Origin of the sequence: Tritonibacter aquimaris (genome assembly GCF_009617595.1) — a bacterium.
Taxonomy (GTDB): Bacteria; Pseudomonadota; Alphaproteobacteria; order Rhodobacterales; family Rhodobacteraceae; genus Epibacterium; species Epibacterium aquimaris.
Genome location: NZ_WIXK01000003.1, coordinates 227133 through 282905 on the forward strand (window position 1 = coordinate 227133; position 55773 = coordinate 282905).

The window sequence follows — 55773 nt, forward strand, 5'->3', positions numbered from 1 at the left end:
TCAGTGCTGCATCGTGGGGCGGTCAATATCACCCCACAAACGATTGAGCTGCGCGGTGCAAGCTATCAAAAAGATGCCTCCGCTGAAGTGGCAAAGCTGTTTTCCACCCGGCTTGGGGAAACCGCGACCTACGATCTGACTATCACCTATGATGAACCACCGATCCCGGAAAACCAGCCGCTGAGCCCGGAACAATGTCAGGACCTGCTGACCAAGGTTCAGGAAAACGGCAAGATCACCTTTGAACCCGGATCTGCAACCGTCGCTGAGGGCAGCAACGCCACGCTTGACCTTGTGGCAGGCGTCCTGGAGGACTGCGGCCCCGTGCGGCTGGAGATTCAGGGCCATACCGACAGTCAGGGGCGCGAAACGATGAATGAACGCCTCAGCCAGGCGCGGGCACAGTCGGTCCTCAATGAGCTACGCGCGCGCCGCATCCCAACGCTGACCTTTGTGGCGCGGGGCTATGGCGAAGCGCAGCCAATTGCCGACAACGAGACCGAAGAAGGCCGCGAAGCCAATCGCCGTATCGTTTTCCAGATGCTGGACAACACCGCGGCAGAGGCGGAAGACAGCGCCACAGATGAAACCAGTCAAGAGACCGAAGAAGGATCCAACCAATGAACCGCACAGAGTTCATCATTGCCACTGCGATCATCCTGTTTGTGGCCTTTTCCTTGGGATGGTTTGCCAATTGGCTGGTGCATCGCTTCACCCGCGTAAATCAGGGTGATGTAGCCGATCTCGACAAGATGAGCCAAGAGCTGCATGAAGCCGAAGAAACCCGTGATCAGGCCATCACCTACCTGCAACAGCGCGAAGCTGAGCTGCTCAATCAGCTGGCCCAGTCCGAGGCGGAACTCAGCGCAACAATGGATGGTCTGCGCGATGCGCGCCGCGAGGCCGAAGAGCTGCGCGGTCAGTTGACGCGATAAGGGCTTACCAGCGCTTCAGCGCGTCTTCGTCAGCGTCTTTGGCCGCAACCCAATCGGCGCTGCCGTCCTGCAGGATTTCTTTCTTCCAGAACGGTGCGCGCGATTTAAGATAATCCATCAAAAATTCAGCCGCTTCAAAAGCATCTTTGCGATGCCGTGATGCGGTGGCCACCATCATGATTTGATCCCCCGGTGCCAACCGACCGTGCCGGTGGATCACCAAAGCATCTGCCAGTGACCAGCGTTCGATGGCCTCGGAGGCGATCTTTTCCAGCGCTTTTTGCGTCATGCCCGGATAGTGCTCGATCTCCATGATCGTCATCTCTCCCGCGTCGGCTTCGCGCACAACACCGGTAAAGGTCACAATCGCCCCTGCCCCTTTGGCGGAGGCGGTGAATTCATTTGCCACGGCACCTGCATCAAAGGCGGCTTCCTGAACCAGCACTTTCATCCGATCAGCCCCCGGTCATTGGCGGGAAAAACGCAACCTCGCGCACGCCTTCAAGAGGGGCGTCAAACTCGCTCAGCTCCTGATCCAGAGCGACGCGAAGCGCTGACAGATCTGCAAATGCAGCCTCATAGCGATCTTCGCGCTGCTTCAGCTCTTCCACCAGCTCCATCACGGTCGTGGCAGTTGTTTCTACCTCTTCGCGCGGGAGGCCAATACGTTCACGCACCCAGGCAAAATACATCACGTTCATGTTGCGGGCTCCTTCAGATGCGGCAAGGCCTTGCGCAGATAGTCTACGCCGGTGATCAATGTCAAAATGGCGGCGATCCACAAAAGCCACAGGCCAATACGCCCGCTCCAGATCATCCCTTCAAACAAAGGGCGGATGTGCTGCAGGTCTTCAACACTTCCTGCCATGATCTGATCCACCATAGCCTGATCCATGCCCCAGACCGCCATGCCAAGGTAATGTTCAAATATACCGCGGCTGAACAGCACCGCAATTGCAATCATCTGTGCAGTGGTTTTCCATTTGGCAAGTTTGGTCACTTTCAACGTGCCAGCGGTATCGCCCAGATATTCGCGCAGACCTGAAACAAAGACCTCCCGAAACAAGATCACCGTCACCGGAAGCACCAACCAGGGGATCCAATTGGCATCGGAATAGCCAACAATCACCATCAAGGCGACAACCACCATTGCCTTATCGGCAATTGGGTCCAGCATGGCTCCGATTTTGGTTTCTTGTTTCCAGGCGCGTGCGAGATAGCCATCAAACCAGTCGGTGATTGCAGCCCCCGTGAACAGCATCAGCGCCAGCCAATCGGCAAGAGGGCGCGCGAAATAGAGAAACATAATAGCCACCCCCGGCGCTGCCAGCAGCCGCAGAAGGGTCAAGATATTGGGAAGGTTCCATGTCATACCCTCTTCCTACAGGCTGCATCTGCTGGCGGGAAGACCCATCCTCTTACAACAGATCAATTTCCCATTGAGGCAACAACAGCAACTTAGACAGATGCAGCAGCGCGGAAGAAAATACCGCCATTCTGCGGTTGAGGCATGGTAAGCGGCAAAACCAGCAGCCCGGCAATCAATGCGGCTAAAATAGCAACAATCACTTCACGTGTCATTTCGACCCCCTAAGATCGTTAAACGTCACCTGAATGCCAAATAGGTGCACTATTTCAATGGTGCGGCCCAGCTGCGCGACTCAAGGTGTACTGATCGGTAAACTTGCATAATATTTGACCGATCAGTTAACCATAATCAAGACAAATTTGGATGAATTCTGAATTTCATTCACATTCCTGCGATGCTCATGCAGCCCCTGCGCATCTAACAGTTTGAAATAGGCATAGAAAAACCGCCCGAAATCCGAGCGGTTTAAACCATAGGTGCTGGCGTCAGCCCTGATTGTGGAAATGATCGTATATCCGCTCAGCCAAAGCTGCGGAAATACCCTCCGCCGCCTTGAGATCCGTCAGGCTGGCGCGGCTGACGGCCTTGGCACTACCAAAGTGTTGCAACAGGGCGCGCTTGCGCGTGGCACCAACACCGGGAACCTCATCCAGCGGGTTTGATACCATGGATTTGGCCCGCTTCGCCCGGTGCGCACCGATGGCAAAGCGGTGCGCTTCATCGCGCAGGCGCTGAATGAAATAAAGCACCGGATCATTGCGCTGTAACGCAAATGGGCGCTGCCCCACACGGTGGAACTCTTCCTTGCCATGATCACGGTCCACCCCTTTGGCCACCCCGACCATCGGAATGTCTTGCACCTGGTGCTGCTCCATGATTTCAGCAACCGCGCTCACCTGACCGGCACCGCCATCAATCAGCAAAAGATCCGGCCACAGACCTTTTTCCCGTTTCGGATCTTCTTTCTGCAAGCGAGAGAAGCGGCGGTTCAGCACCTCTTTCATCATGCCAAAATCATCACCGGGCACCAGATCATCGCCTTTGATGTCAAACTTGCGATAGGCGTTTTTCATAAAGCCCTCGGGCCCCGCAACAATCATCCCCCCCACCGCATTGGTGCCCTGGATGTGTGAGTTGTCATAGACTTCAATGCGTGCAGGCGGCCCTTGGAGCTGGAACGCCTCAGCAATGCCACGCAGCAATCGGGCCTGGGTTGCGCTTTCGGCCATACGGCGGGCAAGGCTTTCACGGGCATTGCGCAACGCGTTTGATACCAGCTCGGCTTTTTCACCGCGCTGAGGCACCGCAACATCCACCTTGCGCCCTGCCTTCTCCGTTAGGGCGGCTGAGACATAATCAAGATCCTCTACCCCGTCCGAGAGCAACAGCTGACGCGGCAGTTCTTTGTTGCTGTAGAACTGGCCGATAAAGGCTTCCATAACTTCGGCTGGGCTGTTGTCTATGTCGATGCGCGGGTAGAAATCCTGATTGCCCCAGTTTTGATTGGCGCGGATGAAAAACACCTGCACACAGGCCTGCCCTCCCTCCATGTGTAGCGCAATCACATCCGCCTCACTTACGCCCTGCGGATTGACCCCCTGGCTGGATTGCACCTGGGTCAGCGCCTTGATCCGGTCCCGCAATGCCGCGGCGCGTTCAAACTCCATCGCCTCTGAGGCCGCCATCATCTGCTCGGCCAAATCCGCCTGCACTTTGGTGGATTTACCTGACAGAAAATCATCCGCCTCTTTTACCAGCTTGGCGTAGTCCTCAACGCTGATCTTGCTGCCACAGGGCCCGGCACAGCGTTTCATATGGTAATTCAGACAGGGACGATCCCCCGCCTCCACTTCGCGATCAGAACAGGTGCGCAGCAAAAACACCTTCTGCAAAGTATTGAGCGTACGATTGACCGCACCTGCGCTGGCAAACGGGCCATAATACCGCCCTTTGCGCTTTTTTGCGCCGCGGTGTTTTTCCAACCGGGGGAAATCCGTCTCGTTTGAGATAAAGATGTAAGGGAAGCTTTTGTCGTCGCGCAAAAGCACGTTGTATTTGGGTTTCAGCTGTTTGATCAGGTTTTGCTCAAGCAGCAGCGCCTCAGTTTCCGTGCGGGTGGTCAGAAACATCATCGACACGGTTTGCGAGATCATCTTCTCAATCCGGGGAGAGTTTCCGGGCCGCGTGTAGTTGCTCACCCGCGCCTTCAGATTGCGCGCTTTTCCCACATAGAGCACACGGCTTTCAGCATCGAGCATGCGATACACACCGGGGGATCCATCCAGCGTCTTCACATAGGCCTGAATCACCTCATATCCGCTTTTGGGAGGCTCTGAGTGTTCGGGCAAGGCTGAGGGTTCTGTGGGCATTTGTGTCATGTCGGTACTTTAGAATCTGCACCATACGCGCTGCAATACGAGACTAAGAAAGGCAAGCAAGAACAAGTCCACCGATCCTGGGGATAAGTCTGATGATATCTTCTGGCTATCCCGCTTTTTCCCTTATTTTTGAGCAATTTTACGCAAATGATTAAAAAATAGGCAGCCATGTAAGATACTGATGTAAAACGATATTTTATCATCGCACGCCAAGCCCTTGGGAAACATGATATTTTTGTAACGACAGAATTACATTGAGATACGATGTGTACAACCGATCTGAAAGCTTAATCATTTATTAACGAAATAGAGCATGCCACCTGGTAGGCGACATGCTCAAGAGACTTCAATAGGGCTGCGGCTGAGCCTCAAAATCTGCGGATTTTGCAGTTAAAGCAGGACAACCAGATAGGTCACGTAGAGGCCGCTCAGCACAGCGCCCCAGACACGGTTGATATCGCGCTTCAGGAACACAAAGGGGACCAGCACCAAAGACGCCGCCAGCATCACCCAAAGATCAAAGCGGAGGAACTCAGGCGCAACGGGGATCTCGCCAACAAACGTGGTGATCCCAATAATAGCCAGCAGGTTGAACATATTCGAGCCGATCACATTGCCCAAGGCCACATCAGCCTGACGACGGATCGCAGCCATAACCGTGGTGGCCAGTTCGGGCAGTGACGTCCCAATCGCAACAAGCGTCAGCCCAATGATGGTTTCACTGATACCGTAGGTCCGCGCAATGATGGTGGCGTTATCCACCAGAAGATCCGCGCCCAGCGGCAAACCGATGAGCCCCAAAAACAGGAAGATCCCGATGCGCCAAAAAGGCATGCTTGGATCGGCGTCTTCCATGCCTTCCAGATCTGCGTCCTGACCACATTTACGATGCTGATTGGCCTCACGTGCGGCCAGTGCCAGCACAACAGCCAGCACCATCAGCAGCACGACACCGGACCAAAGGGTAAATTCGCCAAGGAAAGCCAACGCAATGAACAACACAGACGCGCCAAGCATCATAATGTAGTTCTTTCTGGTGTCGCATTCGCTGGTGTGAAGCCCGGCAAACAATGCAGGCACACCAAGCACCAAAAGCACATTTGCTGTATTGGATCCCACCACATTGCCCATGGCAATATCAGGCGCATTGTCCAAAACAGCAGAAATCGCGATCAGAAGTTCAGGCGCAGAGGTGCCAAAGGCCACAATTGTCAGACTGACAATCAATGCTGGCACGCCAAGTCGCAGGCTCAGGTTCACCGCACCACGCACAAGCGCATCCCCTGCCAAGAGCAGGATAATCAGCCCCAGGGCTGACAAAAGCCATGGCATCATGTGCCACGTCCTCCATTTTCTTTACAGGCGCAGGGGCCTTTGCCTATCTTAAAACGTCCACAACCGGGGCAGCGTTTTGACGACAGCCGCTTCCCTCCTGGAACGCGCAATTTTCCAAACATGGCCAGAACAGCCATTGCAACCAAAAACAATGTGACGATTTTCGCCAGCACCTACAGACCAAACCGCGCAAATGCAGCGCGTTCCTCAACCACCATCAACGCATCTTCGGCCACGCGCATGCCCAAACGATTGAGCAAGGAACGTTTCTGACCATAGACGCGGAAACGCGTTTTCTTTCCAAACACGTCCTGCATCTTTGGTTTGAGATGCGCAACGCCTTCGATCAGGCCCAACGCCGTTGCACGCCGCGCCAGCCAGACCTCACCGGTGAAGAGGTCCTGCTCTACATCCAGCTTGTCGCCGCGGCGGGCTTTCACATGGTTGATAAAGGTCTCGTGGATGTCACCCAGCAGTGTTTTCAGCCGCTCAACATCTTCTTCTTTTTCCGGGCGGAACGGATCCATCATGGATTTGCTCTGACCGGCGGTATGGACGCGGCGCTCAATGCCCTGACGCGCAAGAAACACATGCGCACCAAAGCCCGCCGAAATCACCCCAATGGATCCCACGACCGAAGCTTCATCCGCCCAGATCTCATCCGCGGAGGCAGCCAGCCAATAGCCACCAGACGCAGCAACATCCTCAACAAAAGCATAGACCGGCACGTCAAGCTCTTCGGAGAGACGCCGGATCCGCGACCCGATCAGCGAACTCTGCACCGGAGATCCACCAGGTGAGTTGATCTGCAATGCCACGGCTGCGGGCTTGCCCTTACGGAAAGCTTTCTCCAGCACTGGCGCGATTGTTGCATCGTTCAACGCACCGCGGCTCCCCGCGCCAATTGCGCCTGACAGGCGGACAACGGCCACAAGGGGGGGCTTTTTCATAAAGGGCAACTTGAGTTTCATCTCGCCGATGTAGAGAGCCAGACCGCGTGAAACAAGGGCCGTTCTACCCGCGTTTTGACACATTGGCAGATTTGCCTCAGCGATAGGGGCATTCCTGCAACGCTTCTACATGTGTTGGCGAACCAGAGACCAAAAGCACGCGACATGGTTGCGCTGCGCGGGAGCCCTGCCCCGGCAGCGCACCAAAGCTTAAGAGCGCACCCGCCAGCCGGTTTTGAAGATCCAGGCAATCACCGCAAGACACAGCAATGTAAAGCCAAAGATCGCCACGAGGCTGATGCCAACCGGTACATCTGCGGCGCCAAAAAAGGACCATCTGAAACCTGAGATCAGATAGACCACCGGATTAAACAGCGTCACCTTCTGCCACAGCGGCGGCAGCATCGAGATGGTATAAAACGCGCCCCCCAGAAATACCAACGGTGTCACCACCAGCAAAGGCACCAACTGAAGCTGTTCAAAACTGCGCGCCCAGATACCGATGATAAAGCCCATCAGCGAAAAACTGAGACTTGTCAGCACCATAAACAGTATCATCGCAAATGGATGTGCAATTGGCAGATCCACGAACAACGCCGCCGTCGCAAGGATCACACAGCCAATGAACATGGATTTGGTGGCCGCAGCCCCCACATAGCCGATTACGATCTCTTTATGATCAACGGGCGCTGAAAGCAGCTCATAGATTGTGCCAAGGAACTTGGGGAAATAGATCCCAAAGGAGGCGTTTCCAACGCCCTGTGTCATCACGCTCAACATAATCAGGCCGGGCACGATAAAGGCACCGTATTGCACCCCGTCCACCTCTTCGATGCGGCTGCCAATGGCAGAGCCAAACACCACAAAATAGAGCGAGGTCGACAGAACCGGCGACAGGAAGCTTTGTAGCAACGTGCGCCAGAACCGAGCCATTTCAAACCGATAGATCGCCCAAACACCATACCAATTCATGCGACATCTCCTGTGTGGACCAGATCCACAAAAATCTCTTCAAGGCTGCTTTGCTGGGTCTGCACATCGGCAAGCATCAGACCCGCCTCTGCAATTGCATTCAGCAAGGCCGTAATCCCAGTGCGTTCACCCTGAGTGTCATAGCTGTAGAGAAGTGAGTTCCCATCCTGCCCAAGTTTCAGATCAAACTCTTGCAAGGGTGCGGGGATCGCAGCAAGCGGCGCACAAAGCTGAACCTGCAGCTGCTTTTTCCCCATGCGCGACATCAGGCTGTCTTTGTCTTCCACCAGCAGGATTTCACCGCGCCGGATCACGCCGATACGGTCCGCGATGGCTTCGGCTTCCTCAATGTAATGGGTGGTCAAAATAATGGTGACACCGGTCTCTTTCAGCTCGGCCACCACGTCCCACATGTCTTTGCGCAGTTCCACATCCACACCGGCGGTGGGCTCATCCAGAAACAGGATGCGCGGCTCATGGCTTAGCGCTTTGGCAATCAGAACCCGCCGCTTCATCCCGCCAGAAAGCTCATTGATAGAGGCGTGCCGCTTATCCCAAAGAGAGAGTTTCTTGAGGATCTCTTCGATCAGCGCGTCATTGCGTGGCTTTCCAAACAACCCACGCGAAAACCGCACCGTGTTGATGACCTTTTCAAAAGGCTCAAGGTTGATTTCCTGCGGTACCAGACCAATGAGATCGCGCGTCGCGCGAAACTGGCTCTGCGTGTCAAACCCGCCAACGGAAATTGTGCCCGAGGTTGGATTGGTGATACCGCAGATGGTTGAGATCAGTGTCGTCTTCCCGGCTCCATTCGGGCCAAGCAAGGCAAGAATTTCGCCCTGTTCAATTTCTATGCTGACATCCTTAAGAGCCTCAAAACCATTGTCGTACGCTTTGCGCACATTCTTTACACTTAAAATAGCAGCCATGAGATCTCCGCCGGCTAAACTTCAAACTGGACGGATACTACAAAGCCTTTTACGTGATCGCTACCAACCTGCGCGCGCAGAGATATGTGCAGCGGCGCAGAGGTGGCCGCTGCAGTCTTTAATCAAGGCAAGCCCGCTTAGGACGCACTCGCAGTCGTCTCGCGAACGGTATCAATCATCAGCTGCACATTGTCAGGGTCAGCGTCCGGCGTAATGCCATGCCCCAGGTTAAAGATATGCGCCCCCTTGCCAAAAGCGCGCACGATACGACGGGTGTCATCCACCAGCTCTTGCCCGCCGCTGACCATATGACGTGACGCAAGATTACCTTGCACACAGCCATCCACCTGCACATGCTGCGCCGCCCATTCGGGATCCACGGAATTGTCCAGCGCCACACAATCCACGCCGGTTGCCTTGGCAAAGCCCACGTATTTTTCGCCTGCTTCGCGCGGGAAACCAATGACAGGCACATGGGGATGGCGGATCTTCAATGCCGCAGTGATCTGGCGGCAGGGCTCCAGCGCGTATTTTTCAAACGCGTCACCCTTCAAAGATCCCGCCCAGCTGTCAAAGATCTTCACCACTTCGGCGCCTGCTTCGATCTGTTTGGACAGGTATTCAATGGTAGCAAGGGTAATGCGGTCCAGCAGCGCTTCAAACAGGGCGGTGTTTTCCTGCATCAAAGCATGCGCGGGCCCCTGATCTTTGGTGCCACGACCCGCGATCATATAGGTCGCCACGGTCCAGGGCGCGCCTGCAAAACCGATCAATGTGGTTTCTTTGGGCAGTTCCTGCGACAGGATCTTTACTGTTTCGTAGATCGGGTTCAGCGTCTCGTGGATATCATCAACCGGGCGGAACTTATCAAAATCAGCCTGGGTGGTCATGGTCGACAGCCGCGGGCCTTCGCCGGTCACAAACCACAGATCCGCCCCCAGCGCCTGTGGCACCAGCAAGATATCAGCAAACAAGATCGCCGCATCAAACCCATAGCGGCGGATCGGCTGCAATGTCACCTCCGCGGCCAGCTCGGGATTATAGCACAGCGATAGGAAATCCCCGGCCTGCGCGCGGGTGGCGCGATACTCGGGCAGATAGCGCCCGGCTTGCCGCATCATCCAGATCGGCGGGATCGCCTGGGTTTCACCTGCCAATGCGCGCAGCAATTTCTTTTGGTCGGCCATGGGTATCCTCACTTTCGGGTCCCTCTGAGGTCCGATTTCAGCGTCAAATTGTCAAGGGAGCCTGTGCTGTGCTTGCCATGGCATATCGCCGCGACTAATGATTTCACCATGACACTGACACTGCCCTCCCCCGCTTCGCCCCTGAAAATCGGCACCCGTGGATCGCCTCTGGCGCTCGCGCAGGCCTATGAAACACGGGCGCGGCTAATGGCCGCCTTTGATCTGCCCGAAGCGGCGTTTGAAGTGGTGGTGATCAAAACCACCGGCGACAATCGCGCGATGATTGATGCAGACCGCCCGCTCAAGGAAATCGGCAACAAGGGGCTGTTCACCAAAGAAATCGAAGAGGCCATGCTGGCGGGTACAATCGATATTGCGGTGCATTCGTGCAAAGATATGCCCGTCGCACAGCCCGAGGGGTTGGTGCTTGATACCTATCTGCCGCGTGAAGACGTCCGCGATGCCTTTGTCTCCCCCACCCACAGCGCGATCGCGGATCTGCCCGAGGGGGCCGTTGTGGGCACATCGTCCCTGCGCCGTCGCGCGCAGCTGCTCAACCGGCGCGCGGATCTCAATGTGGTGGAATTTCGTGGCAATGTGCAAACACGTCTGAAAAAGCTCCACGATGGGGTAGCGAGCTGCACCTTCCTTGCCCAGGCTGGGCTGAACCGTCTGCAAATGGCTGATGTGCCCGCGACCCCGATCGAAGTCAGCGACATGCTGCCCGCGATTGCCCAGGGCGCGATCACCATTGAACGGCGCGGCAATGATTCACGTGCAGCAGAGCTTCTGGCCGCGATCCACGACAGTCCAACCGCGCAACGCCTGGACGCTGAGCGCGCGTTGCTTGCTGGGCTGGATGGATCCTGTGAAACCCCTATTGCCGGGCTTGCAACACTTTCCGGCAGCGACATCACGCTGAAAGGCGAGGTGCTGCGCCCGGATGGGTCAGAATCCATCACCGCAGAGCTGTCTGGCGACATTGCTGACGCCAAAGAAATCGGTGCCACAATGGCCAAGGATCTCTTGGCAAAGGCTGGTCCCAAGTTCTTTGACTGGCGTTAATCGCCCTGCCAGCGCTGCCAGGCTTCGCGTGAACCCCGGAACACGTTGATATCAACATCTCCCTGGATACCGGGCACCCGCCCGGTTCCGGTGTATTGCCAAAACGTCCAACTCTGGCCCGGATAGACGTCCCGCGGATGCCCCGCTACGGATCGCAACCAAAATTCAGTGCCCTGCAATTGGCCAATCCCGGTGTCGCGATAGAAATCAACCGTCGTGTATATTATCGGGCGCTTGCCGTAATGGCGCTCTAGGATCGATAAAAACCGCCGCGCTTCTGCCCGCACTTTTTTACCGGATGGGCGTTTGGTGCAGGTGCGCGATGTTGGGTTCCACTCCATATCCAACACATGTGGCAGTGCCGCACTGTCACGCGGCACATTGCGAATAAACCAGCGCGCCTGCTCTTTTGCTGAGCGGCAAAAATAATAATAGTGATATGCGCTGCGTTTCACCCGCGCTTTGCGGCTTTGGTGCCAGTGGGTGGAAAATTGCGGATCAACAAGATCACCGCCCTCTGTTGCCTTCAGAAAGGCAAAAGACACGCCTGCACGCCTTGCCTTGCGCCAGTCAATGTCACCTTGCCAGCGCGAAGCATCAATCCCATGCACCGGATAGCTGGCAGGTGTTCGCCCGCGCCAGGCAACAGGATCGCTGTCACCGAACTTCAACCCGGCAAACACAATCTGCGAGGCAAAGGCGCGCATATCTGCTGGCTCTGGCGCGCTACAGCCAGCCAGAACAAGCGCCACAAGAAGGGCTTTGATCCGCATGAAACACCTGCTCGAATGAAGGTTTATCCTTCAACCCTAGCAGGCAAACGCCATAGGTCGATCCGGCTTGCGTTAATTGGGCATCAAAACGCCGATCACACCCATTTCGCCATCGGCGGCAGGCTCATCAATACCGCATTGGCATCATGGCCGGTCTCAAGGCCAAACTTGGTGCCCCGATCATAGACCAGATTATATTCCGCATAGAGCCCACGGTGCACCAGCTGCGCATCTTTGTCCGCGTCAGAAAATTCAGACGGGCGGCGTTTTTCAACCAGTGGTACAAAGGCAGGCAGGAAGGCACGACCGATGTCTTGCGTCAGGGCAAAATCAGCCTCCCAGCTGCCCGTGTTGCGATCATCCATAAAGATGCCACCAACACCGCGCGCACGACCACGGTGGGGCACAAAGAAATACTCATCCGCCCAGGCTTTCAGCTCGGGGTAAAGCGTCTCGCCATGCGGGTCGAGGAACTGTTTTTGCACAGCATGAAAATGCGCAGTATCTTCGTGATATTCCAGACAGGGGTTGAGATCTGATCCGCCACCAAACCACCAGGCATGCGGGGTCCAGAACATGCGGGTGTTCATATGCACTGCCGGCACTTGGGGGTTGCGCATATGCGCCACCAGTGAAATGCCCGAAGCCCAGAACCGCGGATCTTCTTTCATCCCTACAATGCCCTTGCGCGCCGCCATTGCGTTTTGCGCGCGCTCCCCAAGGGTTCCGTAGACGGTCGACACATTCACGCCGACTTTTTCAAAAACGCGGCCGCCGCGCATCACGCTCATCAATCCGCCGCCCGCGTCTGATCCATCTGCCGAGGCGCGCTTGGTCTCGCTCACGTCAAAACGTCCCGGCTCCATATCCGAAAACGGGCCGGTATCGTGGCTGTTCTCCAGGCCTTCAAAGGCGGCTACAATTTCATCTCGCAGCGTACGGAACCAGGCAGAGGCCCGCTGTTTTTCAGTGTCCATCGTATCGGCCATGAAAGAGTTTCCTGTTGGAAAAGTCGTTTAAAATCTAGTGAACCGGCGCCGCCACAGGATCCAGCAGGGTGCGCCCGCCGTCCAAGGTCATGATCTGACCGGTCATAAAGGCCGCCGCATCTGATGCGAGATATTGCGCGGCCTCAGTCAGCTCACTTGGTGCAGCGATGCGGCCCAGCGGGGTGTGTTGTTCAATATCATCGCGGTAGTCGCGGTTGTCTTTCAGCGTGGTCTGCAAAGACGCGCTCATCACCGAACCAAAGGCAATCGAGTTCACCCGGATCCGATGCGGGGCCAGTGACACCGAAAGCGACCGCGTCATCTGATCCAGCGCCGCAGAGGCAATCGAATAGGCCAGCAAATCAGGATGGCTGCGTCGGGCCGCGATAGACGACAGGTTGATGATCGAGCCAAGCTGCGCATCCTCATCGCGCCCCTCGCCCTGTTTGATCATCCGGCGTGCCACCTGTTGCGACAGACGCAAGGTGGGCAGGAAGTTCTGATTGAGCAGGCGATCAAGCGAGCCATCATCCGGATCCAGCGCATCGCTTTGTTCCACCTGACGCGCGCCGTTTACCAGAATATCCACCTCATCAAAGGCATCGATGGTTGCAGACAAAAGATTGGCAATGGTGAGCTTTTCGCGCAGATCGCCAGCAAAATAGCGAATATTGCTGTCTTCGGGCTGCTCCCCAATGGCATCCAGCAGCTCAGCTTCATTGCTGTCGGCAAACATCACATTTGCCCCGGCTGCCGCAAATTGCTTGCCAATGGCCAGGCCGATCCCGCTTGATGCTCCGGTTACGATGGCTGTCTTACCGGAAATGGAAAAGGACATATGCTCGCCTTATGTGGGTTCAATTCGGCCGACCTTATACAGGAAGTTACGTATAAGACACCAGTCTCTGTGTCTCAGCCGCGGCTGCCTGCGCGAATTCGCCGAGGTCTCTCTGCCACAAGCACCTTAAAGCGATTGTCGCCAGCCACCTCTGCCACTTTGGCAAATCTCTGGCTCAGCGTGTCCTCATAGGGTAAATGCCGATTTGCAACCATACACAGCTGGCCTGATGGCGTCAGCGCACGGGCCGCGCTTTCGATAAAGGCGCGCCCAAGATCAGGCGTCGCAGCGCGGCCAGTATGAAACGGCGGATTCATCACCACGCAATCACACAATTCAGGCGCCTGCCAGGAGGTTGCATCCGCCCAATAAAACTTGCCCCGTGCATCAGAAATGTTTTCGCGCGCACAGCCCAACGCAATGTGATCTGCCTCAACCAGATGCAGGCTTTCGACCGTGTCACGCATCAGCACGTTTGCGGCAAGGAAGCCCCAGCCCGCGCCAAGATCCAACACCCGGCGGCCAAGCTTGGCTGGCAAATTCTCAACCAGCAGGCGTGAAGCGGGATCGATCCCATCCGCCGAGAAAACACCAGGCCGGGTCTGAAACCCATCCACCTGTGTGGAGTGCTCAACCCGCCATTGGCTGAGATCGCAACCGCCTTCGATCCAGAACACTTTTCCGTGGGCCTTGGAGATCGGCGCAGAGGGCGCGGCGAGCTTGCGCAGATCTTTCAGAACCGAATCGATTCCGTCGGTCTTGGCCCCATCAATCAGAACCTGCCCGTCGGTTGCAGCAGAGGCCTGCGCCAGGAGATCACGCAGCTGCGCTTTGGCGCGGGTCACAAAGACCAGTGCGGCACCTGCGCGCGTCTCACCGTCCCATTCAGGCACACACTCAAAGCCGAGGCGTTCAAAATGTTCAAACGCGGGACGCAGCGGTTGAATGACCAGAACACGCTCTTTCGGCAGCACTGACAAGTCATCTTCAAGACGGGGATGAAACACAAAAATGCGGCCAGACTCCGGCACGGCAAAGCCGCCCGTTTCAAGCGCCAGTGACAGGCGAACGGACATCAGCGTGTCCCTTTCTTGTTGATTATTCTTCTTTTTCCATGGTGCACTGCAGCGGATGCTGATGGCGAAGAGCAAAATCCATCACCTGTGTCACCTTGGTTTCGGCGATCTCGTGACTAAAGACGCCCACAACCGCGAGGCCTTTTTTATGCACCGTCAACATGATCTCAAACGCCTGTGCATGGGTCATGCCAAAGAAACGTTCCAGCACCATGACCACAAATTCCATCGGCGTGTAGTCATCATTCAGCAGCAAAACTTTGTAGCGCGGCGGGCGCTGTGTTTTGGGCTTTGTCTTGGTGAGAAGGTCCAGATCCCCTTCTTCGTCAGACTTATCCGACATCACTACAGGTTCAAACGTCATTTGCGGGCCGATCCGATCGAGCATGGAAATTCTTAGTCCGCTTATATAGCCTTTCTGAGCGGCAATAAAAGACACCGAGGACACCGAAATGCCAAAGCCCCTAACAACCGTAGCTTTTGATGCCGATGACACTCTTTGGCACAATGAACGTTTCTTTAGGGTTACTCAGGAACGATTTGCCGAACTTTTAATGGACCACACGCCACAGGATATGGGGCCAGAGCAGCTTGACCGGCTTTTGCTTGAGGCCGAAGGACGCAATCTGGGCCGCTACGGCTATGGTGTCAAAGGTTTCACCCTGTCGATGATCGAAACCGCAATTGATGTGACGGATGCCCGGGTTCCCGCCAAAGTGATTCAGGAATTGCTCGAAGCGGGTCAGATGATGCTGTCTTACCCGATTGAACTGCTGCCCCATGCCAAATCTGCGGTGACAGCGCTTTCAGCAGAGTATGAGCTGATATTGATCACCAAGGGCGATCTGCTGGATCAGGAACGAAAATTGGCCCAGTCAGGCCTGGGGGATATGTTTGACGGGGTTGAAATCGTTTCTGAAAAGACCGCCGCAGCCTATCACGACATCTTCAAACGCCACGGTCATGAGCCTGGTCAGGTGATGATGGTTGGAAATTCCATGCGCTCTGACATTCTTCCTGTGCTAGAGGCCGGTGGCTGGGCCACCTTTGTGCCGCACGGCTTGGTTTGGGATCACGAACATGCCGAACCACCCACCGATCAATCCCGCTATTTCGAGATTGAAGATCTCGGCGGATTGGTCGATCTCATCAAGCGTCTCCCACTGTAAACGGACCCCGAAATGCCCCAAGCTGACCTCTCCTATTCCGCCGATCTGCCGCTCAACATCCCCGCAATCCTTCAATCCATTGAAGCCACCATAAAAGCCTTTGACCCGACCTCGGGCGACTGTAAGGCCCGCGCCCATCCGGTGGCCCAGACCTTGCACAATCACCTATTGCTGCGCCTGTCGCTGTTGCAAAAACCGCACCGTTCCGATGAGTTCATGACGGCGCTCAACCAGCAACTGGCGGACAGGTTGAAACCCCAGCTGCCAACGGGCGTCATTTTGGGAATCGAATTGCAGTTTTTGTCGCCCTGTTACGGCTCTTACACGCTTTAATTCTGCACCCGGCATCTTGCGGGGTGTTGCAGCCCCGCATCAAAATCAGTTCTGCGGCTAGAAATCGCGCCAATCCAACCGCTTTCGGCTAGCGAAATTCATTAACCTTTCATTTACGATACGCCGATTTCGCGGAACCCACCCTTTCTACATACTACATATAGATTCAGGCCTCGGTTTGGCTGCAGCTGCAGCAACTAGGAACTGTTTATTCTAAATCTTGTCTATGTTACGCTCAATTCAGAGCAAAAATCGTCAGCTGAAAATCAGCGACATGAGGCAAACATGGCAGATATCGCGCAGGTTCCCCACGGGCGAACTCCCTGCTCCTGTTGGAGCATTCCGAAAGCTGTTCTAGATCAGTGGTCGCGGCTTCGGCGCGGCCTGATTTCCTGTTTGCTCGCACTCCTTACCCTGTCAGCCATCAGCGCCCATGCCGCGCCATATGCGGCAATGGTTCAGGATGCACGTACCGGAGAGGTGCTTCATTCGCGCAATGCTGACACCCGTCTGCACCCGGCTTCGCTGACCAAGATGATGACGCTCTACATCGCATTTGAAGCGGTGCGTAACGGTGAGATCACCCTCGACACCAAGGTAAAGATCTCACGCAATGCCGCCGCCGAGCCGCCCTCCAAACTGGGACTGAAATCTGGCCAGCGAATTGCGCTGCGCTATTTGATCCGCGCTGCCGCGGTGAAATCAGCCAATGACGCCGCCACTGCCATCGGCGAAGCAATCTCCGGGTCTGAAGCAGCCTTTTCCCGCCGCATGAATCGCACGGCCAAAGCATTGGGCATGTCACGGACCTCGTTCAAAAACGCACATGGTCTGACCTCCAAAGGGCATATGTCCACCGCTCGTGACATGACCACGCTGGGGCGGCATATCCTTTACGACTATCCTGAATATTATAACCTGTTTTCGCGCAAATCCGCGAATGCAGGTATACGCACGGTCGCCAATACCAACCGCCGCCTTCTGGCAAACTACAAAGGCGCGGATGGGATCAAGACCGGCTACACCAATGCAGCAGGCTTCAATCTGGTGGCATCGGCCAAACGTGGCAATGAACGTATCATTGCAACGGTCTTTGGCGGCAAATCCACAACCTCGCGCAACGCCAAAGTGGCAGAGCTGCTGGATCTCGGCTTCCGCCGGGCGCCACGTCACGCCAAGCTGCGCAGACCAAAACGCCCGGTCTATCAGGGCAACCGGGGCCTTAAGGTTGCTTCGACCGGCACGACCCCCGAGGGCGTGGGCAAATCAATCCGCGTAAGCGGTGTGGTCAAACGCAGCCTGCTTCCAAAACTGCGACCCGCAACTGAGGCAACCACACTGGTTGTTGCCAGCGCAGAGCCCGTGTCCAATGAACCATTGCCCAATAACAGCGCAGATCGCGATGACCTGCAGGCAGGCATTGTTGCAGCCTTAACTGAGGCCGCAACAGATACCAGCGCTGCAAACGCGCCAACTGGCGACGCACAGGTGATTGCGGCGGTGGCTTCAGCTGCAGCGGTTGCTCCAAAACCGGCATCACGCGTTCAGATCTACCACAGCGGCCTGCGTCCACGCCTGCGCCCGGCACAATTTCAAACAGCTTCTGCACAGGATGCGGAACCCGTTGTAGTCACCCGGCTTTCCACATCGGGTGGGCGTTATTGGGGCATCAATGTTGGCCGCTACACCAACCGTTTCAAGGCGGAAAAGGTGTTGTTGAAAACCGCGCTGACCGAAACCTCAACCCTGCACGGATCCCTGCGCAAAGTGGTGAAATCACCACGTGGGTTTGATGCAAACTTCCTTGGGATGAGCCGGGAAACCGCTGAACTGGCCTGCCGCCGCCTGAATGCGCGCAATATCCCATGTGAAACCATCGGCCCACGGTCGTAAAACAGCTTTCCAGATAGACAGACGGGCGCTCAAAAGCGCCCGTTTTTGTTTTGGATCTGTTTTGTTTTGCCCTGTTTCGATTTAGCCCTGTGGTTCAGGGCTTGGGGTGGTCATCCCAATCCTCGTTGAGGATACGACGCGCATCACCTTCGGGATCATCATATTGGCTAGAGCGCACCGTATAGACAAAGGCCGCCAGACCAGCACCGCCCAGCAGCAGCGAAATCGGAATAAGATAGGACAGTACAGTCACGCGCCCGCTCCTTTAGCGCAGTCTCAGCGCGTTTAGTGATACAGTGATCGATGACATAGACATTGCCAGGGCCGCGATCAACGGGGTGGCAAGACCAGCCACCGCCAGCGGCACCGCAATCACATTGTACAAGGTCGCGAGGCGGAAGTTTTCCCGAATACGCCGCGTTGCCCGCTGCGCCGTTGCGCAGGCATCGGCAATCGGCTCCAGATCTTTGCCCAGCAAGACCACATCAGAGGCCACTCGCGCCGCATCCAGCGCCGTTGCGGGAGAGATCGACACATGCGCCGCCGCCAAAGCCGCGGTGTCATTGAGCCCATCGCCCACCATCAAAACCTTTTTGCCTGCTTCCGAAAACGCCTGAATTTGAGCAAGCTTTTCCTCAGGCAAACTGCCTGCGCGCCAGGCTGGAATGTTCAGCCGCTCTGCCAGTGCCTGCACCGGAGCTTGCGCATCGCCGGACAAAAGCACCACGTCTTTGTCTGCTGCCAAAAGCTGTTGGACCACCGCTTCCGCACCGGGGCGCAGGCTATCTGCAAAGGTGAAGACTTTTGCGCGCCCCTCCCCAGTTTCAAGATAGGCCGCAGTCTGGCTGACCTCATCGGCACCAACCCATTCGGCACGGCCCAGACGGATGGTCTTGCCATGCAGCTGCGCTTCGGTGCCAAATCCGGGCACTTCGCGGTGGGCGTCAATTGTGGCAGGCTTGATACCAGCGTCGCGCGCCGCCCGAACCAGCGCCTGCGACAGCGGATGGGATGACCCTTCAGCCAGCGCCAGAGCGATTTCCAGATCGCGGCGGCTGTGCTCACCCAGGTTGGTGACGTCGGGCGTGCCCTCAGTCAGCGTGCCGGTTTTGTCAAACACCACAGTGTCGACCTCGGACAGGCGCTCCAATGCAGTGGCGTTTTTAATCAACAGGCCGCGTTTGAACAGCCGTCCTGAGGCTGCTGTGGTCACAGCTGGAACCGCAAGCCCCAGCGCACAGGGGCAGGTGATGATCAACACCGCCGCCGCAATATTGAGCGCGGTGCGCAAATCAAAGGTCCACAGATACCAGCCCAGAAACGCCAGCGCTGACAGGATATGTACGCCCGGCGCATAAAGTTTCGCCGCCTTATCCGCAAGCGACGTATAGCGCGACCGCCCGCTTTCGGCGATGGTCACCAGATCGGCCATACGATGAAGCGAGGTTTCCGCCCCAACGGCCGTGGCCCGCACGGTTAGTGGCCCGGTCAGATTGACTTCACCAGCAGAAACCACCTGCCCCGGCTCTGCAAATACAGGCACGGTTTCACCCGTGAGCAATGAGCGATCAAGCTCGGACCGGCCATCAACGATCACACCGTCCACCGGCATACGCCCCCCGGCCCGCACACGCACCAGATCGTCGATCGCAAGGTCTGCAACGGCCACTTCTTCTTCTGCGCCATTCACAAGCTTTAACGCGCGCGGCACTTCCAGCGCGGTGAGTTCTTCAGCGGCAGAGCGCGCCACCGCGCGGGTACGCTGATCCAGATAGCGCCCGGCAAGCAGAAAGAACGTCAACGTCAAAGCTGCATCAAAATAGGCATGTTCACCGCCGAGACTGGTTTCCCACAGCGACGTAACAAGCGCGAGCAAAAGCGCCAGTACGATCGGCACATCCATATTGAGACGGTGTACTTTCAACGCGCTCCAGGCGTTTACAAAAAAGGGCTTGCCCGCATAGGCAACCGCAGGCAGCGAAATCGCCGCTGAAATCCAGTGAAACATATCCCGCGTTGTATCACTGGCTCCAGACCAGACCGACACTGACAAGAGCATCACATTCATCGAGGCAAAGCCTGCAACCGCCAGGCGCATCGCCAGATCGCGGCCAACCTTGTCCGTCTGCGTGCTTGAAAGCTGCGACAGATCCAGCTCGTGGGCTTCATAGCCCAGCCCTTCTACCACCGGCACCAGATCTGCGGCGCGCAGTTCGGGATCAGCCTCAATCAACGCGCGCTTCAAGGTCAGATTGACCCGCGCGGAATGAATGCCGGGATGGGCCGACAGGCCACGCTCAATTTTGGAGATACAGGCCTGACAGTGAATGGTGGGCAAAGACAGCGCAAGCCGCGCCTCTTTGGGCGCGGTCTCGATGTGCTCGCTTGGGGCTGCGGCGCAGCCGGGGCACACCGCCATATGCGGACGATGAGGATCGGCGCTTGTGCTCATTTAGCAGCCTCTTGCACGTGGACAATCACACGTTGGGTGAACTCGGTGCCGTTCTTTGCCCGCGCCACCATGCGCAGGTTCCAGTTGCCTTTGTCCACGGTGACGGGCGCAACATAGGCGCTGCCGTCAAAGGTGAATTCAGGTGTCTGGTCATCCTTCACATGGGTGGCCCGACCAAAGGTCGCGGTGAGTTTGGCCACTTCCACGGGCTGCCCATCTTGATCGTTGATCATCAGATGCAGCAGGTCACCTTTTACTTCGGCGTTTACCTCCCACCCCAGCGCGCGCTGCGCCTGACGGCGGGCATCAAACTCCTGGCTGGCAACATAAGAGTTCTTCACTTCAAGGCCGGGAAACGTGCTGACCGCTTTGACCGCCAGGGTGATATTCACCCCGATGATGATTGCGAAAGCGCTGCAAAAGATCAAAAGCGCGTGACGACCAGTGAATTTCCACTGTGTTTTTTCAGCCATCATCATTGTCCCCGTCCGTTAAAGGTGGTGTCCTTGGATGCACGTTCCCCACTTTGCAGATCTTCGACCCAGATCCGCAGATCCATCGTATCAACCCCTGCAGGCGCTGTGCCTTTGGGCGCGATCACATAGACCCGTTGCAGATGGGCCGCATCGGCAGGCACCTCAACAATATTGTCGTCTTCGCGCTCAAGCTCAATACGGTAGGCGTCATTGCCTGTCGCAGTCAGCTCAAACAGACGCGCTTCACCATGTTTATTGCGCAGGCGCACATCATAGGTGTTGCGGATCGAGCCATCCGAAAGCGTCACATAAGTTGGGTTGCGCACAGGTGCGACAGTCAGATCAACTTCGGGACGGATGAACAGCGCATAAAGCAATGCAAAACCGATGGCCGACCACAAAACAGTATACAAGATCGTCCGTGGCCGCAAAATATGCACCCAGGCTGAGCGCGGTTTTTTGCCCTCAATCTCGCGGCTTTCGTCCGACAGCGCGAGATAGTCGATCAACCCACGTGGTTTGCCCACTTTGGCCATGATATCATCGCAGGCATCGATACACAGCGCACAGGTGATACACTCCATCTGCTGACCATCCCGAATGTCGATCCCCATCGGACACACATTCACACAGGCCATACAGTTGATGCAGTCCCCCTTGGGCGGAGCATCAGCATCTTTGCTTGCTTTGCCGCGCGGCTCACCGCGCCAAGAACGATAGCCCACCGTCAGGGTGTCTTCGTCCATCATCGCGGCCTGGATACGTGGCCACGGGCAGGCGTAGATACAGATCTGTTCACGCGCAAAGCCACCAAACACAAAGGTTGTCGCGGTGAGAACAGCAATAGTGGTGTAGGCTACAGAATGCGCCTGACCCGTCACCAGATCCACCATCAAAGTGGGCGCATCGGCAAAATAGAACACCCAGGCCCCACCTGTTGCGAGACCAATCAACAACCAGGAAAGCCATTTGGTCACGCGCAGGCGCAGCTTGCGGAAATCCATTTTTTCCTGACGGTGCAGCCGCAGACGTGCGTTTCGATCGCCCTCAATCCAGCGCTCTACCAGCATATAAAGGTCGGTCCAGACAGTCTGTGGGCAGGTATAGCCGCACCAGACCCGACCAAGGGCAGAGGTAAAGAGGAACAACCCCAAACCGGCCATAATCAATAGCCCGGCCACAAAATAGAACTCATGCGGCCAGATCTCGATCCAGAGGAAATAAAAACGGCGGTTGGCGAGATCAATCAGCACAGCCTGATCCGGCAGATTAGGACCGCGGTCCCACCGGAGCCAGGGTGTGAGATAATAAATACCTAGGGTCACCGCCATGATGAACCATTTTAGGTTTCGAAATTTTCCAGAGACACGACGCGGAAAGATAGGTTCCCTTGCGGCATAGAGGCTGGGGGTCGGACTGGAATCGCTCACGGGGCGTGCTCCAATTTAATTACATCGCTCACCACCCTTTTTATAATAATTCAAATTTCTGACTTTGACGTGGATCAAAATAGACATGCGGGATGGATGTTTTCGGCCCGGATCGACTGCGCAAAATGTCGCGCTTGCGGCTATTTTTCCCGCTGCTGGCGCAGCCAAGACAGGAATTTGCGGGTTTGTGGTCGCATAAACCCCGGCCGTGTCACGATATAATACCCGCCAGAAACCTCCTCGTGAAACAGTGTGAGCAGTCTTTGACTGTCCAGCTCCTCTTGCACAAATTCCTTGATCTTCATTGCCACGCCCTGCCCGCGCAAAACCGCATCAAGCAACAGATTACCCGGCAATGTGATACGCGCGCCCCGCGGCCCATCATCCACCCCGCGTGAGCGCATCCAGCTTGAGGCCTCATTGGTGCCAAGTTCCTCGATCCAGGGAAAACAGCGCAGATCCTCGGGCTGGCTGACCTGCTGCCCCTGCACCAGCGAAGGTGCTGCAACAACAACCAGCTGCACCGACATCAGCAGTTCTGCATCAAGGCCGGGCCAGTGCCCCTGACCATAGCGCAATGCGATATCCACCCCTGCGGCGTCGAGATCAACCACAGCCCCCGTCGGATCCAGCACCAGATCCACTTCGGGGTGGCGTTCGCGAAAGCTGCCCAGCCGTGGCATCAGCCATTTGGCCGCAAACATTGGCGTGCAGGAAATATGCAGCGGGCGCGCGTCACGCTCGTTTGCGACCTCCTGCACCACGTTTGAAATCATCGCAAACCCCAACTGCGTGGCCTGCGCAAGGCGCTTCCCTTCTGGGGTCAGCTGCAGGGCCCTGCCCTGACGTTCAACCAAGGCAACCCCCAGGTAGGTTTCCAGCGCACGCAGCTGCTGGCTTATGGCAGCATGGCTTACATTTAAGCCCTTGGCCGCATCTGCCAGGTTTCCGTGCTCAGCAAAGGATGAAAAGGCACGAAGCGCGGCAAGCGGTGGCATCTTCATCCAATCCATACTTAATCCCTGCTTACATATTGGAATTCCAATTGACTCGCATAAAATCGCAGTTCTGGCAACGTTTGTGGCAAGAGACCCAACCCAAACGGAGACGTCGCCATGTTGACCAGCGTATATTCCCATGTGTTTCTGACTGCCGCGGGCTTTGACACCAAGGCCCTGCCGCCCATTGACGACCACCCTCGCCCGGCACCAAAGCGCCGCAGAAAATCATTGTTTGTGTGGGAAAAAAAGGTGCCGATGCTTCGGGAAACGCGCGAACAATGCGAAGCACCGACACCAGATTCGCGCTTGGATGAAGCACGAACAGGGAAGGTCTGTCTCGGAAAGTCAGCTAGTCAGATCTGACTTAGGACCCAGCCTCATATGACAACACACCGGGCTTTGGGGCTTTGATCTACGTCAACCGGTGAAATGAAAGCGCCGAAAAAAGAAACGGGGGCCAAATTTGGCCCCCGTCTGTAAATTATCGATCAGGTGATTATTCACCGCCACCCAGCTGGTGCACATAGGCTGTGACAGCGCGAACTTCAGCTTCACTCAGGCGGCCAGACCAGGCTGGCATCACACCAAAGCGTGCGTTGTTGATGGTTTCCACAACATCATCGTAGGAGCCACCATAAAGCCAGATTGCATCTGCCAGATTGGGTGCACCTTGATAGATATCACCTTCCGCCTGCTCGCCGTGACACGCGGCGCAGTTGTCAGCAAAGAGCACTTTGCCTTCTTCTACGACGCTTGCATCCATCGGGTCTCCCGACAGCGAGATCACGTAGTTGGCGATCGCCGAGATTTCACCTTTTTCCAGCAGCTCATCGCGGCCAAAGGCAGGCATCTCGGAATAACGCGCATCATCGTCGTCCTCGTTGCGGATACCATGGCTGACGGTCATCTGGATGTCCTCGATGGTACCACCCCAGAGCCAGTCATCATCCAGCAGGTTCGGATAACCAACCGCACCCGCCGCACCAGAGCCGTGACACTGCGCACACCATGTTTTGAACACGGCAGAACCGGCAGAAATCGCATAGCTGTGCAGATCAGGATCTGCGGCGATCGCAGCCATATCAACCGCTTCCAAACGGGCGTTGATCGGACCATTTGCAGCATCAACCGCAGCGATGTCTTCAGCAACATTTGCACGTGTGGACCAGCCCAACAGACCGGTGGTGGCGCGGTTCACCATGGGCCAGGCCGGATAGGCAATCGTATAGCCAATGGCCCAGATGATGCAGAGATAGAAGGTCCACAACCACCAGCGTGGCATCGGGTTGTCGAATTCCTCGATCCCATCCCAGCTGTGGCCAGTGGTGGGGACATCTTGAGGTTTGACCGGTTTCTTACTCATGTCCGGGCCTCCTCGGGCTGCGCGGGCTTATCCGCATGGCGAAAAGGAATGTCGGCGGTGTCCGCGTGGACCTTGGCGCTGCCGGGGCGGAAGCACCAGACAACAACACCAACAAAGAATACAAACAGCATCAAAAGCATCCAGCTGTCTGCAAATTGGCGAAGGAGCGTATAAAGTTCCATTATTCTCTCCTTAGCGGCTTGCGTCGGGGGTGAAGGTCGAGAAATCAACCAAAGTCCCGAGCATCTGCAGGTAGGCGATCAACGCATCGGCCTCAGACACACCAGGCTGGCCATCAAAGTTACGCACATTGATGTCTTCGCCATAGCGTTCCAGCAGGCCGTCATAATCGCTGTCGGGATCCGCTTGTGCGCGGAAATCAAGCGAGGCTTGCTTCACCATATCGTCAGAGTAAGGCACGCCAACGATCGCCTGAGTTGCCATCAGATCACCGATGTATTCGCCATCCACAAGGGTACGTTCGAGGAAGCCATATTTCGGCATCACCGATTCCGGCACCACGGATTGCGGATCGCGCAGGTGGTCCACGTGCCAATCATCCGAATAACGTCCCCCAACACGGGCCAGATCCGGCCCGGTGCGTTTGGAACCCCATTGGAACGGGTGATCATACATGGATTCCGCCGCCAATGAGTAGTGGCCATAACGCTCCACCTCATCGCGCATCGGGCGGATCATCTGACTGTGGCAGACATAGCAGCCTTCGCGGATGTAGACCTCACGCCCCGCCAGCTCCAGCGGGGTGTAAGGGCGCATGCCTTCGACCTTCTCAATGGTGTTTTCCAGGTAAAACAGCGGTGTGATCTGCACCAGACCACCGATGGTCACCACCAGAAAAGAGAAAATCAACAGGAGGGTTGCATTGGTTTCAAGGATTTTATGCTTGTCGAGAATTGCCATCTCTCCGGCCCTCCTTATTCAGCAGGGACTGCAACCGAAAGGCTGGCTTCTTTAGCCGGGGCCTTACGGACAGTCATCACAAGGTTGTAGCACATGATCAGCGCACCGGTGAGGTACATGACCCCGCCCACTCCGCGCACCACATACATCGGGAATTTGGCTGCAACAGTGTCGGCAAAGGAGTTCACAAGGAACCCGTTGGCATCCACTTCACGCCACATCAGGCCTTCCATAATGCCGGTCACCCACATGGAGGCCGCATAAAGAACGATACCGATGGTGGCGAGCCAGAAGTGCCAGCTGACGAGCCCCAGCGAATAGAGGTTCTCCCGCTTCCACAGAACTGGTGTCAGATAGTAAAGCGCACCAAAGGTGATCATACCATTCCAACCCAACGCACCAGAGTGCACGTGACCAATGGTCCAGTCGGTATAGTGGCTGAGCGAGTTCACCGCACGGATCGACATCATCGGACCCTCAAAAGTGGACATGCCGTAGAAAGCCACCGAGATCACCAGCATCCGCAACACAGGGTCGGTTCTGAGCTTGTCCCAGGCACCCGAGAGCGTCATCAGACCGTTGATCATACCACCCCAAGACGGCATCCACAGCACGATCGAGAACACCATGCCAAGGGTCGAAGCCCAGTCCGGCAGCGCGGTGTAGTGCAGATGGTGCGGGCCTGCCCAGATATACAGGAAGATCAGCGCCCAGAAGTGAATGATCGACAGCTTGTAACTAAAGACCGGACGTCCAGCCTGCTTTGGAATGAAATAGTACATCATCCCCAAGAAGCCCGCAGTCAGGAAGAAGCCCACTGCGTTGTGCCCATACCACCATTGAACCATCGCGTCTTGCACACCAGGCCAGACAATGACGGATCTGGAGCCCCAGATTGAAACCGGGATGGTCAGATTGTTCACCAGGTGCAACATGGCCACGGTCACGATAAAGGCGAGAAAGAACCAGTTGGCCACATAGATATGCGGCTCGCGGCGTTTGATGATGGTGCCAAGGTAGACCGCCAGATAGGCAACCCAGACCACAGTCAGCCAGATATCAACATACCATTCGGGCTCAGCGTATTCTTTGGATTGGGTGGCGCCCAACAGGTAACCGGTCGCTGCCAAAACGATAAACAGCTGATAGCCCCAGAACACAAACCAGGCCAGGTTACCGCCCCACAGCCGCGCGGCTGAGGTCCGTTGAACCACATAAAAAGACGACGCCATCAGCGCGTTGCCACCAAAGGCAAAAATCACCGCAGAGGTGTGCAGCGGGCGCAGGCGTCCAAAGTTGGCATAGCCTTCAGCCCAGTTAAAGTTCAGCCCCGGAAAGGCCAGCTGGAACGCAATGAACGTGCCCGCAAGAAAGCCCACAACGCCCCAAAAGGCGGTGGCAATCACACCGGCACGGATCACTCCGTCCATATATTCGTGGGTTGGCATCGGCGCCGTGGGTTCATCGGTTTGGCGCAGCGTGTACAAAAACATACCGCCAGCAACCAACATCACGATAACCGCATGCACCTGATAGGCCAAATCGCGTGCGAAATTGATCCCGAGCATCGCAAAAAGCGTAATGAGACCAAGCACTATCAGCTTGATATAGTTAGACATTTCTCGTCCCTTTACCTTGCCCTTATCGATTCTCCTGAACAACTTCGGGCGGTTTCAGACCGGAGATGTGATGCCCTATCCTGTCAAAGCTAGCCTTGATCTGCATCAAAACCCTCATATTCGATTCATGCAAAACATGAGGGCGTAAAGGTTCGCAACGTGAGCTTAGGAGGTGCAAGATGTCTTATAAAACTCTGTTGACCGTGATCAGTGATGCCGAGGGCGCGCTGGCGCCACTCAATCAGACCAGCACCTTGGCCAGCTGGTTTGAGGCACATATTGATGCGCTCTGTTTGGGAGTGGACCGTACCCAGGCCAGCTACGATTATGGCATGGCGAACTCAATGCTGATGCAGAAATCGCTGCAAACCGCCCGCGAAGAAGCCGCCGCATTGCAGTCCTTTGCCGAAGCACACTTTGCCCGGGATGATGTCCCGTTTTCAGTTTCACACGCGGTCAGCCCATTGGGTGAGATTGCCAGAAGCGTGTCCCGCCACGGTCGTTTCTGCGATTTGATGGTCCTTGGCAAACCCTACGGCAAAAACGCCAGCATAGAAGCCGAAGCCATCGTCGAAGCGGGGCTGTTTGAAAGCGCGGCACCGGTGCTTATTGTGCCCCATGACGACACGCTGCGCGGCATACCAAAATCCATCGTCGTGGGCTGGAATGAAAGCGCCGAGGCGCTCTCGGCGGTGCGCAAGGCGCTGCCTTTCCTCAAAGCAGCTGAGATCGTGCATGTTGCTGTGATCGACCCGCCACGCCACAGCCCCAACCGCTCAGATCCCGGTGGGCAGCTTTGTCAGATGCTTGCGCGTCACGGGGTCAACTGTGATGTGAACGTGTTGTGCAAATCCATGCCGCGCACCTCGGATGTTTTGTTGCGCCATATGGATGATACCGCATCTGATCTGCTGGTGATGGGGGCCTATGGCCATTCGCGTTTCCGCGAGGCGATCCTTGGGGGTGCGACCCGCCATATTCTGGAAACCACCACCAAACCGGTATTGATGGCGCATTAAACAGCCAGAGTTTCTAAATGTGCCGCCAGTTCTTGTGTGTCCAATCCACTATTGGCGGCCCAGATTGACCTGCGCCCGTCTCCCAACGCAGCTGGTGCAGGTCGATCACTTTTAACACGTTGAAACCTGTTGTCAGCGCGCCGTCAGGTCAGACCAGATAGCCCCCATCGCTGTCGTCACCTGCCTCTTCGATCAGGCGGCTCATATCGGGCACGATCACATGGCGCTTGCCTTCCAGTGAAATCACACCTGATTTTCGCAATGCTGAAATCTGGCGACTTACAGTCTCCAGTGTCAGCCCCAGATAATCCGCCATGGCTTCACGGGTCAGCGGCAGTTCAAACTCCACCTGCGCCCCAGCACCAGCGTCGAAATGTGCGTCGCGACGGGCAATGATGGACAGCAGGCTCGCAATCTTTTCCCGCGCGGTTTTGCGACCCAGAACCAGCATCCACTCACGCGCCGCGTCCAGCTCATCCAGAGTCATCTCCAACAGACGGTGCGCGATGTGCGGCGTGCGCGCCATCATCTCTTCAAACGGTTTCTTGCGGAAACAACACATCATAACCGTTGTCGTGGCGACCACATTATAGGCTGCGCCCTCACGGCCGGGACGCCCTACAAAATCGCTTGGCAACAGAAGGCCCACCATCTGGGTGCGCCCATCTTCCATAGTCTGAGTAAGCGTCGCCACCCCCCCAACAATCGAGCCAACAAAATCCATTTTGTCGCCAGACCAGACGATGGGTTGGCCAGCCTCATAGCTGCGATAATACTTGATACCGTCGAGTTCCTCCAGCTCATCGCCATTACAACGCGCACAGACCGCGCGATGGCGGATCGGGCAATCAGAGCACTTCACTTGCGTTAAAACAGGGGCAGCCATGGCGGGATTCCAATTGATCTGGGTCAATGACCTGGGGAGTGGATATTACCTAAACTAAATGCATGGACATAAAATCACAATTGGCCCGGCTCGGTTTATTCGATGCCAAAGTGCCGCGGTATACCAGCTACCCCACCGCACCCCATTTCAAAAACGGGGTCGATAGTGAAGTTTTTTCCAGTTGGATCAAGTCGATACCCGAAAATGGATCGATATCCCTATACGTGCACGTCCCATTTTGTCGCAGGTTATGCTGGTTTTGCGCCTGTCGTACGCAGGGCACACAATCGGACTCTCCCGTGCGCGCCTATCTGGAAACGTTGAAATCTGAACTGGCGCAGCTCGGAGAGATTCTGCCGTCCGGTGTCACGCTTTCACGGCTGCATTGGGGTGGTGGCACCCCGACGCTCTTGTCAGCTGAGATGATGCGCGAACTGGCGACAGATATTGCAAATGTTGCGCCCTTTGGCCGGGATGCGGAATTTTCAGTAGAAATCGACCCGAATGAAATTGACGCCGCGCGGGTTGAAGCGCTGGTCGCAGCCGGGATGAACCGTGCCTCAATTGGGGTGCAGGACTTTGATCCGCAGATTCAGGAAACCATTGGCCGCCCACAAAGCTACGAGGTGACCAGCGAAACCGTCGATTTGCTGCGCAGCCAGGGAATCACCAGCCTCAACGCCGACATTCTGTATGGCCTGCCGCATCAGACCAATACGCGGATGGCGGACAGCGTGCAGAAACTGCTGTCGCTGTCGCCTGATCGGGTCGCGCTTTATGGCTATGCGCATGTGCCCTGGATGGCCCGTCGCCAGAATATGATTCCATCAGAGGCGCTGCCCACACCCGAGGCGCGGCTGGAATTGTTTGAAACCGCGCAACAGCTGTTTGCCTGGGATGGCTATTGCGAGATCGGCATTGATCACTTTGCCCGCCCCTCTGATGGGCTTGCTGTGGCGCAAAAACTTGGCAAGCTGCGGCGCAATTTCCAGGGCTATACCGATGACCGCTCTGATGTGTTGATCGGTGTTGGCGCCTCCTCCATCTCACGCTTCCCGCAAGGATACGCACAAAACGCGCCCGCCACTTCGGCGCATACAACGGCCATTCGCGATGGCCGGTTTTCAACCACGCGTGGCCATGTGTTTTCCGCCGATGACAGGCTGCGGTCGCGCATGATCGAAGCCTTGATGTGTGACTTCCGTATTGAGTTCACCGATATCTTGCAGCGGTTCGACATCAGCAAATCCGCACTGAACGCGATGATTGAACAGGTGGCGGTGCGCTTCCCGGATATGGTCAAGATCACCAGCGACAGCTTTATCATCCTGCCAAAAGCACAACCGCTGACCCGCGTCATCGCCCGTGAGTTTGATGCCTACGACCTGAGCAAAGCAGGCCATAGCGCCGCGATCTAACGCCTATCAAGAGCCCGTGTGCTCCCGCCCAAACCTTTTGCATGAAAGACATGCAACGGTTCGGTTGGGCCAGGCTCGACGCTCTGCGTCGAGCCTGGCCCAAGGCCGCAAAAGGTTCTTTGCCACAGGCAAGGGACCTGCGGGCGCGGGAGCACCACGCCTGCTCGGTAATCTACTCGGCGGCTGTCACAACCGACAAAAGTTCCTGCGTGTAAGGATCCTGTGGGCGGGTGAAAATCTCGTCAGAGGTGCCGCTCTCCACCACATTGCCCTGTTTCATCACCAAGACCTTATGCGACATCGCCCGCACCACATTGAGATCATGACTGATGAACATATAAGCCAACCCATACCGCTTCTGCAGCCTGCGCAACAGTTCGACAATCTGCACCTGCACCGTCATATCCAAGGCTGATGTGGGTTCATCCAGCACCACGAGCTTTGGCCTCAGCACCATCGCACGCGCAATCGCAATCCGCTGGCGCTGTCCACCAGAGAACTCATGCGGGTAGCGATCCATCGCCTTGGGATCAAGCCCCACCTCTTCCATCACCTCTGCCACCAGCTCACGCGGGTTGCGGTGTTTGTCGACCTCATGCACGGACAGCCCTTCGGCGATGATCTGGGCGCAGGTCATACGGGGCGACAGCGCGCCAAAGGGGTCCTGAAACACGATCTGCATATCTTTGCGCAAACCGCGCAGGTCCCGCGTTGACCATGTACGCAGGTCGTTGCCTTGAAAATACACCGCACCTTCAGAAGCAATCAGCCGCATGATCGCAAGCGCCATTGTAGTCTTGCCCGAACCGGATTCCCCCACAATGCCCAACGTCTCTCCGGCCCGGATCGAAATCGAGCTGGGATTTACGGCTTTGATATGGCCCACGGTTTTGCGCAGAAAGCCCCGCTGAATTGGAAACCAGACCTTCAGATCATTGGTCGAAACCATTTCAGCCGCATCATCTGCTACAGGCTCGGGCTGGCCTGACGGCTCAGCCGCCAAAAGTTTCTGCGTATAGGAATGCTGGGGATTGGCAAAAATCTCAGCCGTTGGGCCGGCCTCTACAATTTCCCCATCCTTCATCACGCAGACCCGATCAGCGATACGGCGCACCACCGCCAGATCATGGGTGATAAACAACACCCCCATGCCTTCGCTCTCTTTCAGCTCGGCCAAAAGTTCAAGGATCTGCGCCTGAATGGTCACATCCAGCGCGGTTGTTGGCTCATCCGCGATCAGAATGTCAGGCTTGTTCGCCAGCGCCATCGCAATCATCACCCGCTGGCGCTGCCCGCCCGAAAGCTGGTGCGGATAAGACGCCAGTCGGCTTTCGGCATCGCGAATACCAACACGGTTCAAAAGCTCAAGAATACGACCACGCGCCGCATCACCACTTATGCCCTGATGCAGGGCAAGGCTTTCACCCAGCTGTTTTTCCAGCGTGTGCAGCGGGTTGAGCGATGTCATCGGTTCTTGAAAAATGAACGAGATGTCGTTGCCACGCACCGCGCGCAGATGTTTCTCATCCGCGCCCACCATTTCAACCCCGTCGTAGGTGACAGAACCGGAAACAGCAGCGCTTTCACCCAACAAAGACACGGTTGAGAGCGCCGAGACAGATTTCCCAGAACCAGACTCACCCACCAATGCCACCGTCTCACCCTTGTCGAGCGAAAACGAAACGCCTTTCACGGCATCCACCCATTGACCGTCTTGCCGAAAGGCCACGCGGAGGTCTTTCACCTGCAACACTGCGCTCATGAGAAAGTCTTTCTTGGATCAAAGGCGTCGCGCACCCCTTCAAAAATGAAGATCAAGAGCGACAACATAACGGCAAAGGTGATGAAGGCCGTAAACCCGAGCCAGGGCGCTTGCAGGTTCTGTTTGGCCTGCAATGTCAGCTCACCCAGTGAAGGCGCAGATGAGGGCAGACCAAAGCCGAGAAAATCAAGCGAGGCCAGTGTGCCAATGGTGCCGGTCACGATAAAGGGCAGCATTGTCAGTGTCGCAACCATCGCATTGGGCAGCATATGGCGAAACATGATGGTGATATTGCCAACGCCCAACGCCTTGGCCGCGCGCACATATTCCAGATTGCGCGCCCGTAGAAATTCAGCGCGCACCACCCCTACCAAAGCGGTCCAACCAAATAGAACGCTCAACAGAACCAGCAGCCAGAAACTGCGTCCCAGAATGGCAAAAAGGATGATGATCACATAAAGCGACGGCGTTGAGGCCCAGACTTCGATGATACGTTGGAAGATCAGATCAACCCAGCCGCCGAAATAGCCCTGCACCGCGCCTGCGACAATGCCGATCACTGTTGCCGCAAGGGTCACAATCAGGGTGAACACAATCGACAGGCGGAAACCATGAATGACCCGCGCCAACACATCACGCTTGCGGCTGTCGGTGCCCAGATAGTTCTGCTCATTTGGTGGCAAAGGCGCCGCGCCGGGGCGATCCACCGGCGTGTCAAAGGAATAGGGAATAAGCGGCCAGATCGACCAGCCTTTGTCGAAACCTTCTACGGCATAACTGCCCTGGTCGATTTCGTCCAAAATGCCCTCGGGATCGTCAAAACAATCCTCTACGCCGCCAGAGCGGATCAGGCATTGCACCTCAGGATCGCGGTAGGCGGCTTCGGTTTCGAAATCACCGCCAAAGGTGGTTTCCGCGTATGACCGCAAAACGGGCGAATAGAACTCACCGCGGTATTGCACAAGGATCGGTTTGTCATTGGCCAGCACATCAGCCAACAGCGACAGGCCAAACAGCACGGAAAAGATCAACAGCGACCAATAGGCGCGTCGGTTGCTGCGGAAATTGCGCCAGCGGCGCTGGTTCAGCGGAGACAGAGCCATCTTCACCCCTCCCTGCGTTCAAAATCAATGCGCGGATCAACCAGCACATACATGAGATCAGAGATGATCCCGACAACCAGCCCCATCAGGCCAAAGATAAACAGCGTGCCAAACACAATTGGGTAGTCACGCGCCACGGCCGCTTCAAAGCCAAGCCGCCCCAGCCCATCGAGCGAGAAGATCGTTTCAATGATCAGGCTGCCACCAAAGAACACGCCGATAAACACCGCCGGAAACCCCGCAATCACAATCAGCATCGCATTGCGAAACACATGCCCATAAAGCACGCGGGTCTCGCTCAGCCCTTTGGCGCGGGCGGTCATCACATAGTGTTTCTTGATCTCATCCAGGAATGAGTTTTTGGTCAGCAAGGTCAGCGTCGCAAAACTTGCGATGGTTGAGGCAATCACCGGCAGCGCAATGTGCCAGAAGTAATCGCCGATCTTGCCAAGCAGGCTCAGCTCGCTGAAATTATCCGACGTCAGCCCCCGCAGCGGGAAGATCTGCCAATAGGACCCGCCCGCAAACACCACAAGCAGCATAATCGCGAACAAAAAACCCGGAATAGCATAGGCCGCAATAATCACACCGCTGGTCCAGGTATCAAAACTGGTGCCATCACGCATGGCCTTGCGAATGCCCAGTGGGATCGAAATCATATAGGCAATCAGCGTCGACCACAGGCCAAGGGTGATCGACACCGGCATTTTCTCCAGCACCAGATCAATCACGCTGATCTTACGGAAATAGCTCTCGCCAAAATCAAATTGCGCGTAGTTGCCAAGCATCAGCAAAAAACGTTCAAGCGGCGGTTTATCAAAACCAAATTCACGCTCGAGCTCCTCGATAAACTCAGGCGGCAGACCGCGGGCACCGGCGTATTTTTCCTCACCGCCTGCGCCAAGCCCCAGATCGGTTTCCAGCTCAAGGTTGGTGTCACCCCCGCCGGCAAAACCCGCAAACACATCCCCCTGCCCCTGTTGCTGGGCAATGATCTGTTCAATCGGGCCACCAGGCACAAATTGCACCAGGGTAAAGTTCACGATCATGATCCCCAACAACGTGGGGATCACGAGCAATAAGCGTCGTAGAATATAAGCAGCCATATCAGCGCAACACGCCTGTGGTCTTCAGTTCTGCTTCTTTGTCCGGGTTGATCCACCACAGATCAAGATAACCCAGCGCAAATTTTGGCAGCGTATCGGGGTATTCATACATGTCGAAATAGCTCACCCAGTAGTTGGGCACATAGCCATCCGGCACCACAAAAAACTCAAAGCGCAGCGCCCGGTCCAGCGCCATCAGCGCCGCGTCCTGATCCGCTTGATCTTTGGTTTCAAAAGAAGATTCGATAATTGCATCCACCAGCGGGCTGGCCAGACCAGCAGGGTTGAACAGGCTGAACTCTGCTTCTTTGGAGCCATACATCTGCGTAAGCCCGCCACCCGTGGACAGGAACGAACCATAGCGGTTGGTGTAAAGCATGTCGTAATCACGCTCACGGGTGCGCAGCGTATATTGCGAGGGGTCCACTTTTTCGGCCTTGGCATCCACGCCCAGCGCCTGCAGGTTCTGCACATAGGTCTCGATCATGGTGGCAGTGCTTTCCGGCATGCTGGTTGCAAAGGGGATTTCCACCTTCAGCGTGTTTCCAGCAGCATTGCGGCGCAGCTTGTCTTCGCCCACGGGCCAACCCGCCGCGTCCAGCAGTTTGGCGGCTTTGCGCAGGTTACGGCGATCGCGCAGACGGTCTGGTTTGGAACTATGGCTCAGCGCAACAGGCGTATTCAGAAACTCAGCTGGCACCACATCGCCAAGACCTTGCAAAAAGCTCAGCTCACCATTGGTGGGCACATCTTTTGCCTCGATATGGCTACCTTCGACAAAGGAACTGCGCTGGGTTGATAGACCAAAAAGCAGTGATTCATTGACCCATTCAAAATTGAACGCCAGCGCCAGCGCCGCGCGCACCTCTTTGTCGGCAAACTGCGGCTTGCCCAGGTTAAACACAAACCCGCTTGGAGTGGGCGGGCTTTGGTCGGGGATCTCAGCCTTGATGACCGAGCCCTCTTCGATCTTTGGGAAACTATAGCTTGTGGCCCATTGTTTGGCGTCAGGTTCAATGCGGAAGGTATATTCGCCTGCTTTGAACCCTTCAAAAGATGCGGTCTGGTCTGAAAAATACTCAACCCGGATGCGGTCGTAATTGTGGCGGCCAATATTGATCGGAAGATCCTTAGCCCAGTAATCATCGCGACGTTTGTAAACGATACGTCGGTTGATATCGTAACTCTCAAGCTGGTACGGCCCAGATCCCACAGCCACTTCCAGACGCGGTTCATCCAGACGGCGGCTTTCATCGGCCTCAAACCAGGCCTTTGAAAACACTGGTGTATTGCCCACGGTCTCAATCAGGCTCCGGCGCGAAACTTCGGGATTAAAGGTAAACTTCACCCGGTGCTCATCCAGCGCCTCGGCACCAGTGACCATATGGCTCACGGCTTGCGCATAAGACGGCAGGCCCTGGGTGATAAACAGCGTGTGGCTATAGACCACATCTTCGGCGGTGACCGGTGTACCGTCCCAGAATTTTGCCTCGGGCCGGATGTTGAAAATCACCCAATTGCGCCCCTCGTCATATTCAAGACTTTCCGCCAACAGCCCGTAATACTGCCCCACCCCATCAACAGTGCTGTCAATCAGACTGTCATATTGGAGGGTCGTTAATGATCCAGCTCGCCCTTTGCGCGAATAGGGGTTCAAACTGTCAAAGGTGCCAGACGCTGCAATCGAAAGCTCGCCGCCCTTAGGCGCATCGGGGTTCACGTAGTTCAGATGCGGGTAATCTGCGGGGTAATCCAGATTGCCAAAATAGGAATAGCCGTGGCTTTTGATCACCGCGTCCTCCGCCGCGAGGCTCCCACCTGCCAAAATCAATGCACCAGCGCCGAGCCATCGGAGTGCGTATCGCAACGGCTTTGCCTTGACCACTTTGACCTGTGCGCGGGATGTCTGCATCGACGGATCCTCCATTTGAGTTCTTCTTACAGGAGTTTATGGATGATTTTACTCTATCCCACTACAGCTAATGGAAACTTAGCGGATGTGAAGCCCCGTTAAAGCGGGTTTGATCAATCTTGAACGCAAAAAACCGCCACCCGTTAGGGCAGCGGTGTTTCAACAGTCGTCTGTAGTACCAGGTCAGATCAGTTGATCGTCGCCAGATAGGCGATCAGATTGGCGCGGTCTTTGTCCTTTTTCAGCCCCGAGAAGCTCATCGAGGTGCCCGGCGCATAATCCGCAGGTTTGGTCAGGAACGCATTGAGCGCATCCGCGGTCCAGGTGCCTGCAGGCAACGCACCGGAATAGCCAAAGCCGGATGCGGCCCCAACTTCACGATCAACCAGACCAAACAGATACGGGCCAGTTGCATTGGCACCATCATCAAGCTTGTGGCAGGCGGCGCATTTCTTGAATACTTTTTCGCCTTTGCCCACATCTGCAGTGGCCAGCAGATCAGCAAAGCTCACTTCTTCGACCGCTTCCTGCGCGCCGGAGGCATCTGGCAACTCAATCACATATGACTGTTCCCCGTGGGTATCCATGTCATAGATTGCGGTTGCCGCCCATTTTCCGAGCAGTAATACGAGCAAACTCCCGCATAAACCGGCCGTCGCTTTGGTAAGGGTCATCGTGTCGAGCATGATTGCGTGTCCATAAAAGAGTAGCTGTCTAGGAATTTTCTAAGGCTTCCCCCATAGTCTGACAAGGTATAGACAGCGCGACTAAATGCCCGTTTATGGAATATAATGGTAAGAGAGCCACAGATGACACGCAAAATCGCCATTCAGGGGGAGCTTGGCTCCTATAGTCACGAAGCTTGCCGTGCAGCGCGCCCCAATATGGATGTTTTGCCCTGTCGTACTTTTGAACAGGCAATTGAGGCGGTAAAATCTGGCGAAGCCGACCAGGCAATGCTGCCGGTGGAGAACTCCACCTACGGCCGAGTCGCTGATATTCATCGCCTTTTACCCTATTCAGGGCTGCATATTGTGGATGAAGCCTTTGTGCGGGTTCACATCAATGTGCTGGGCCTGCCGGGGGCAGAGCTTTCACAGATCAAAGACGCTTATTCCCATCTGGTTCTGCTGCCCCAATGCGCCAGTTTTCTGAAAGAGCACGGCATCGTTGGACGGGTCAGCCCCGACAATGCCCGCGCTGCACGTGACGTTGCGGAACGGGGCGATCCAACGGTCGCTGCCCTCGCAAGCGAGCTGGCTGGAGAGATCTACGGGCTAGAAGTGCTTGCCCGCCATATCGAGGACAATGGCGACAATACCACCCGTTTTTTGATCATGGACCGCGAATCTAATTACGAACGTCGCGGCCAGCATGGGATGATCACCAGCTTTATCTTTCAGGTCCGAAACATTCCCTCAGCCCTCTATAAGGCGATGGGGGGCTTTGCCACCAATGGCATCAATATGGTGAAACTGGAAAGCTATATGGTGGATGGCTCCTTCACCGCGACCCAGTTTTATGCGGATATCGAAGGCCATCCTGATGATGCCAATGTTCAGCTCGCCATGGACGAGCTGCGCTATTTCACCAGCAATATCGAGATTCTGGGCACCTTCCCCGCAAGCAAGAAACGCCATTAAACGATCAAGTCTTACCTATGGCATTCATAGGTAAGACCACATCTTGCAGGGGCAGTGATCAGGCGTAATCTGCCAAGCGCTCTTCAAGAACGGCAGCAAATTTCCCCATACGATCGCGAAATCTCTGCTGCACCTTGCTGCGCGCCAGTTTCAGCGATTGCAGCAACAGACGCCCCGGAATACTGCTCGCTGCCATATCAAGCGAGACCCGCACCCGCGTGCATGTGGGCGTCAGCGCCACCAATTCAACCGCGAACACGCCAGAGACACCACCGCCGTCGGCATTGACCGAGATGAAATTGGAAGGCTGCAGCTTTTGCAGCTCCATATCCACACTGCGATCCTTGCCCCGAAGGCGGAAGTTGACCTTCCAGCTGCTGCCTTCTCTAATCGGGCCTTCACTGGCGCGGATCACATCCACACCACGGCGCGCAGCAAGGCGCTCTAAATTATCGATGTCAGAGAGCAGCCGAAACACCTGCTCGATCGGGGCATCCACATCTTCTGAAGATTTTAATTTCATAACCTACCTGTATCCCAGCAACGCCTTTGCGCATTCTTGCGTCTATGCGACCTGATCTGCCAGCCATTTTTCCAGAAGAAAACCTGCAATTGCACCTTTTCGGGCTGGTTTCAGCTTTGGATGCAGCCCGACCTGGGTATCCATCATGTCTTGACGGCTCACCCACAGCGCATCTTCGATCTCATTTGGGTCGATATTGATCTCAGTGGTCTCTGCTTCGCCCCAGCAGCCAATCATCAGCGACATGGGAAACGCCCAGGGCTGGCTGGCCATATAGCCCACCTCTCCAACGGTGACGCCGACCTCCTCCATCACCTCGCGGCGCACGGCCGCCTCCAGCGTTTCCCCCGGCTCCACAAATCCAGCAAGCAGGGAATACATCCCCTCGGGCCAGCCCGGCGAGCGTCCCACCAGCACATTGTCACCTTTGGTGATCAACATGATCACCACCGGATCCGTGCGGGGGAAATGCCCGGTTTCGCAGCTTGGGCAGCGGCGCTGCCAGCCCCCCTGGATCATCTGGGAGGACGCGCCACAGCTCGAACAGAAACGATGGCTTGCATGCCAGGCCAGAACGGCTTTGGCGGTTGCCGCGATCTCGGCATCCAGTGCGCTCAAATGCGCCATAACCCCACGCAGCTCGGCAAAAACCTGACCTGCGGGCAGATCTGGGTGCTGCTGCAAACTGTCATCAATAAAATTGCCCAATTGCGCGGCGTCCGCGGCCTCGGGTATCCAGCCAATCAGATCAACGGCAAACAGCCCCGACCCTTCAGCGTCCAGCCCCAAAAACACTGCCGTTTCAAAATGTTCAGCAACCAATGGATGATCGGTGCCAAGTGTCGCCAATTGACTGGGCAATGCATCATTTTGACTGGCATGCATTAAAGGTTTGCCACGCCAGAACAGATAGGCTTTGCCCTGCTTCTGCCAGAGCTTCAACAGGGTGCCAGGTTGATCACGCAGCTCAGCACTGCGCTGCAAGCCGCCGCCTCCAAATGTCACGGAACTGGCATATTTCATTGGCTGTTCAAATCCTCTGGATGCCTCAAAAATGGGCAAATTATCTTCATTTTTTCACTGCACACGCATTAGATTGGAATTAGTATTAAGATAACAACCCGTAAATTCTTCTTGTAAGGCAATATTTTACCGCAACACGCGCCGCCAGATTGTGGACATGCCCCAAAAATGGCGAATTGTTAACAAATCCAGTCTTTGCTCTAACTTTAAACACTGTTTCTATGGGTAAAGACATAGACAAAATTTAATACAAGCAGATGTAGAATGCGTCAGGCCCAAGCATCATGACAGGTCAAAACTTGCCACTTCATACCGCAACCGCCCGGTTGCGCCTACTGGCCACGACCGATCTGCACGCCCATCTCATTGGCTATGACTACTACACCGATCGCCCCTCGGCTCATCTGGGGCTCAGCCGAATTGCAACCCTGATCCAAGACGCCCGCGACACAGCAAAAGAAACGGATTCAGCGGTTTTGCTGCTCGACAACGGGGATGGGTTTCAAGGGGCCGCGATTGGGGAAAACGTCTTACACGGTGAGCCGCTCCCACACCCTTTGGTCACCTGTTTTAATACGTTAAACTACGATGCCCTTGGCATGGGAAACCACGATTTCAACTATGGTCTGCCCACACTTGAACGCCTGCTGCGCGATGCCAACTGCCCGGCGATCTGCTCCAATATGAGCGCGATTGAGACCGGGTTGGAATTGCCGTTTCAGGCCAGCACGATTGTTGAAAAACAGCTGCCGAACCATCCCAATAGCCCCCCATTGCGCATTGGCATCCTGTCAGTGCTGCCGCCACAAACGGTCATCTGGGATGCGTATTTTCTCGAAGGCCGTGTTGTGGTGCAAGACATGGTCCATGCGGCGCGTGACACGGCGCAGGCCCTGCGCGAACAGGGCTGTGATCTGGTGGTGGCGCTTGCCCACACCGGGCTGAGCGACACAGACCATATGCTCAATATGGAAAACGCGCTCTATCCTCTGACAGAGATTGGCGAAATTGATGCTTTTGTCGCCGGGCACACCCATCTGCAATTGCCAGATCCCGACACGCCTATGCCCAAGCCGGTTGTCATGCCCGGAGCTTTTGGCAGCCATCTTGGGGTGATTGACTTTGAGCTTCGCCAACAAGACGGGCGCTGGAAGGTTGACCGCGCCACACCGCATCTTAAGCCGGTAATTTTACCAGAGACCAACATAGCGGTTCCAGAAAACGAAGCACTGCGCGCCGCAATCGATGACGCCCATCAGGAATGCCGAAGGCGATTGAACCAACCCGTTGGCCGTGTCGCACAGCCGCTGCACTCTTACTTCACGTTTTTTGCCAAAGACCGTTCCCTGGCAATGTCCGCCTGCGCCCAGGCCGCTGCGGTTCGTGCTTATGTAAAAGGCACAGCTGCATCGGAACTGCCGCTGTTATCCGCGGTGGCTCCGGGGAAATTTGGTGCTCGGGCCGGACCCAGTTTTTACACCGACGTCCCTGCGGGAGACGTCAGCCTGCGACATGTGATCGATCTGCAGATCTTCCCCAACCGTTTGCGCGCGGTAGAAGTGGTCGGCAGCGAATTGGCAGAATGGCTGGAAATGTCAGCCGGAATGTTCAGCCAGATCCGCCCCGGTAGCAGCGATCAAGAACTCGTAGATCCGAACCGCGCCGGGCATAATTATGATGTGATCTACGGTGTTGAATATGAAATAGATCTCAGCCAACCCGCGCGGTTCAACATTTCGGGCACTTTGGTCAACCCGGCGGCCAATCGGATCAGAAACCTGCGTTGGAACGGAATGCGGGTCGATCCAAATCAACGCTTCCTTGTTGGGGTTAACAGCTATCGCGCCAGTGGCGGCGGCCATTTCAATATGGTGCGCTATGCGCCGCAGCTCAATCTACCCTCGGTGCGCCTGCGGGACGTGATTCGCGACTATATCGCCGGTGATCTCCCCCTAGATCCGCTGGAACAGGCGCCGCACCCTTGGCGGTTCTCCCCGATGGGAAACACCAAAGCCCGCGCCTTTACCGGACCCGCTGCAAAACCGCATCTGTCCGAGCTTGATCTCACCAAAATGCGCCCGCTTCCTTTGGATGAAAACGGGTTTCTGCCTTTGGAAATAGATCTGTAGCCGGATCACCTTGGTGCAGTCGGTCGAATTCCTTGATCGTCAACGGCGTCATGCTCTTGTCATTTAACCCAGCCCCCTCTATATCCGGATTCGAGAGGTTGGCGCGGGCAGGCGCCTCGCCAACCTGGTCAGGTCCGGAAGGAAGCAGCCACAACGAGCCCCGCTTGGGTCGATGTCCAACCTCTCACTTAACTCCCCCGCAGATAAAACCTGATCTATTCGGCATCCGATGTGTCAGCGCACCGTTGCAGCGCAGCAATTTAAATATCGCAGCTGCAGCGATTTCATTTGACGCCCCCCACCCCTTGCCGCTAGCCAATAGAGAGATGGTTCTCGTGCCGCTGGCGCGAGATGAAAAGGGAACTCGGTGCGGCCCATTAACAGGCCAACTCCGCGACTGCCCCCGCAACTGTAAGCGGCGAGCAACCTTGAAACACACCACTGGCCTCATGGGTCGGGAAGGTTCAAGGACGCAGCGACCCGCAAGTCAGGAGACCTGCCATCTTAACTGAAACTCGAAATCGGGCGGGGTGCTCCGACATGAGATCATGTGCGTTTCGATGTGAAACCCCTGTATGATCCGGTCTGCCCTGCTGCCAAATCGCGCGGAGGGCGCTATGAATTGGACAAATGAAACACACGACTGTGCAGTGACCCACTGCATGTTGCTTGGGCGCCCCTGCCCGGCCGCGCAAAACATGCTAAACGCGCTCAGCGCCAGCATGGATCGCGCCAAAGGTCTGACCAAAGACGAATTTGAAATCGCAGGCCAAACCGGGCTGTCTGCCTGTGCCAAAGGTTGCATGGCCCGTTTTGTGGCCAGCCATCAGCGCATCCGTATTTTCTGCGATGTCTCAGATCAGGCAGATCAATCCGGGCTTGACCGTTTTGCCGATGCGATGCTGTGCACAGATGCCAGCACCATGCTGACCCATGTCACCGAAACACCGGCAGCGCTGGCGCAGGCCATTCCCCGCCCCCCGGTTCAGCAGCCCGCAACTAAGAACGCAAACGCCCTTTACGCTATCTGACAGAACGCTATCTGGCCGCACGCGATCTGACTGCGCTGACCGCACTGGCACCACTGGTGGATTAGGGCAGCAAAGACCGTTCAAACCCTGCGCGCACTGATCGCCCAGGCCAGTTGCGCATCGGTTTCAACCGCAGACGGGCGCACCGCGCGCAGGCGTTTCAGCGCCGCGTGCGGCGGCTCTCCCGTTTCGATCATCAGCCGCAAAACCGCCATGCCAGAACGCCCCGAGCCGCCGCGACAATGCACCAGCACCCGCCCGCCGCCATCCAGCGCCTTACGCGCCGCTTGGCTGGCCTTGGGCCATTTGGCCAGAACCGCAGGTGTGGGTGTTGAATAATCCGGCACCGGCAGATGGCACCAGCGCGAGGCCATGCTTTGAATGTCTGATCCAAGCGTCCTTGCCCCAACCATGTCATGTTCAGGCGGCGTGGTCATCGACAGCACAAGGCTCGGCTTCCACTCATTGATATGTCTGAGATCCGCCTGATACGCCCCGGTGCCTCCGGGAATGCGACACAGCGCCAAAATCCCATTTGCCACCGAAAGGGCATGAAGTGTCAGGGTGCTTTGCCCCGGATCGACCATTGTTGAGCTTAGATCCATTACAGATCTGCATTCCATTTGCATCAGCGCCTCCCCAGCCGGGCTAGAGTTTCGCCACTCCCACAAGTAGAAGCCTAACCGCCGGATACAACAATATCTAGTATTTTATTCAAGATGACAGCGCCCCGCGTCCGATGTCCTCGCCGAGGTCCAGAGCAAAGCCCCAGCCCGGATCCAATTCGGGATGAGCGGTAGACGAAGCCCCAAGCCTTGCGTAGTTTGGAGCACACCAGACCATCAAGGCGAATCCGGCGGACCAATATGAACGACACCCCTCAGGGCACTCCAGATCAGAGCACCCAAGACAGCGCGCCGCAATATCAGGTGCTTGCACGTAAATACCGCCCCGAGACCTTTGCAGATCTGGTTGGCCAGGATGCCATGGTGCGCACGCTGAAAAACGCGTTTGAAACCGGACGCATTGCCCAGGCCTTTGTTATGACGGGTATTCGCGGCACCGGCAAAACCACCACCGCGCGTATCATTGCCAAAGGCATGAACTGCATCGGCCCTGATGGCAACGGCGGCCCCACAACCGAACCCTGCGGCCAATGCGAACATTGCACCGCCATTATGGAAGGCCGTCATGTAGACGTCATCGAGATGGACGCGGCGTCGCGCACCGGCGTCAATGACATCCGTGAAATCATCGATTCCGTTGCCTATCGCGCGGCCTCAGCACGCTATAAGATCTACATCATCGACGAAGTGCACATGCTCTCGACGTCGGCCTTCAACGCGCTGCTGAAAACCCTCGAAGAGCCGCCAGCACATGTGAAATTCATCTTCGCCACCACCGAGATCCGCAAAGTGCCCGTAACGGTACTGTCGCGTTGCCAACGTTTTGATCTGCGCCGCATTGAGCCCGAAGATATGCTTGGCCTGTTGCGCAAGATCGCCAGCGCCGAAACTGCGCAGATCTCCGATGATGCGCTGGCGCTCATTACCCGCGCCGCCGAAGGCTCTGCCCGTGATGCAACCTCGCTGCTGGATCAGGCAATTTCCCATGGCGCCGGCGAAACCAGCGCCGATCAGGTACGGGCCATGCTGGGCCTTGCCGATCGTGGCCGGGTGCTGGATCTGATCGATATGATCCTGCGCGGTGATGCGGCCGCAGCGCTGACGGAACTGTCGTCCCAATACGCCGAAGGGGCAGACCCACTGGCGGTGCTGCGCGATCTGGCGGAAATCACCCATTGGGTATCGGTGGTGAAAATCACCCCCGACGCGGCCGAAGACCCCACCATCAGCCCGGATGAACGCGCCCGCGGGCAAGCCATGGCCGAAGCGCTGCCAATGCGGGTTCTGACACGCATGTGGCAAATGCTGCTGAAAGCGCTGGAAGAGGTCTCCGCCGCCCCCAACACCATGATGGCCGCTGAAATGGCAGTGATCCGCCTCACCCATGTGGCGGATCTGCCCAGCCCCGAAGAGCTTTTGCGCAAACTGCAAGATACCCCGCCGCCTCCACCACCGCCTTCTGGTGGCGGCATGCAAAACATGGGTGGCGGACAAACAGCCTACGCCGCGCCACAGGGTGCACCCGGCGGTGCCCCAAACGGTGGCCACACCATGGCACAGGGCGGCACCGTCACTGCGCTGGCCCCGGCCACAGATCTGGCGCTGGCGCGCTACCCTACGTTTGAACATGTGGTTGAACTGATCCGCAGGCACCGCGATGTGAAGCTCCTCGTTGAGGTCGAAGGCGGCATCCGCCTTGCGGCCTATCAACCGGGCCGCATTGAATTTACCCCTTCCGCTTCGGCCCCGCGCGATCTTGCCGCGCGCCTTGGCACCGCATTGCAGAACTGGACCGGCAACCGCTGGGTTGTGTCCATTGTTGATGGCTGCGATGCCAAAACCATCACCGAGGTGCGCGACGCCGCTGACAATGCGCTCAAAGCCAAGGCCATCGCCCACCCTCTGGTGCAAGCGGTGCTGGAAAACTTCCCCAAAGCCAATATCAAACGCATCCGCACCCCGGAAGAACTTGAGGCCGAGGTACAGGCCGACGCGCTCCCAGAGGTCGAAGACGAATGGGATCCGTTTGAAGAATAACCTGAAATGAGGATCAGATGATCGAACGCCAACACACCGGCCAGCGCATGAGCAAAATCGTCAAACACAACGGCACCGTCTACCTTTGTGGTCAGGTCGGCAACGCCGGTGAGAGTGTCGCCGATCAGACCCGCGAATGTATCCGCCGCATTGAAACACTGCTGGCTGAGGCTGGCTCTTCCAAGGAACAGATGCTGCAGGTGGTAATCTGGCTGGCAGATATGGCCGATTTTGCAGAGATGAACGCTGTGTGGGACGCCTGGGTGCCCGAAGGCCACGCCCCGGCCCGCGCCTGCGGCGAAGCCCGCCTTGCCCGCCCCGAACTCAAAGTAGAGATGATCGTCACCGCCGCATATGATTAACCGCCTGGCGTTTTGTGTCGCCACAACGCTTACCCTGTCCACAGACGCGATTGCTGAAGTCTGCGACAAGGCCCGCCCCATCTGGCGATCGCCTCCACAGGCCTGCTTGCGCTCATAACATTCACACAGGTCTTCAACCGCCGCCGCGTGCCACGCGCCTAAATTCACCTTTTCCCAAATACTCCGGGGGGTGAGCCTTTAGGCGAACATTGGGGGCAGCGCCCCCACCCCCTTGCCGAAACACACTATGCTTCGTATCTAAAGGTCAAACGCATGCCCGCATGCTGAACCTCATAAATAGGAGACCCCGATGTTCAAAGGCCTCGGTGCACTCGGCGATATGGCCGGGATGATGAAAAAAGCTCAGGAAATGCAGGGCAAAATGGCTGAACTGCAAGAAGAGCTGAACAGTATCACCGTCACGGGTGAAGCAGGCGCAGGTCTGGTCAAAGCCACCTCCACCGCAAAAGGTGAACTGGTTGGCCTGGATATCGATCCCTCGATCTTTTCCGGCGATGACAAAGAAGTGGTCGAAGACCTGATCCTCGCTGCAATCAAAGACGCGCAGATCAAAGCTTCGGAAAAATCTCAGGAAGAGATGAAAAACCTCACCGAGGGTCTCGGCCTGCCTGCCGACATGAAACTGCCGTTCTAACGCGCAGGGCTGCGGCACCCCCTGCCGCAGCCGCACAAATTGTGCGAAACAAAGATTGAACATTCCCCTCTCCCGCGCTTTCACTTATAAAGATCAGGTCCCTCAAACCAGATGAGCGCAGGCGTGTCAGACACATCCACCCCCGAAATTGAACATCTGATCAACCTGATGGCCAAATTGCCCGGCCTCGGCCCACGCTCGTCGCGCCGTGCGGTGCTACATCTGATCCGTAAAAAAGAAATCCTGCTGGCGCCTCTGGCCACGGCGATGACCGCTGTGTCAGACACTGCCCGCACCTGCCTCAATTGCGGCAATATCAGCACTGGCGATCTCTGCCCGATCTGCGCTGACGACAGCCGCGCCAATGGTGAGCTCTGCGTGGTCGAAGATGTGTCTGATCTATGGGCGATGGAACGTGCAGGCGTATTCAAAGGCCGCTACCATGTGCTGGGGGGCACGCTGTCAGCACTTGATGGCATTGGCCCGGACGAGCTGCGCATCCCGCAGTTTGTCGATCGCTTGACCAGCGAAAATGTGAACGAGGTGATCCTTGCGCTCAACGCCACCATCGATGGCCAGACCACCGCACATTATATTGCCGACCAGCTGCCCGAGAGCATGAAAGTCACATCACTCGCGCAGGGCGTGCCCATCGGAGGGGAGCTTGACTACCTCGACGAAGGCACCATTACCGCAGCGCTCAAAGCGCGTAAAAGCTTCTGAGCACCCAGCCAACCCCAACTGGCCGCAGCCCAAACAGAACCGCCACAACAGTCCAATGTGCTCCCGCAGCGCCGAGGTAGATCTTATCAGATCTTCTCATCGCTTTGGGCGTAGCGCCGCGCCAAAGGCGCGGCGCTACGCCCAACTGGCGAGGTTTATTCTTTGAATAAGCCAAGACGGGCGGGAGCGTTCACCCCAAGGCCTGCAATACTGCTGTCATCGCCGTATCAGAGACATCTTTGTGCAGCACAAAACGGATCGGCCCGCTGTCATCTGCACTGATACGAACCTGCGCCTTAGTGAAGCGCGCAATCAGATCAGCGCGGGCTGACGGCTGCAAGAAGACCATATTTGTGTTCTGTTCCACATCGCCATAGGCACGCAAAGCCTCTGCCAGCGCCGCCGCTTTCTGGTGGTCCTCGCTCAGGCGCGCCACATTATGCTCCAGCGCATGCAGCCCTGCCGCCGCCAAGACCCCCGCCTGCCGCATACCACCGCCCAGCATTTTGCGCAGCCGCCGCGCGCGGACCACAAACGGCGCAGGCCCTACCAAAACGGATCCAACCGGCGCGCCCAGACCTTTGGACAGGCACACTGATACCGTATCAAAAGGCGCGGCAAGCTCTGCCACATCGCGCCCAAGCGCAACAGATGCGTTAAACACCCGCGCCCCATCCAGATGCAGCATCAACCCGGCCGCGCGACCTGCGGCTGTCGCCTCAGCGATACGTGCCAGTGGCACCACCTTGCCGTTGTGGGTGTTTTCCAGCGACAACAGGCGGCTCACCGCATGATGGAAATCATCTTCCTTGACCGCTGCCTGAATATCACCCGGCAACAGCCCGCCATCCGTATGGACCGGCAAAGTATCAAACACACAGCTGCCCAAAACCGCAGCCCCCCCCGCCTCATAGCGGTTGACGTGATAGGCCTTGCCGGTGATCACCTCTTCACCGCGGCCACAGTGGCTCATGATGGCGATTAGATTGCTCTGGGTGCCGCTTGGAACAAACAGCGCTGCTTCTTTGCCAAGCCGCTCTGCCAACGTAGCCTCAAGGCGCGCAATCGTTGGGTCATCGCCAAAGACATCATCGCCGACTTCTGCCGCTGCCATCGCCGCCCTCATCGCATTGTCGGGACGTGTCACCGTATCGCTGCGCAGATCCGCAACCCACGCAACCTCACCCTGATCAAGCGCTGTATACTGTCCCATATCCCGCTCCTCTGATTACATATCGCGACCCTATCGGCACCGATCTGCGCGCTCAAGTTATCGCCTGTATCAAGTACAATTGCCTGATAGCAGACACAAAAAAGCCGCGACGCAGAGGCCGCAGCTTTTGACAATTTCAACAGATCTCAACCGTTATGGACGGGGATCTTCGTCGTCTTCATCATCCACATCGCCAGACGGCAGGTTAAAGAAGCTGTCCGCATCCACAATCGGATCATTGTCCGCGGAAGGCCGTTCATCACCGCCACCCAGAGTAAAGGCTTCCAGACCCTCAATCCCGCTTGGGATCTTCGGCTCTGCTTCCATTTCCAGCGACTGCTCGGTGGAGACAAGCTTGCGACGCTCGTCATCGCTCATCACGCCGCCTTCGGCCGCTTTGGCAGCTGCGGCTTTTTGCACCACGGCGTCCAGTTCAGACTGTTTACACAGGCCCAGCGCCACCGGATCGATCGGCTGCATATTGGCAATGTTCCAATGGGTGCGTTCGCGGATCGACTGGATGGTCGGCTTGGTGGTGCCCACCAGCTTGGCAATCTGACCATCGGAAAGTTCCGGGTGAAACTTTACCAGCCACAGGATCGAGTTCGGACGGTCCTGACGTTTGGAGAGCGGGGTATAACGCGGGCCACGGCGTTTCTCTTCGCCAGCAGCAGCCGGGTTGAACTTCAGACGCAGCTTATACAGCGGGCTGTCCTGCGCCTTGTCGATCTCTTCCTGGGTCAGCTGGTTGTTGGCAACCGGATCAAAACCCTTCACGCCCACGGCCACTTCACCATCGGCAATGCCTTGCACTTCCAGCTCATGCAGACCAACGAAATCACCGATCTGCTTAAAGCTGATCGTGGTATTGTCCACCAGCCACACGGCGGTCGCCTTGGCCATCAACGGTTTTGCCATGCGTCTTCTCCTTCACGCGTGCCTCTTCCCCGGATATAGCTGTCCTGTCGCCTGGATAAAGGCGGCCCCGATAATTTGGGGTAGGTTTCCGTTGTCGGGGAACTTTCATTCTATATAGTCGCCTTCTGTGAATAAGGAAAGAGGCCAATGCGCCAAGTCTTTTGTTACTGTTTGATGTTTTTGATGTGTTTTACTGCTGCCCGCGCCGAAGGTGAACGCGCAGGCACGTTTGACTATTACGTTCTGGCGCTCAGCTGGTCGCCAAACTGGTGCGAAGTGGAAGGCGATGCCAAAGGCTCCGATCAATGTCATCCGCGCCATGACCACGGCTGGGTCATGCACGGGCTTTGGCCCCAGTTTCACCAAGGCTGGCCCAGCTATTGCCGCACTGCCGCCGCCCCTCCTACCCGCAAGATGACCGCTGAAATGCAAGACATCATGGGCAGCTCCGGTCTTGCCTGGCACCAGTGGAAAAAACACGGCACCTGCACAGGGCTCTCGGCTGAGCAGTATTTCAACCTGTCGCGCACGGCCTATGATCAGGTTGTTCGCCCGCAGATCTTTCGCAAGCTCGACAAAACCGTGAAACTCCCAGCTTCCATTGTCGAAGACGCCTTTCTCAAGGAAAACCCGGATCTGGATCATGACAGCCTCACCATCACCTGCCGCGACAGCCACATCCAAGAAGCCCGCATCTGCCTGTCACGCGACCTAACACCCGTGCCCTGTGGCCGCGATGTGATCAAGGATTGCCAGCTCAAAGACGCGCTTTTCACCCCGATCCGCTAAGCGCTCACAGGATGCTGACGCAAGGGTGAGAGATTGAAATCCTATTTTATGCTATAGTTTTGGTACGGCCATCACGGCCTGCCGGAATTTTGGCGCCTCTGATGGCCTCTATGATGAGGTGGATAGGAGGTGTGATCATGGATCAAACAATCGGAAACCCGGCCAGTTGGCTGTTCAAAGCGCTGCGCGGCAGCGCGCATCACATCGGCCAGGGTGTCGAGCATCTGGGCACCCATAGCGCAGCGCCGCCGCAGGTCAGAACCCTCAGCCTTGAAGATCTGCGGGTTGCGCTGCGTCTTGGGCTGCGCGATTTTGCCGCCTGCCGCTCTGATGCGATGTTTCTGGTCTTTCTCTACCCGCTGATTGGCGCGGCCATGATCAGCGTTGGCCTGTCGGAACGCATGTTCGCGCTTCTGGTGCCTATGGTGTTTGGCTTTGCCATTCTTGGACCAGTGGCAGCTGTTGGCCTATATGAAATGTCGGCGCGGCGCGAAGCCGGGTTTGACGCGCGCTGGGGTGATGCCTTTGGGGTGCTGCGCTCCCCTGCCTTTATGTCGGTCCTGACGTTGGGGATCATGCTGGGCGCACTGTTCATCTGCTGGCTGATTGCGGCACAGATGCTCTATTACTTCACCCTCGGCCCCACCGCCCCTGAAAGCTTCAGCGCCTTTGCCTATGACGTTATCATGACCCAAAAGGGCCAGATCATGGCAGTATGCGGCATGATCATCGGTGCAGGCTTTGCGCTTGTGGCGCTTGCGATGAGCCTGGTCTCTTTCCAGCTGCTGCTGGATCGGCGGGTGGGCCTGCCGGTTGCGGTTGCAACCTCGATGCAGCTTTTGCGCAAGAACCCCCGCATCTGCCTGATCTGGGGGGCATTGATTGGCACGCTCTTGGTGCTGGGATCCCTGCCGTTCTTTGTTGGGCTGATCATTGTCATCCCGGTGCTGGGCCACGCCAGCTGGCATTTCTACCGCCGCGCAGTGGTTTAATGCAGTGGATCTGACGCGCCGCCAAGGGTACGGCGGCGCATCACCTTTAGGCAGAAACCTTAAGAACGATCTTGCCAATATGGGCTGAACTTTCCATGCGCGCATGTGCCGCCGCCGCATCAGAAAGGTCAAAACACTGATCCATCACCGGGGCGATTTTTCCCGCCTCAATCAAAGGCCAGACCACCCGTTGCAGATCTGCGGCAATCTCGGCTTTCACCAGATCACTTTGCGGGCGCAGGGTTGATCCGGTGATGGTCAGCCGCCGCAACATCACCTGGGCAAAGTTCAGCGCAACCTTCGGCCCACCCAGAAAGGCGATCTGCACCAGCCGCCCCTCATCCGCAAGCGCCTTGATATTGCGCGGGATATACTCACCACCCACCATATCAAGGATCACATTGGCCCCGCCCTCGCCGCGCAGCACCTCAACAAAATCCACCTCGCGGTAATTCAGCGCCTGCTCAGCACCAAGCGCCAGACAGGCCGCGCATTTTTCATCACTGCCCGCAGTGGTAAACACCCGCGCGCCCAGCGCCTGCGCCAATTGAATGGCGGTGGTGCCAATGCCCGATGATCCGCCATGCACCAAAAACCGCTCACCGGCCTTAAGGCCCGCGCGCTGAAACACATTGCTCCACACGGTGAAAAACGTCTCCGGCAGGCAGGCCGCCTGCTTCAGATCAAGCCCCTCGGGCACTGGCAGGCAATGCGCCGCAGGCGTCGCCACATATTCCGCATAGCCACCACCAGGTAGCAGCGCGCAAACCTGATCGCCAACCGCAACACCGCTTACACCCGCACCCAGCGCCACCACTTCACCTGCGGCCTCAAGCCCCGGTAGATCACTTGCATCCGCAGGCGCCTTATAGGCACCAGCCCGTTGCAAGGCATCCGGCCGGTTCACCCCGGCGTAGGCCACCTTGATGATCACCTGCCCGGCTGCGGGTTCTGGCACAGGCCGCGTGCAGAGTTTCAGAACCTCGGGCCCACCGGGTTCACTGATTTCAACCGCCTGCATCATCACATGCCTCCCTGATTGTTTGCCCCCTTCTACAGGACAAACAAACACCCTGGCCAGAAAAACACCCTGGCCAAAGCGCGGCAGTCACTGCGTCACAACGTTTCAGTCCGCACCTAAAGACGCAAAAAAGGGCGCAGCCGCGCGCGCCCTCTTCTCACCTTTTTACAAATACTCTCGCCGAAGGCGAAATAGCCGCGCTAGCCTTGACGCCCCGGCAGATCGTCACGCGCCCCCGGTTTGCGGATCTGAGACGCCAACCAATTTGGCCCAGCCAGAAACGGCTTGAGCAAAGGGTTCTTCTGCACCTCGGCTTTCACCTTTTCAAACCGCATCACATCTTCAATGCGCCGCTCCAAAAAATCCCAGGTCGCCTGATGTTCCAAACTGTCATCGCCCAGCCAGAACAGCACCGTTGCGGAATAGACCCCCGACAGCGTCGCGCGCTTGCTGTACCAGTTCACATCCTCTGAGCTGTCCCCAAGCGCGGTCCAGATCGCATCCGCAGTGCCCCAGATCGCCTTGGCACCATCGCCCGCGTGATGGGGCAGCGAAAACAATGTGGTGCCGCGGCGCACCAGCTCCTTGTCCTCGACCGCCTCAAGCCGGAAGCGCACCGCCGCCGCAACCCGATCGCGAAACCGCAGACTGTCGAGATCAGCCGCCTCCATTTGTCTCAGCATTTCTTGATCGCCCGCCGCATGATAGGCAAGCGCCAGATCCAACGCACCGCGCGGGCACACCATCCGCGCCAGCTCAGGCGCGATTTCTGCGTCGCGAATCGCGGCCTGAAAGGTCAGTTCGCTCCAGCCATCAAAAGGCACATGCATCACAGCCGCATCCAACAGCGCGGCACGCAGATCCGCGTGATCGGTCTCACTCATGGCGTTCTCCTGTTCCTCTCTCTGCGTGCTTGGCCGCAGATTTCTCTGTTTCATACCACTACTAGACAAAATAAGCCGCTCTTGCTATACGGCCACTTCCTGCAATTTCCTTGCAACTCTTATCTAGAAAGGTGGTGAAAACCACATGCAGGTTAGTGTTCGCGATAACAACGTCGATCAGGCGCTTCGTGCCCTGAAGAAAAAGCTGCAGCGTGAAGGCGTCTTCCGCGAAATGAAGCTCAAGCAACATTTCGAAAAGCCGTCCGAGAAAAAAGCGCGCGAGAAGGCTGAAGCGATCCGCCGTGCCCGTAAACTGGCACGTAAGAAAGCACAGCGCGAAGGTTTGCTCTAAGCAACTTTCGGGCCCCGAGGTCTGCTTGCAGATCTATCGGCACCCTCTCCAGCTTGCTCTGGATACTTTAAAAGAGATTAACCCCCGTAGCCCTGGCTGCGGGGGTTTTTCATATGTGCAAACCGCTCCGAAACACGCTGCGATCCGGTTTCTTGCGCCCCAATTGCGGCCCTGCGGTGTTAAAGACCCACCCGAGCGAGGCTGAAACAGACTGTTGAACGCCACCCCCGCGCCACATTTACGCCCCAAACACCGACGGGCCCACATGGAATCTGTAGTTCGGCACAGCGTGTCATCCCTCAGGTAAAACATCGTCACCCGGCAGGATTTCACTCATTTTTTGAAATTCACACAGCAAAAACATGCCAATATCACCGGATACTTTTTAAAAAAGCAAAACTGCGCCGACGGCATCAGGTGCAAATGGCGGAGATTCACCACTTCTTTACGATTGTAAACAACTTCCCGGCAGCCGCCACATTTCCGCGCTAATCCCCTCCTAGAGGTTAATACAAAGACCTCGTCCTTATGAGACAACCCTAGGAGAGATCACCGATGAGTGAAGCAAGCGCCCTCGAACGGCAGATGCTAGATCTGATCAATGCGGAACGTGCAGCAAACGGGTTGGATCCGGTCCAGCTTGAACTGCGCCTGAACGATTCTGCCGAAGACCACAGCAAATGGATGCTGCAGCAGGACGTGTTTTCCCATACAGGTTCTGGCGGCTCGTCCGCCGGTGATCGGATGGCGGATGCGGGCTTTGTCTTTTCTGGCAGCTGGCGGTGGAGCGAAAACATCGCCTGGCAGAGCGAACGCGGCGCAGCCGGGCTCGAAGACGATGTCATCGATCTGCACAACGCCCTGATGAACAGCCCCGGACACCGTGCCAACATTCTCGATCCCAATGTAACGGTTGTGGGAATCGGCATCGAACTCGGCGAATTTGATGGCCACACTGCGGTAATGGTGACCCAAAACTTTGCACGCACGTCAGCACCTTTGCAGCTTGATGCTGGCACGACAACAGGGCCAACTCCGGTGGAACCAGCTCCTGTAGAACCAACCGAGCCGACACCGGTCGAGCCAGAACCCGCAAATGCCCCAACTGAGGGCAATGATGTCATCATTCTTGATGAGGCAAGCCGTATCGGCCTGCTTAACGGGCATGACAAAATCACCGGTAGCAGCGGCAATGACACTGTCTTTGGTGGCAATGGGCACGACGAAATCCACGGCGAAGGCGGCAATGATTTTCTCTTTGGTGGGCGTCATGCCGATAGTCTCTTTGGCGGAGAAGGCAACGACAGGCTCAAAGCCGGTGCTGGCCACGACCACCTAGATGGCGGCGAAGGCAATGACCGCCTTGTCGCTGGTAAAGGCCGTGACCATCTAGATGGCGGCGAAGGCAATGACAATCTTTCGGGCGGCAAAGGCAGCGACACCTTTGTGTTCTCCGAAGGTGTGGATCGGGTGATGGATTTCGACCATGCAGGTCATCATGATTTCATTGATATGACCGGTGCGGATGGCATCACCAGCTACACGGATCTGATCAACAACCACGCCACACTCACGCAGCGCGGCCACCTGCGCATTGCCGATGATGATGGTGATGTTCTGCTTCTGCTCAAGACGGATTTCAACGAAATCAACGCAAGCGATTTCCTGTTCTAATCCTTTCCCGTGTGCCCGGTGAAGAATTCGTCGGGCGCATTCTCTGGGTCAGCACCGCTTCCTTGTTGGTGCTGGCCCGATCTGCTCGGTTCCATTTCACATGTGGATGTCCCCCACAGATCTGGAACCTCCCGGGCCGGAGCAGCGTCATGTTTCGGCCCACAACTGGAAAGCCCGGCCTCTGGCCGGGTTTTTTTGATTTCACACAGAGTCCTGTTCAGGCCAAAGGACGGCCCAGTTGATCAATAGATCTTGGGCACATGCAGCTCATCTGGCAGCACCCGACGCTCATAGTCAGGTTTATATTCCCGATCCGGCAGATTGACCTTTTCACTGGGCACATCAGCATAGGGAATCTTGGTCAGCAGATGCTCGATACAGTTCAGCCGCTCGCGTTTTTTGTCATTGCCTTCCACAATGAACCAGGGCGCTTCGGGAATGTTTGTGCGTTCGAACATCTCTTCCTTGGCCTTGGTATATTGCTCCCAGCGAATGCGGCTCTCCAGATCCATCGGCGAC

Annotated in this window: 58 protein-coding genes, 1 other RNA gene and 1 riboswitch (2 of these 60 running past the window's edge); of the genes, 21 read left to right on the forward strand and 38 right to left on the reverse strand. The window is 56.5% G+C overall.

All coding sequences use genetic code 11. The features are described 5' to 3' along the window. Positions 1-624: the 3' end of an OmpA family protein gene (locus GG681_RS07065; protein ID WP_153546518.1), read on the forward strand. Its footprint begins 1251 nt before the window's first position; only the last 624 of its 1875 coding nucleotides appear in the window; its start codon lies beyond the left edge, outside the window; the stop codon is at positions 622-624. Further along, entirely contained in the window at positions 621-935 is a 315-nt protein-coding gene (locus GG681_RS07070; protein ID WP_153546520.1) for a hypothetical protein, read from the forward strand. The genes GG681_RS07065 and GG681_RS07070 overlap by 4 nt, the downstream gene beginning before the upstream one ends. Before the next feature lie 4 nt (positions 936-939). Here GG681_RS07070 and GG681_RS07075 read toward each other — a convergent pair whose 3' ends face one another. The 10 genes from GG681_RS07075 to hemE form a co-directional block, all read right to left on the reverse strand. Next, positions 940-1386: a molybdenum cofactor biosynthesis protein MoaE gene (locus GG681_RS07075; RefSeq protein ID WP_153546522.1), complete on the reverse strand. Its 447-nt coding sequence runs from the start codon at positions 1384-1386 to the stop codon at positions 940-942. Positions 1387-1390: 4 nt separating this feature from the next. After that, a complete protein-coding gene (gene moaD / locus GG681_RS07080) occupies positions 1391-1636 on the reverse strand; it encodes a molybdopterin converting factor subunit 1 (protein ID WP_153546524.1) in 246 nt (81 codons plus the stop codon). Further along, entirely contained in the window at positions 1633-2307 is a 675-nt protein-coding gene (gene pgsA, locus GG681_RS07085) for a CDP-diacylglycerol--glycerol-3-phosphate 3-phosphatidyltransferase (protein ID WP_153546526.1), read from the reverse strand. Before pgsA ends, moaD begins: the two co-directional genes overlap by 4 nt. Before the next feature lie 86 nt (positions 2308-2393). After that, positions 2394-2516: a hypothetical protein gene (locus GG681_RS18010; protein WP_268968985.1), complete on the reverse strand. Its 123-nt coding sequence runs from the start codon at positions 2514-2516 to the stop codon at positions 2394-2396. A 273-nt stretch (positions 2517-2789) separates the two neighbouring features. Continuing rightward, the gene (gene uvrC / locus GG681_RS07090; RefSeq protein WP_194287154.1) at positions 2790-4682 is read right to left on the reverse strand and encodes an excinuclease ABC subunit UvrC; all 1893 of its coding nucleotides are present in this window, start codon (positions 4680-4682) and stop codon (positions 2790-2792) included. A gap of 390 nt (positions 4683-5072) precedes the next feature. After that, positions 5073-6017 (reverse strand): calcium/sodium antiporter, encoded by a 945-nt coding sequence (locus tag GG681_RS07095; protein WP_153546528.1) that lies wholly within the window; start codon positions 6015-6017, stop codon positions 5073-5075. Positions 6018-6190: 173 nt separating this feature from the next. Further along, a complete protein-coding gene (locus tag GG681_RS07105; protein WP_153546531.1) occupies positions 6191-6988 on the reverse strand; it encodes a S49 family peptidase in 798 nt (265 codons plus the stop codon). A gap of 189 nt (positions 6989-7177) precedes the next feature. Then, positions 7178-7939, reverse strand: a complete 762-nt coding sequence (locus GG681_RS07110; protein ID WP_153546533.1) for an ABC transporter permease — start codon at positions 7937-7939, stop codon at positions 7178-7180. Then, entirely contained in the window at positions 7936-8868 is a 933-nt protein-coding gene (locus GG681_RS07115) for an ABC transporter ATP-binding protein (protein WP_153546536.1), read from the reverse strand. The genes GG681_RS07110 and GG681_RS07115 overlap by 4 nt, the downstream gene beginning before the upstream one ends. 137 nt (positions 8869-9005) lie before the next feature. After that, the gene (hemE, locus tag GG681_RS07120) at positions 9006-10055 is read right to left on the reverse strand and encodes a uroporphyrinogen decarboxylase (RefSeq protein WP_153546538.1); all 1050 of its coding nucleotides are present in this window, start codon (positions 10053-10055) and stop codon (positions 9006-9008) included. 108 nt (positions 10056-10163) lie between these two features. Here hemE and hemC point away from each other — a divergent pair, with 108 nt between their 5' ends. Beyond that, positions 10164-11120, forward strand: a complete 957-nt coding sequence (gene hemC, locus GG681_RS07125; protein ID WP_153546540.1) for a hydroxymethylbilane synthase — start codon at positions 10164-10166, stop codon at positions 11118-11120. On the opposite strand, the gene GG681_RS07130 is transcribed toward hemC, so the two are convergent. The 5 genes from GG681_RS07130 to clpS form a co-directional block, all read right to left on the reverse strand. Continuing rightward, positions 11117-11893 (reverse strand): glycoside hydrolase family 25 protein, encoded by a 777-nt coding sequence (locus tag GG681_RS07130; RefSeq protein ID WP_153546542.1) that lies wholly within the window; start codon positions 11891-11893, stop codon positions 11117-11119. The genes hemC and GG681_RS07130 overlap by 4 nt on opposite strands. A gap of 95 nt (positions 11894-11988) precedes the next feature. After that, positions 11989-12882, reverse strand: a complete 894-nt coding sequence (gene hemF, locus GG681_RS07135) for an oxygen-dependent coproporphyrinogen oxidase (RefSeq protein ID WP_153546544.1) — start codon at positions 12880-12882, stop codon at positions 11989-11991. A gap of 34 nt (positions 12883-12916) precedes the next feature. Further along, the gene (locus GG681_RS07140) at positions 12917-13720 is read right to left on the reverse strand and encodes an SDR family NAD(P)-dependent oxidoreductase (RefSeq protein ID WP_153546546.1); all 804 of its coding nucleotides are present in this window, start codon (positions 13718-13720) and stop codon (positions 12917-12919) included. Positions 13721-13794: 74 nt separating this feature from the next. After that, positions 13795-14796 carry a class I SAM-dependent methyltransferase gene (locus GG681_RS07145; protein ID WP_153546548.1) on the reverse strand — a complete coding sequence of 334 codons (1002 nt, stop codon included), beginning with the start codon at positions 14794-14796 and terminating at the stop codon, positions 13795-13797. Positions 14797-14818: 22 nt separating this feature from the next. Continuing rightward, on the reverse strand, positions 14819-15184 hold the full coding sequence (gene clpS, locus GG681_RS07150) for an ATP-dependent Clp protease adapter ClpS (protein WP_408057656.1): 366 nt from the start codon (positions 15182-15184) through the stop codon (positions 14819-14821). A gap of 64 nt (positions 15185-15248) precedes the next feature. Between clpS and GG681_RS07155 the strand changes: the two genes are divergently transcribed. From GG681_RS07155 to GG681_RS07165, 3 genes are all read left to right on the forward strand, one after another. Continuing rightward, on the forward strand, positions 15249-15965 hold the full coding sequence (locus tag GG681_RS07155) for an HAD family hydrolase (RefSeq protein WP_153546551.1): 717 nt from the start codon (positions 15249-15251) through the stop codon (positions 15963-15965). Positions 15966-15977: 12 nt separating this feature from the next. Further along, positions 15978-16298: a hypothetical protein gene (locus GG681_RS07160; RefSeq protein WP_153546553.1), complete on the forward strand. Its 321-nt coding sequence runs from the start codon at positions 15978-15980 to the stop codon at positions 16296-16298. A 285-nt stretch (positions 16299-16583) separates the two neighbouring features. Next, positions 16584-18191 carry a D-alanyl-D-alanine carboxypeptidase family protein gene (locus tag GG681_RS07165; protein ID WP_153546555.1) on the forward strand — a complete coding sequence of 536 codons (1608 nt, stop codon included), beginning with the start codon at positions 16584-16586 and terminating at the stop codon, positions 18189-18191. 94 nt (positions 18192-18285) lie between these two features. Here GG681_RS07165 and ccoS read toward each other — a convergent pair whose 3' ends face one another. From ccoS to GG681_RS07190, 5 genes are all read right to left on the reverse strand, one after another. Beyond that, on the reverse strand, positions 18286-18444 hold the full coding sequence (gene ccoS, locus GG681_RS07170; RefSeq protein WP_328593300.1) for a cbb3-type cytochrome oxidase assembly protein CcoS: 159 nt from the start codon (positions 18442-18444) through the stop codon (positions 18286-18288). Between the two features lie 12 nt (positions 18445-18456). Continuing rightward, positions 18457-20643, reverse strand: coding sequence for a heavy metal translocating P-type ATPase (locus GG681_RS07175; protein ID WP_153546557.1), 2187 nt, complete (start codon positions 20641-20643; stop codon positions 18457-18459). Next, positions 20640-21119, reverse strand: a complete 480-nt coding sequence (locus GG681_RS07180) for a FixH family protein (protein WP_153547028.1) — start codon at positions 21117-21119, stop codon at positions 20640-20642. Before GG681_RS07180 ends, GG681_RS07175 begins: the two co-directional genes overlap by 4 nt. Further along, complete coding sequence (gene ccoG / locus GG681_RS07185) at positions 21119-22549, reverse strand: cytochrome c oxidase accessory protein CcoG (protein ID WP_328593301.1); 1431 nt, start codon at positions 22547-22549, stop codon at positions 21119-21121. Before ccoG ends, GG681_RS07180 begins: the two co-directional genes overlap by 1 nt. Positions 22550-22689: 140 nt before the next feature. Continuing rightward, a complete protein-coding gene (locus tag GG681_RS07190) occupies positions 22690-23562 on the reverse strand; it encodes a LysR family transcriptional regulator (protein ID WP_153546561.1) in 873 nt (290 codons plus the stop codon). Positions 23563-23664: 102 nt separating this feature from the next. Between GG681_RS07190 and GG681_RS07195 the strand changes: the two genes are divergently transcribed. Then, positions 23665-23913 carry a hypothetical protein gene (locus GG681_RS07195; RefSeq protein ID WP_153546563.1) on the forward strand — a complete coding sequence of 83 codons (249 nt, stop codon included), beginning with the start codon at positions 23665-23667 and terminating at the stop codon, positions 23911-23913. 133 nt (positions 23914-24046) lie between these two features. Here the strand turns inward: GG681_RS07195 and ccoP are convergent, their stop codons facing one another. Genes ccoP through ccoN form a run of 4 tightly spaced genes read right to left on the reverse strand, consistent with a single transcriptional unit; the run spans position 24047 to position 27453 of the window. Then, complete coding sequence (gene ccoP, locus GG681_RS07200) at positions 24047-24913, reverse strand: cytochrome-c oxidase, cbb3-type subunit III (RefSeq protein ID WP_153546565.1); 867 nt, start codon at positions 24911-24913, stop codon at positions 24047-24049. Further along, positions 24910-25095 (reverse strand): cbb3-type cytochrome c oxidase subunit 3, encoded by a 186-nt coding sequence (locus GG681_RS07205; RefSeq protein ID WP_153546567.1) that lies wholly within the window; start codon positions 25093-25095, stop codon positions 24910-24912. Before GG681_RS07205 ends, ccoP begins: the two co-directional genes overlap by 4 nt. 10 nt (positions 25096-25105) lie before the next feature. Further along, complete coding sequence (ccoO, locus tag GG681_RS07210; protein ID WP_153546569.1) at positions 25106-25834, reverse strand: cytochrome-c oxidase, cbb3-type subunit II; 729 nt, start codon at positions 25832-25834, stop codon at positions 25106-25108. 14 nt (positions 25835-25848) lie between these two features. Then, complete coding sequence (ccoN, locus tag GG681_RS07215; RefSeq protein WP_153546571.1) at positions 25849-27453, reverse strand: cytochrome-c oxidase, cbb3-type subunit I; 1605 nt, start codon at positions 27451-27453, stop codon at positions 25849-25851. 179 nt (positions 27454-27632) lie between these two features. Here ccoN and GG681_RS07220 point away from each other — a divergent pair, with 179 nt between their 5' ends. Further along, positions 27633-28472 (forward strand): universal stress protein, encoded by an 840-nt coding sequence (locus GG681_RS07220; protein ID WP_153546573.1) that lies wholly within the window; start codon positions 27633-27635, stop codon positions 28470-28472. Positions 28473-28620: 148 nt separating this feature from the next. On the opposite strand, the gene fnrL is transcribed toward GG681_RS07220, so the two are convergent. Continuing rightward, positions 28621-29358 carry a transcriptional regulator FnrL gene (fnrL, locus tag GG681_RS07225; RefSeq protein WP_153546575.1) on the reverse strand — a complete coding sequence of 246 codons (738 nt, stop codon included), beginning with the start codon at positions 29356-29358 and terminating at the stop codon, positions 28621-28623. Between the two features lie 62 nt (positions 29359-29420). Here fnrL and hemN point away from each other — a divergent pair, with 62 nt between their 5' ends. Continuing rightward, entirely contained in the window at positions 29421-30776 is a 1356-nt protein-coding gene (hemN, locus tag GG681_RS07230) for an oxygen-independent coproporphyrinogen III oxidase (protein ID WP_153546577.1), read from the forward strand. Between the two features lie 172 nt (positions 30777-30948). On the opposite strand, the gene GG681_RS07235 is transcribed toward hemN, so the two are convergent. From GG681_RS07235 to GG681_RS07255, 5 genes are all read right to left on the reverse strand, one after another. Beyond that, complete coding sequence (locus tag GG681_RS07235) at positions 30949-32538, reverse strand: ABC transporter ATP-binding protein (protein ID WP_153546579.1); 1590 nt, start codon at positions 32536-32538, stop codon at positions 30949-30951. Further along, positions 32535-33641 (reverse strand): ABC transporter permease, encoded by a 1107-nt coding sequence (locus tag GG681_RS07240; protein WP_153546581.1) that lies wholly within the window; start codon positions 33639-33641, stop codon positions 32535-32537. The genes GG681_RS07235 and GG681_RS07240 overlap by 4 nt, the downstream gene beginning before the upstream one ends. A gap of 2 nt (positions 33642-33643) precedes the next feature. Beyond that, complete coding sequence (locus GG681_RS07245) at positions 33644-34747, reverse strand: microcin C ABC transporter permease YejB (protein WP_153546583.1); 1104 nt, start codon at positions 34745-34747, stop codon at positions 33644-33646. A gap of 1 nt (position 34748) precedes the next feature. After that, a complete protein-coding gene (locus GG681_RS07250; RefSeq protein WP_153546585.1) occupies positions 34749-36659 on the reverse strand; it encodes an extracellular solute-binding protein in 1911 nt (636 codons plus the stop codon). Positions 36660-36847: 188 nt separating this feature from the next. Beyond that, positions 36848-37345, reverse strand: a complete 498-nt coding sequence (locus GG681_RS07255; protein ID WP_153546588.1) for a c-type cytochrome — start codon at positions 37343-37345, stop codon at positions 36848-36850. A gap of 123 nt (positions 37346-37468) precedes the next feature. Between GG681_RS07255 and GG681_RS07260 the strand changes: the two genes are divergently transcribed. Then, entirely contained in the window at positions 37469-38302 is an 834-nt protein-coding gene (locus GG681_RS07260; protein ID WP_153546590.1) for a prephenate dehydratase, read from the forward strand. Between the two features lie 58 nt (positions 38303-38360). On the opposite strand, the gene GG681_RS07265 is transcribed toward GG681_RS07260, so the two are convergent. Continuing rightward, positions 38361-38825 carry an SRPBCC family protein gene (locus GG681_RS07265; RefSeq protein ID WP_153546592.1) on the reverse strand — a complete coding sequence of 155 codons (465 nt, stop codon included), beginning with the start codon at positions 38823-38825 and terminating at the stop codon, positions 38361-38363. Positions 38826-38867: 42 nt separating this feature from the next. Beyond that, positions 38868-39848, reverse strand: coding sequence for an NAD(+) diphosphatase (nudC, locus tag GG681_RS07270; protein WP_153546594.1), 981 nt, complete (start codon positions 39846-39848; stop codon positions 38868-38870). A gap of 284 nt (positions 39849-40132) precedes the next feature. Here nudC and GG681_RS07275 point away from each other — a divergent pair, with 284 nt between their 5' ends. The 3 genes from GG681_RS07275 to GG681_RS07285 all read left to right on the forward strand — a co-directional run bounded on the left by GG681_RS07275 (position 40133) and on the right by GG681_RS07285 (position 43008). Next, positions 40133-41977, forward strand: coding sequence for a bifunctional 2',3'-cyclic-nucleotide 2'-phosphodiesterase/3'-nucleotidase (locus GG681_RS07275; protein WP_153546596.1), 1845 nt, complete (start codon positions 40133-40135; stop codon positions 41975-41977). Positions 41978-42068: 91 nt separating this feature from the next. Continuing rightward, positions 42069-42167: signal recognition particle sRNA small type (gene ffs, locus GG681_RS07280), an RNA gene on the forward strand. 121 nt (positions 42168-42288) lie between these two features. Beyond that, positions 42289-42495, forward strand: a riboswitch (cobalamin riboswitch). Positions 42496-42594: 99 nt separating this feature from the next. Next, the gene (locus GG681_RS07285; protein ID WP_153546598.1) at positions 42595-43008 is read left to right on the forward strand and encodes a hypothetical protein; all 414 of its coding nucleotides are present in this window, start codon (positions 42595-42597) and stop codon (positions 43006-43008) included. Between the two features lie 80 nt (positions 43009-43088). Here GG681_RS07285 and GG681_RS07290 read toward each other — a convergent pair whose 3' ends face one another. Continuing rightward, positions 43089-43613, reverse strand: a complete 525-nt coding sequence (locus GG681_RS07290) for a protein-tyrosine phosphatase family protein (protein WP_153546600.1) — start codon at positions 43611-43613, stop codon at positions 43089-43091. A gap of 261 nt (positions 43614-43874) precedes the next feature. Here GG681_RS07290 and GG681_RS07295 point away from each other — a divergent pair, with 261 nt between their 5' ends. From GG681_RS07295 to recR, 4 genes are all read left to right on the forward strand, one after another. After that, positions 43875-45671 (forward strand): DNA polymerase III subunit gamma/tau, encoded by a 1797-nt coding sequence (locus GG681_RS07295; protein ID WP_153546602.1) that lies wholly within the window; start codon positions 43875-43877, stop codon positions 45669-45671. Positions 45672-45688: 17 nt separating this feature from the next. After that, positions 45689-46033, forward strand: coding sequence for a RidA family protein (locus tag GG681_RS07300; RefSeq protein ID WP_153546604.1), 345 nt, complete (start codon positions 45689-45691; stop codon positions 46031-46033). A 310-nt stretch (positions 46034-46343) separates the two neighbouring features. Beyond that, the gene (locus tag GG681_RS07305; protein WP_153546606.1) at positions 46344-46688 is read left to right on the forward strand and encodes a YbaB/EbfC family nucleoid-associated protein; all 345 of its coding nucleotides are present in this window, start codon (positions 46344-46346) and stop codon (positions 46686-46688) included. Positions 46689-46799: 111 nt separating this feature from the next. Further along, positions 46800-47411 (forward strand): recombination mediator RecR, encoded by a 612-nt coding sequence (recR, locus tag GG681_RS07310; RefSeq protein ID WP_153546608.1) that lies wholly within the window; start codon positions 46800-46802, stop codon positions 47409-47411. Positions 47412-47601: 190 nt separating this feature from the next. On the opposite strand, the gene ltaE is transcribed toward recR, so the two are convergent. Further along, the gene (gene ltaE / locus GG681_RS07315) at positions 47602-48624 is read right to left on the reverse strand and encodes a low-specificity L-threonine aldolase (protein ID WP_153546610.1); all 1023 of its coding nucleotides are present in this window, start codon (positions 48622-48624) and stop codon (positions 47602-47604) included. A gap of 153 nt (positions 48625-48777) precedes the next feature. After that, the gene (locus GG681_RS07320; protein WP_153546613.1) at positions 48778-49542 is read right to left on the reverse strand and encodes a DUF1013 domain-containing protein; all 765 of its coding nucleotides are present in this window, start codon (positions 49540-49542) and stop codon (positions 48778-48780) included. 147 nt (positions 49543-49689) lie between these two features. Between GG681_RS07320 and GG681_RS07325 the strand changes: the two genes are divergently transcribed. Further along, complete coding sequence (locus GG681_RS07325) at positions 49690-50331, forward strand: ribonuclease T2 family protein (RefSeq protein WP_153546615.1); 642 nt, start codon at positions 49690-49692, stop codon at positions 50329-50331. A 137-nt stretch (positions 50332-50468) separates the two neighbouring features. Then, positions 50469-51323, forward strand: a complete 855-nt coding sequence (locus GG681_RS07330; protein WP_153546617.1) for a DUF2189 domain-containing protein — start codon at positions 50469-50471, stop codon at positions 51321-51323. 46 nt (positions 51324-51369) lie between these two features. Here the strand turns inward: GG681_RS07330 and GG681_RS07335 are convergent, their stop codons facing one another. After that, positions 51370-52347, reverse strand: coding sequence for an NAD(P)H-quinone oxidoreductase (locus tag GG681_RS07335; RefSeq protein WP_153546619.1), 978 nt, complete (start codon positions 52345-52347; stop codon positions 51370-51372). Between the two features lie 197 nt (positions 52348-52544). Next, on the reverse strand, positions 52545-53228 hold the full coding sequence (locus tag GG681_RS07340) for a COQ9 family protein (protein ID WP_153546621.1): 684 nt from the start codon (positions 53226-53228) through the stop codon (positions 52545-52547). A gap of 145 nt (positions 53229-53373) precedes the next feature. Between GG681_RS07340 and rpsU the strand changes: the two genes are divergently transcribed. Together rpsU and GG681_RS07350 are read left to right on the forward strand one after the other, a co-directional pair. After that, positions 53374-53580 carry a 30S ribosomal protein S21 gene (gene rpsU / locus GG681_RS07345; RefSeq protein ID WP_005614280.1) on the forward strand — a complete coding sequence of 69 codons (207 nt, stop codon included), beginning with the start codon at positions 53374-53376 and terminating at the stop codon, positions 53578-53580. Between the two features lie 555 nt (positions 53581-54135). Further along, positions 54136-55254, forward strand: a complete 1119-nt coding sequence (locus GG681_RS07350) for a CAP domain-containing protein (protein ID WP_153546623.1) — start codon at positions 54136-54138, stop codon at positions 55252-55254. Between the two features lie 242 nt (positions 55255-55496). On the opposite strand, the gene ppk2 is transcribed toward GG681_RS07350, so the two are convergent. Then, on the reverse strand, positions 55497-55773 hold the 3' end of the coding sequence (gene ppk2 / locus GG681_RS07355) for a polyphosphate kinase 2 (protein WP_153546625.1). The gene runs 641 nt beyond the window's last position; only the last 277 of its 918 coding nucleotides appear in the window; its start codon lies beyond the right edge, outside the window — the gene reads right to left on this strand; the stop codon is at positions 55497-55499.

What these genes read in the sequence shown, in the direction of transcription:
- GG681_RS07070 (WP_153546520.1), top strand. Translation starts at nt 621, where the DNA reads ATGAACCGCACAGAGTTCATCATTGCCACTGCGATCATCCTGTTTGTG.
- GG681_RS07075 (WP_153546522.1), bottom strand. Translation starts at nt 1,386, where the DNA reads ATGAAAGTGCTGGTTCAGGAAGCCGCCTTTGATGCAGGTGCCGTGGCA.
- moaD (WP_153546524.1), bottom strand. Translation starts at nt 1,636, where the DNA reads ATGAACGTGATGTATTTTGCCTGGGTGCGTGAACGTATTGGCCTCCCG.
- pgsA (WP_153546526.1), bottom strand. Translation starts at nt 2,307, where the DNA reads ATGACATGGAACCTTCCCAATATCTTGACCCTTCTGCGGCTGCTGGCA.
- GG681_RS18010 (WP_268968985.1), bottom strand. Translation starts at nt 2,516, where the DNA reads ATGACACGTGAAGTGATTGTTGCTATTTTAGCCGCATTGATTGCCGGG.
- uvrC (WP_194287154.1), bottom strand. Translation starts at nt 4,682, where the DNA reads ATGACACAAATGCCCACAGAACCCTCAGCCTTGCCCGAACACTCAGAG.
- GG681_RS07095 (WP_153546528.1), bottom strand. Translation starts at nt 6,017, where the DNA reads ATGATGCCATGGCTTTTGTCAGCCCTGGGGCTGATTATCCTGCTCTTG.
- GG681_RS07105 (WP_153546531.1), bottom strand. Translation starts at nt 6,988, where the DNA reads ATGAAACTCAAGTTGCCCTTTATGAAAAAGCCCCCCCTTGTGGCCGTT.
- GG681_RS07110 (WP_153546533.1), bottom strand. Translation starts at nt 7,939, where the DNA reads ATGAATTGGTATGGTGTTTGGGCGATCTATCGGTTTGAAATGGCTCGG.
- GG681_RS07115 (WP_153546536.1), bottom strand. Translation starts at nt 8,868, where the DNA reads ATGGCTGCTATTTTAAGTGTAAAGAATGTGCGCAAAGCGTACGACAAT.
- hemE (WP_153546538.1), bottom strand. Translation starts at nt 10,055, where the DNA reads ATGGCCGACCAAAAGAAATTGCTGCGCGCATTGGCAGGTGAAACCCAG.
- hemC (WP_153546540.1), top strand. Translation starts at nt 10,164, where the DNA reads ATGACACTGACACTGCCCTCCCCCGCTTCGCCCCTGAAAATCGGCACC.
- GG681_RS07130 (WP_153546542.1), bottom strand. Translation starts at nt 11,893, where the DNA reads ATGCGGATCAAAGCCCTTCTTGTGGCGCTTGTTCTGGCTGGCTGTAGC.
- hemF (WP_153546544.1), bottom strand. Translation starts at nt 12,882, where the DNA reads ATGGCCGATACGATGGACACTGAAAAACAGCGGGCCTCTGCCTGGTTC.
- GG681_RS07140 (WP_153546546.1), bottom strand. Translation starts at nt 13,720, where the DNA reads ATGTCCTTTTCCATTTCCGGTAAGACAGCCATCGTAACCGGAGCATCA.
- GG681_RS07145 (WP_153546548.1), bottom strand. Translation starts at nt 14,796, where the DNA reads ATGTCCGTTCGCCTGTCACTGGCGCTTGAAACGGGCGGCTTTGCCGTG.
- clpS (WP_408057656.1), bottom strand. Translation starts at nt 15,184, where the DNA reads ATGCTCGATCGGATCGGCCCGCAAATGACGTTTGAACCTGTAGTGATG.
- GG681_RS07155 (WP_153546551.1), top strand. Translation starts at nt 15,249, where the DNA reads ATGCCAAAGCCCCTAACAACCGTAGCTTTTGATGCCGATGACACTCTT.
- GG681_RS07160 (WP_153546553.1), top strand. Translation starts at nt 15,978, where the DNA reads ATGCCCCAAGCTGACCTCTCCTATTCCGCCGATCTGCCGCTCAACATC.
- GG681_RS07165 (WP_153546555.1), top strand. Translation starts at nt 16,584, where the DNA reads ATGGCAGATATCGCGCAGGTTCCCCACGGGCGAACTCCCTGCTCCTGT.
- GG681_RS07175 (WP_153546557.1), bottom strand. Translation starts at nt 20,643, where the DNA reads ATGAGCACAAGCGCCGATCCTCATCGTCCGCATATGGCGGTGTGCCCC.
- GG681_RS07180 (WP_153547028.1), bottom strand. Translation starts at nt 21,119, where the DNA reads ATGATGGCTGAAAAAACACAGTGGAAATTCACTGGTCGTCACGCGCTT.
- GG681_RS07190 (WP_153546561.1), bottom strand. Translation starts at nt 23,562, where the DNA reads ATGGATTGGATGAAGATGCCACCGCTTGCCGCGCTTCGTGCCTTTTCA.
- GG681_RS07195 (WP_153546563.1), top strand. Translation starts at nt 23,665, where the DNA reads ATGTTGACCAGCGTATATTCCCATGTGTTTCTGACTGCCGCGGGCTTT.
- ccoP (WP_153546565.1), bottom strand. Translation starts at nt 24,913, where the DNA reads ATGAGTAAGAAACCGGTCAAACCTCAAGATGTCCCCACCACTGGCCAC.
- GG681_RS07205 (WP_153546567.1), bottom strand. Translation starts at nt 25,095, where the DNA reads ATGGAACTTTATACGCTCCTTCGCCAATTTGCAGACAGCTGGATGCTT.
- ccoO (WP_153546569.1), bottom strand. Translation starts at nt 25,834, where the DNA reads ATGGCAATTCTCGACAAGCATAAAATCCTTGAAACCAATGCAACCCTC.
- ccoN (WP_153546571.1), bottom strand. Translation starts at nt 27,453, where the DNA reads ATGTCTAACTATATCAAGCTGATAGTGCTTGGTCTCATTACGCTTTTT.
- GG681_RS07220 (WP_153546573.1), top strand. Translation starts at nt 27,633, where the DNA reads ATGTCTTATAAAACTCTGTTGACCGTGATCAGTGATGCCGAGGGCGCG.
- fnrL (WP_153546575.1), bottom strand. Translation starts at nt 29,358, where the DNA reads ATGGCTGCCCCTGTTTTAACGCAAGTGAAGTGCTCTGATTGCCCGATC.
- hemN (WP_153546577.1), top strand. Translation starts at nt 29,421, where the DNA reads ATGGACATAAAATCACAATTGGCCCGGCTCGGTTTATTCGATGCCAAA.
- GG681_RS07235 (WP_153546579.1), bottom strand. Translation starts at nt 32,538, where the DNA reads ATGAGCGCAGTGTTGCAGGTGAAAGACCTCCGCGTGGCCTTTCGGCAA.
- GG681_RS07240 (WP_153546581.1), bottom strand. Translation starts at nt 33,641, where the DNA reads ATGGCTCTGTCTCCGCTGAACCAGCGCCGCTGGCGCAATTTCCGCAGC.
- GG681_RS07245 (WP_153546583.1), bottom strand. Translation starts at nt 34,747, where the DNA reads ATGGCTGCTTATATTCTACGACGCTTATTGCTCGTGATCCCCACGTTG.
- GG681_RS07250 (WP_153546585.1), bottom strand. Translation starts at nt 36,659, where the DNA reads ATGCAGACATCCCGCGCACAGGTCAAAGTGGTCAAGGCAAAGCCGTTG.
- GG681_RS07255 (WP_153546588.1), bottom strand. Translation starts at nt 37,345, where the DNA reads ATGCTCGACACGATGACCCTTACCAAAGCGACGGCCGGTTTATGCGGG.
- GG681_RS07260 (WP_153546590.1), top strand. Translation starts at nt 37,469, where the DNA reads ATGACACGCAAAATCGCCATTCAGGGGGAGCTTGGCTCCTATAGTCAC.
- GG681_RS07265 (WP_153546592.1), bottom strand. Translation starts at nt 38,825, where the DNA reads ATGAAATTAAAATCTTCAGAAGATGTGGATGCCCCGATCGAGCAGGTG.
- nudC (WP_153546594.1), bottom strand. Translation starts at nt 39,848, where the DNA reads ATGAAATATGCCAGTTCCGTGACATTTGGAGGCGGCGGCTTGCAGCGC.
- GG681_RS07275 (WP_153546596.1), top strand. Translation starts at nt 40,133, where the DNA reads ATGACAGGTCAAAACTTGCCACTTCATACCGCAACCGCCCGGTTGCGC.
- GG681_RS07285 (WP_153546598.1), top strand. Translation starts at nt 42,595, where the DNA reads ATGAATTGGACAAATGAAACACACGACTGTGCAGTGACCCACTGCATG.
- GG681_RS07290 (WP_153546600.1), bottom strand. Translation starts at nt 43,613, where the DNA reads ATGGATCTAAGCTCAACAATGGTCGATCCGGGGCAAAGCACCCTGACA.
- GG681_RS07295 (WP_153546602.1), top strand. Translation starts at nt 43,875, where the DNA reads ATGAACGACACCCCTCAGGGCACTCCAGATCAGAGCACCCAAGACAGC.
- GG681_RS07300 (WP_153546604.1), top strand. Translation starts at nt 45,689, where the DNA reads ATGATCGAACGCCAACACACCGGCCAGCGCATGAGCAAAATCGTCAAA.
- GG681_RS07305 (WP_153546606.1), top strand. Translation starts at nt 46,344, where the DNA reads ATGTTCAAAGGCCTCGGTGCACTCGGCGATATGGCCGGGATGATGAAA.
- recR (WP_153546608.1), top strand. Translation starts at nt 46,800, where the DNA reads ATGAGCGCAGGCGTGTCAGACACATCCACCCCCGAAATTGAACATCTG.
- ltaE (WP_153546610.1), bottom strand. Translation starts at nt 48,624, where the DNA reads ATGGGACAGTATACAGCGCTTGATCAGGGTGAGGTTGCGTGGGTTGCG.
- GG681_RS07320 (WP_153546613.1), bottom strand. Translation starts at nt 49,542, where the DNA reads ATGGCAAAACCGTTGATGGCCAAGGCGACCGCCGTGTGGCTGGTGGAC.
- GG681_RS07325 (WP_153546615.1), top strand. Translation starts at nt 49,690, where the DNA reads ATGCGCCAAGTCTTTTGTTACTGTTTGATGTTTTTGATGTGTTTTACT.
- GG681_RS07330 (WP_153546617.1), top strand. Translation starts at nt 50,469, where the DNA reads ATGGATCAAACAATCGGAAACCCGGCCAGTTGGCTGTTCAAAGCGCTG.
- GG681_RS07335 (WP_153546619.1), bottom strand. Translation starts at nt 52,347, where the DNA reads ATGATGCAGGCGGTTGAAATCAGTGAACCCGGTGGGCCCGAGGTTCTG.
- GG681_RS07340 (WP_153546621.1), bottom strand. Translation starts at nt 53,228, where the DNA reads ATGAGTGAGACCGATCACGCGGATCTGCGTGCCGCGCTGTTGGATGCG.
- rpsU (WP_005614280.1), top strand. Translation starts at nt 53,374, where the DNA reads ATGCAGGTTAGTGTTCGCGATAACAACGTCGATCAGGCGCTTCGTGCC.
- GG681_RS07350 (WP_153546623.1), top strand. Translation starts at nt 54,136, where the DNA reads ATGAGTGAAGCAAGCGCCCTCGAACGGCAGATGCTAGATCTGATCAAT.